Consider the following 54828-nt stretch of genomic DNA (forward strand, 5'->3'; position numbering starts at 1 on the left):
GAACCCCTCCCTGTAGAAGTTTTTCTCTTGATCACGATTGTACCATTTTATATAAGACAAGAGATGTCATATATGATTGGTAAACTGGGGATGTAAGAGTAAAAACAAGCGAGGAGAGGATGGGTAGCATGAACGACAATCGTCTATTCACGGACAAACCATTAAAGGGAAAGATCGCCGTCGTCGCAGGTGCCACAAGAGGCGCAGGGCGGGGAATCGCCACGATGCTCGGGGCCGCGGGGGCCACGGTATATTGTACCGGGCGCAGCGTTCGGGGGAGCGCTTCGGATCTGCAGCGGACGGAGACCATCGATGAGACGGCGGAGATAGTAACCGCTCGTGGAGGGATGGGCATTCCCGTCCGCACGGATCACACCCGGGAAGAGGAGGTAAAAGCCCTGTTCGAGCGGGTCGCGGACGAACAGCAGGGGCGGCTGGATATTCTCGTGAACGACATTTGGGGAGGCGAGAAGCTGACGCACTGGGGCACGTCATTTTGGGAACAGCCCTTGGGGGATGCGCTGCTCATGCAGGAGCGGGCGGTCAAAGCCCACTTGATCACCAGCTATTACGGCGTTCCGCTGATGGTAAAGCGGGGGGAGGGATTGGTGATCGAAATTACGGACGGCTCCACCTATAATTACCGGGGCAACCTCTACTACAGTCTGGCCAAAATCTCGCCGATCCACCTGGCCGCAGGTATGGCGGAAGAACTGCGTCCGCACGGCATTACCGCCCTGGCGGTGACTCCGGGGTTCCTGCGCTCCGAGCAGATGCTGGAGTATTTCGGAGTGGAGGAGCGGAACTGGCGGGATGCCGTGGCCAAAGAGCCGCATTACATTGAATCCGAAACGCCTTTCTATGTAGGGCAGGCGGTTGCCCACTTGGCCGCGGACCCCAAGGTAAGCGAAAAGGCGGGGCGCTCCCTCACCAGCTGGGATCTTTCCGATGAGTACGGCTTTGCCGACGTAGACGGACGGCGGCCGCACTGGGGCAATTATGCGAAGAGCCAGGGGCTGCCGGTCAACTGAGGCGGCAGACGGACCAAATAACACCAAGCATGGCGCCGCCCATTATGAGGCTTATTCGCCGACTTAAGAAGCGGCGTAGCGAGTGGGATTTGGCACCCCTAATTTCCCTAGCCGCCCGCCGGTATTAGCGGCCTTTTGGGAAGCTATTTTGGCCCGATTCGGCTCTGCGGGAATCATAGCGGTCCAAAAGGGCCTTATTACACTGGTGCGGGCCCGAAGTCGGGTTTGACTCGCTTTTTTTTCAAAAATTGGGGCCCCAAAGACCGTTATTTCATACCGATGAGCCGAATTCGACAAAATAGCGACGCAAAAGGCCGCAAAAGGCTCTTATTCGCTTGCCTTCCTTGCAAGAGAAGCTGGCCGCTAGCAACGCTAGTGCCAAATAACGGGAATTTCTCCCGTTATTTAGGCCCTGTTGCGGCTGCAGAAGCCAATTAGCTGGAAAACCTCCCGCTAAATCGCCTGACATTGTGTACATCGGCAGTCGGAGTGCGAAATAGAAGGAGCTTTTCCAGCTAAATCGGGTGCCAAGGGTCAAGAGCAGGAAATTAACGGGACAATTTCCCGTTAATAAGTGTACCGACGGCACAATCTACCAAATAAATTAGGCCGTTGCCCGCTCATTAAAACCGGGCCCGGCTTTGCTCATGGGCTACATCCCGCTCAAAAGCCACGATCCAATCCCCCTGAATGGCTGCGTAACCGACATCGCCTTCGGCGACCAGGCCGTATAGTTTTTTTACATCCAGAAATTCCCGACGCTCTCCGTTTTCAAACTCCAGCGTGATATAGTAGTAAGTGTGTGAGGAAGAATGCATGGCGTTATCGTCGGAATGATGAGAATGCCGGACGTCCATTCTTTTGGATACGATTTTTACGTATCTGGAATCCCGCGGGGAGCGGGCGTTTTTTATGTAGCGGGCGCCGTTGGCGATAGAAAGGACGATCACGACCACAAACCCGATGGCGATCAAGATCGGAATGAGCGTAAACATGAAATCAAAGCCGCCTCCTCCGAAGGAAGAGGGTCCAAATCCGGTATCCATGTGGTTACCTCCTTTTTCGAATGTCTCGCATATTCAGATGATAAGATTCCGAATTTACGTCTTGTTTGTTTTAACGTGGGAACGGGGCGATTAGTTTCAGAACAATTAGGTTTTCGGGTAATACATACTAGTAAAACACAAATGGGAGGGTGAACGGTATGATACGACAAGGTAAAAAAGGCGCAGATCTCATTCGGGAAGTCGCGCAAACGGAGGTTCCGCACGGAACGCTCGCCATCTGGTTTCTGGGTCAGGAAAGCGTCATTATTAAAGGGGATGGCATTACCGTTTACGTTGACCCGTACGTCTCGGATTTTTTGGAGAAGCACCATGAAGCGGTGCGCACGTATCCGGCACCGATCACGCCGGAGGATATCGCGGGGGCGGACCTGTGTCTGATCACACATGAGCATGCGGACCATATGGATGAAGGGACTTTACCCGTTTTTCATGCGCAAAATAAGGAGGCGTTCATCCTCGCCCCGGCCTGCTGCAAAGAACTTCTCCTTGGGATGGGCATTGCGGAGAACAAGATCGTGGAGGCCGAGAACCGGAGAAGAGAGTTTTTCGGCAAAGTGGCCATTACGGGCATTCCGGCCGCTCACGAGCAATTGGATAAGGATGCCGCGGGAAAACACCGCTACACGGGCTATCTCATTGAGCTGAATGGCGTCAAATTGTACCATGCGGGAGATACGGTGATCTATCCGGAACTGATCGACCTGCTGAGTGAAGCCCGCCCGGATGTGGCTATGCTGCCGATTAACGGCGGGGATTATTTCCGCAGGGAAAGCGAACTGGTGGGGAACATGAACTACCGGGAGGCGGCGGAGCTGGCGGTGCGGATCGGCGCGGAGACCGTCATCCCGCTGCATTATGATGTGTTTGCGGCGAATTCGGAGAAACCCGGATATTTTGTGGACTACCTGTACGAACGCTATCCCGAGCAAAAAGTCCATGTCATGGCGCGGGGAGAGCGGTTTGTGTATGTGTCGGAGCGGGCTTTCCTGAAAGAGTAGAGCGAGCCCGGAACAGAAAAAGAAGGTACTGCTCCTCAAAATTGTTGAGGGAACAGTACCTTCTTTTCGTTATCCGGGAGCCGCCTCTGTTTCGCGTTCACGAGCAGAATGCTGGCGACGATGAGCGCCATTCCCGCGAGCAGATTCAGAGTCAATCGCTCGTTCAGGAACAGGACGCTGCAGACGATGGAGACGACCGGGATGAGGAACGTGAACGATCCGACCTTCGATGCTTCCCCCGAGCCGATCAGCTTGAAGTAGACGAGCCAGCCCAGTGCGATGACGAAGACGGAGATGAACAGCGTGTCAAAGAGAAACGCTCCGGTCCAGCGGATCTCCGACCAGCTCTCGACGGTCGAGCCGTACGCCGTCATGACGCCGCCGCCGATCAGGATCTGCATGGCGGTCATCCACAACGAGTCGACCTTGGCCGCCTGCCGCTTGATGTAGACGGTTCCGAGCGCCCAACTGAGCGCGGATGCCAAGGCGAGCGGGATGCCGATGAAAGAGATGCCTCCTTTAAATCCGCCGATGCTCATCACGGCCACACCGGCGAAACCGAGCAGCAGGCCGATCATTTTCCGGGCGTACATTCTCTCTCCCAGCCACATCCAGGCGAACAATCCGAGCAGCACCGGCTGCAGGAACACGATGGCCGAGAACAAGCCGGCGGGCATGTATTGAAGGCCAACGGTCTGGAAGCCGTAGTAGAAAACGATGCTGAGGAAGGCCGATATCAAATAATAAGGCCATGTTTCCCGAAGCCGAAGCTTCCTCCAGCGCGGCAGCGCGACGATGATAAGCAGAACCCCGCCGATTAGCGTCCGAAGGCCTGCGAACAGAAGCGGCGGCGTAAATTCCAGCGCATATTTGGATAACGGCCAGTTGATCCCCCACATCAGTATGAGGAAGGATAAATAAAATAGGGTTTGCTTGCGGGTTAGTGCAGCTTCTGACATAAGAGGTCTCTCCTTGTTAAAGGGTCAACCCGAATGATACACTATTTTTTAACATGATGAAAATGAATGTTTATTATAGGGGGCATACCATTCACGTTATGACAAACACGCAGATCCATCTTTTCGTCAAAATCGCGGAGACGGGAAGCTTTACGAAGGCGGGCCTTGAACTGAATATGACCCAGCCGGCGGTCAGCCGCGCGATCTCTGCGCTGGAATCGGAGCTGGACATTCCTCTGCTTCTGCGCGACCGCCGCAGCGGCGTGCAATTGACCGAGGCGGGCAAGCGGATTCTCGTGCTGTTCCGCGAGATTATTGGCGCGTTCGCCAAGGTGGATCAAGTCGTCGCCGACGAAAAGGGGCTCCAAGTCGGGACGATCCGGGTCGGGGCTTTTCCCGTGGCCGCCGCACACTTCCTTCCCCGGATTATCGGCGCCATCGCCAAGAAGCATCCGGGCATCGAGTTCGAACTGCACGAAGGAAACATCGACGAGTTGAGGAACTGGCTGGAGACGAAGCTGATTGACGTTGCGTTCCTGATTCCGCCGGATGGGGATTGGGATACGGTGCCTCTCTACCGGGAGAAAATGTTTGCGGTGCTGCGGGAGGATCATCCGCTTAGCGGGCTGCCCGTCATCCCCGTCAAACGGCTGTCTACGGAGCCGTTCATTACGTGCAAAGCCGGATACGAGCCGCCGCTCATCGACCTGTTCGAACGGGCGGATGCCTGCTTGCAATCAAAATACATCGTTCAGAGCGTCAGTATGGCTCTTAACATGGCGGAAGAAGGCCTCGGCTTTCCGATTCTGTCCGAGCTAGCGCTCAAGACGCTTCCGCCCCGGCTTGTGAAACGCGAGCTCGAACCGGAAGCTTATCGCGACATTCGGCTCGCGGTGCCTTCCATCGCTGAATCCTCCCACGCGGTCAAGCTGTTTATCCGGACCACGCTCGACTTGTTCCCGCCGGACGGTTTGCCGGTCCCGGACCAAATTTAAGAACCGAGACAGGACCAAAACGCCTGTCTGCCGCGGTGATTTTTTCGCGAAATAACGGCTGCTTCCTGATTATTGAGTATATCGGCACTGACGTTGCATCAAACCTGAAACTTTTCGCGAAAAAGCCGCTATTTCACAATCCCCCAGCCGAATTCGACAAAATAGCGCCGCAGCAGGCCCTTATTTTCTGCACGGCATGCAAACATGCAAATTGTTAATGCTGCGCTAGTGATCGGAGGCTTAAGCTGCGTTCGCCTTTGCGACCGGATTTGTACTGTAGGCTGAATTATTGATTTGCGTATAAGGCAGCGTTGTGAAGGGTTCTTATCACCCTATGCTCAACGCGAATTTATTATTTAAATTAACTGGAATTCCTCCTGTTAATTTGTTGCCTATGTGGCCGTGGAGGCACATTAGTTGGAAAACCTCCCGCTAATTCGCCTGAAATTGCCTATATCGGCGGTTGGGCCGCGAAATAGATGGAGCTTCTCCAGCTAAATCGGACCCTAGGCCCAAGAGCGGAAAATTAACGGGAGGTTTTCACGTTAAAAAGTTAGCTGCATGCCCGTTTGTAGTGCGCGTAGAGCAAAATAATGCGGACTCCTCCCGAATTTACGAATCCTCGCCACGCCGTATGAACTCCAGAACGATATCCTGCGGATGATCCCCAAATTGGCTCCCAAACAGATTAAGCCCCCGCTTATTGACCGCGTCTTCCTTTACTTCAAACCGAATGGAAATGGGCTGGTTATACGCCAAATGAAGCATTTCGATCGAGGTCCCGCCGGCAGGGACTCCGTTCACGAAACTCCCCTGATGACCGATGCGCCATTCCGTCAGCATCCCGTATTCGGTTCCGCTTTTCCAGCGTTCGGGGGTCAGCTTGCCTTTCCGGTCCCCGAAATCGGACGGACAGGTCCATGTACCGGCATCCAGTCCGTTTACCGTGACCGTAATATCCGAAGCCCAGTCCGAACGGAAGGAAGGAGCCTCGGAACACAGCTCGGCGCGAATGCGCAATTCATCGAGTTCGACGCCGGGAGGCAGCGGATTGGCGAAATAGTATTCGATATAACCGGACTCGGCAAACCATAGCAGCGCAGCGTCTATTCGTTCGGGCATATAAAATACCCGGGGGTCGTCCTGCGAGCCGATCAAGGTCCCGTCTTTGCCGGCCATGCCACAGGAGGGCTTCACGGAACAATGCGAATACATCCCGATCGGCATATGAATCGTCTCGACGGGATGAAGACCGTCGCCCGGCTTGGACGGAAGCTCCAACTGGATGGAACGGCAGGTGATGGAGCATATTTTTTCCCGGTTGGCTCCCTGGGTGGAGACGATCAGTTCGGCTTGCTCGAGGGTCTGCACATTGATGGAAATCGTCGGCTGTGCCACTCCCAAAGCTTCGGCCAATTGACTGACGCTCATAGGCTTCTCCCCCAGCGCTTCCAAAATGCGAACGCGAAGGTCTCCGGATAACGCCTTGGCTACGTCAAGAATTCGGGAAGCCGGGTAGCGGATGATTTCTTGCAAAGGTTCATTCATCTCAAAATTCCTCTTCTTATACAAAGATTTATTGAGCTAATTGTACAATGATGAGAGTGTATTGTAAAACTATAATAAACATTGTAAAAATCATATACAGGTGCTAAAATGGGCGCATAAACCTCTTGCGAAAGGTTGTGCATACTCATGAGTACCTCTTTGTTGAACGCGGATAACCTATTGATTCCTCGCCCGGAGTTTCCTCATCCGCATTGGCAGCGGCAGCAATGGCTGAATTTGAACGGTCCCTGGTCTTTTCGTTTTGATCCGAACGATGAGGGCGTCCAAGGGCAATGGAACACGGACAGAGAAGTTCCTTTTGACGCAGAGGTTCAGGTGCCATTTTCCTGGGCCAGTCCCCTGTCCGGAATCGGTAAGGATATCAAAGGAATCGGGTGGTATCGGCGCACTATCACTTGGAATCCCGGCGTTAACGGGTCGCGCCTGTTTTTACGCTTTGGAGCGGTGGATTATTTGTGCGACGTCTGGATTAACGGCTGCCATGTCGGAAGCCATCAAGGCGGTTATGGCTCGTTTGAGTTTGAAGTTACCGGCGTCTGGCAGATGGACGGCAGCAATACGATCATTGTGAGGGCGGAAGATCAGGATCATAGCTATCAGGCGCGCGGGAAGCAGGGGTATGGCGAAATCCGCGGCATTTGGCAGCCGGTTTGGCTGGAAGCCCGCCCGCAGACGTATCTCAAAGACGCCAAGTTCAGGACCTATATGGATGGACGGATTGAAGTAGCCGCAACCATCATGGCGGACCAGGCCGGTACAGCCGAGCTTGCGATGGACTTTGCGGATCATGCTGTTCGGCATACCTTAATGGCGGAACTTTCGGCCGGCGAGAATGAAGTGAACACCTGTTTTACCGTGAACGATCCTAAACTGTGGAGTCCGGAAACTCCGTATATTTATGAGGGAACGCTAAGGCTTAACGGCCCCTTTGGCCTTGATCAAGTCGCTACTTATTTCGGCATCCGGGAAATCGGGACGGCCGCCTTCGGCGACCGCGATTACCGCTGGATTACGCTGAACGGCAAGCCGGTTTATCTGAACGGTACACTGGATCAGTCTTATCACAAGACCGGTTATTTTACCTATCCGTCCGATGAGGAAATGCAGGATGAAATTTACCTGATGAAGCGGCTGGGACTCAATTTTGTAAGGATTCACATCAAGCCGGAAGAGCCGCGTAAGCTGTATTGGGCCGATAAGCTGGGGATTCTCGTGATGGAGGATATGCCTTGCTTCTGGGGGAACCCGGACGAAAAGGCGCGCCAAGCTTACGAGCACGAGGCGCTTGAGGTGATCGAGCGGGATTATAATCATCCGTCGATTTTTTCCTGGGTGATGTTCAATGAAACGTGGGGGCTCAAGACAGATCCCAAGGAAGCGGGAGTTACGGGAAATATCGGGCAGCAGAGCAGCTATTTGCCGGAAACCCAGGAATGGGTGCGCGAAAAATACCGCTGGGCAAAGCAGCTCGATCCGACCCGGATCGTCGAGGATAATTCGCCTTGCAATTATGATCATGTCGAGACCGATATCAATACATGGCATTTCTATATCAACGGATATGACCAGGTCCGCGCCCATTTGGACGACGTCGTCGGCAAAACCTATCCGGGCTCGCCCTTCAATTGCATCGGCGAAAATGTCCAATCCGACGCGCCGCTGATGAACAGCGAGTGCGGCAATGTATGGGGTATCGAAGGCGGTGCGGGCGACAGCGACCTGGCCTGGCATTACCGCTACATGATGAATGAATTTCGCAAGCACGACAAGCTGTGCGGGTTTGTGTTTACCGAATTCCGCGACGTGACGAACGAATTCAACGGTTATTACCGTCTCGATGGAACGGGAAAAGACTTTGGCTATGACGCCTTTGTGCCCGGCATGACGATGGCCGATCTGCATTCTCCGGATTTCATCGTGCTCGACGCGCCTCCGTGCCGAACGATTTCCGCGTGTGAACAGGCTGTTGTTCCCATGCTGCGTTCGAGCTTCAGCGACCGGTATCATGGACAAAAGCTGATGTTGAAATGGGAGCTGTGGCATGATCATCTGGGCGTTCGCACCGTGGGGGACAGCGGTCTTTTACAGGTCGATTGGGAGGGCTACGGCGTTGCACCGCTTTCCGCGCTGTCTCTGACGATGCCTGACCGGGATGCGGTAGCCGTGCTTGCGGTATCCCTGATGGATGAAGCGGGACGAACGATTACGCGGAACTTTATCGCGTTCGACGTAAGAAGCGGCGAGGCCGGCGGATACGCAGCGGGAGGCGGTGTCATTCAAATCCCGGTAGGCTCTTACGCGGAGCAGACGTTTCAGCATCAGTGGACCTCGATTCAAGGCACGAAAGTGAGCGGTGCGGGGAAGGGCCGTTTTATTTATGACGTAGCACTGCCCGGTATAGCGGAGCAGACCGCCATTTACGATATAGAAATAGTATTCGAAGCCGGCGCGAAGCGGGTATTGGCCCGGAATATCGAAGGTTCGATCGATACCGACATGGGAATTGGCGCGATGCATGGCGCCGACGCGAAGGTGGAATATAACCCCAACACCTATTACATGACTGATGAGGAAAAGCATCCTTCCCGCCTAAACGTGCTGATCGACGGCGAGGAGATCGGCTCCCTTGTTCTGCCGGACGATCCGGCGGACAGCCGCGGCGTATTGTCTTGGCATTACCAGCCGGTCGCGAACAAACTGGATGAAGCCGGATCGTACGGCTATCTTTGCAGGTTGAGCGTCCCGGTGCAATTGACGGCCAGGCTGAACCGCAGCCGTACTTTCCGCTTGGAATTGCAGGCAGAGGAAGGCGGCGTGGCCTTGTACGGCCGCAATGCCGGGCGTTATCCGCTGGATCTGCTGATCCGGTACAACGGATAGGCTTGATTCATAGCATGGGGACAAAGGAGGCTGGCCATGAGCCGGAATTCATTCAGCAACCCGATTTTGCAGAACGGGGCCGATCCATGGATTATTAAGCGGGAAGACGGCATTTATTATATAACGGTTACCCTGGGGGACCGCATCGCGCTTTGGCATGGCAAAACCATGACAGAACTGGGAAGCGCTGCTCCAAAAACCATCTGGATGCCTGAGGCGCCGGGGCCTTATTCTCATCACTTATGGGCGCCTGAATTACATTGTATCGAAGGCAGCTGGTATATCTACTATACGGCGAACGACGGCGGCGGGGGAGACGAGACCAGGAGAGTATGCGTGCTTCAGCTTAAAGGCGACGATCCCCTGAACGACGAGTGGATATTTAAAGGCGCCGTCAATACGGAATATCCGGGCCTGGATGGAACGATATTGCCGCACCGGGGCGAGTTGTATTTCTTTTATTCCGGCTATGGCCATTTTCCGGATTACGGATCGGCCATTTATGCCGCCCGCATGGTTAATCCCTGGACATTGAGGGGACCTAACGTGCTTATAACGGCACCGACGGAACCATGGGAGAAGCAAGGCGGGATGGCCATTAACGAAGGACCGTCGTTTTTGCGGAGAAACGGGCGGATATATCTCGTTTTTTCAGCAAGCGCGACCTGGTCCGACGATTACTGTCTGGGCATGACGATGATATCGGAAGCCGAGGATCTTCTGGATGCCGGGTCATGGATCAAGCTTGGCGGCCCTGTCTTTGCCAAGAACCCGGAAGCGCGGGTTTACGCACCCGGGCACAACAGTTTTACCGTTTCGCCGGATGGTTCGGAAGATTGGCTGGTTTACCATGCCTATTCCTATTCGGAGGCGGAACGGGACCGTTCGGCGGGTAGCCCGCGCAGCACGCGGATCCAAAAGTTTGGCTGGAAAGAGAACGGGGAGCCGGATTTGGGCGTTCCGTTGGCAACGGAGACGGCAATACCTTTACCCTCGGGAGAATAATTTATCCGCAGAAGCATGCGGACTATGATCGAATAGGCATATATACTTTAAAAACCGGCACGATAGATGCCGGTTTTTATGTTTTCATAAGCAATACAAGCTATACGAGCAGCAAAATCCCCAATATAATTAATATTATTGCTTTAATACAGCTTTTTGTAGTAAAGTACATTAGAGATTGTTTATGTAAAATTCTTGTAAAATCTGCGGGAGGATTCTTATGTTGGAAGTCGGTATCCACGAAGCTGATAAACTGGTTCAGGTTGCCCATGCCCTATCCACGCGATCCAGGGTCGATATTCTTCGTCTGCTGAATACGCGGAGCATGAATGTTATTGAACTTGCCGAGGCGCTGCAGCTTCCGGTTTCCACGGTCGCCAACAACGTTAAGATACTCGAAGCGGCCAAACTCATCAATACGGAGCTGCTTCCGGCCGTACGCGGGGCGATGAAGGTCTGCAGCCGGAATTATGATGATATATTGATTACGCTAAACTCAAGCGTTCGTTCTACCAAGGACGGAATGAAGTTTTATGAGGTGGAGATGCCGATCGGGCATTATAGCGATTGTGAAGTTCACCCGACATGCGGCATGGCTACCCATGAGGGAATGCTGGTCAGGGAGGACGAACCGGCCAGCTTTTATCACCCGAAGCATGTGGGCGCGCAAATTATCTGGTTCCGCAAAGGGTATGTGGAATATCTGCTCCCTTTGGAGATTCCCCAGAATGCGACGATTCAATCGATCGAGCTTTCTATGGAGATGTGTTCGGAAGCGCCGAATTATGACAATGATTGGCCTTCGGATATTTCGGTGTGGGTCAACGGAGTTGAGATCGGAATGTGGACCAGTCCCGGTGATTTCGGCGACCGGCGGGGCGTGCTGAATCCGACATGGTGGCTGGATTGGACGACGCAATACGGGTTGTTGAAAACTTGGCGTATCGATCATGAACGAACGACGCTGGATATGCAAAAAGTGTCCGAGGTGACAATAAACGATTTGCAATTGAATCAGCGCCCCAGCCTGAGGTTGCGGATCGGAGTCAAGTCGGATGCGGTGCACAAGGGCGGCGTTAACCTTTTCGGCAAACAATTCGGGGATTACGATCAGGATATTGTCATGCGGGTAACTTATACTCAGGAAGAAGCGGAATAAAGAACCATCATTTCTTAGGGGGATGATGGTTCTTTATTTTTGTAACGATAGGGCTGGGCTGGTCAGAGTTTGTCTGAATATTATAAGTTAAAACTTAGGGTAGCAATATTTATTACAGTATATTTGTAACAAACGGTTAATAATATAAAATATTACACAAAAATAGTTTGAAACCGTTGACAATCCGTTGATATAGCATTATATTAGCTTAAAAGGTACAAAAATTATGTAATAAAACAATAATAATGTTTTGTGCCGATCAAATGTCAAAGGGGAGGTCAATATGAAAAAAAGTTTTGGGATTGTGCTCGCCTTATTGCTCTCATTGTCCTTAGTATTAAGCGGATGCGGCGGCGGCAACAGCGGCAATTCGGGTAAAAACGATGGAACAGGCACTACGAATGAAGGAAGTGCCGATCAAAAAAATGGAAGCGCTTCAGATGCCGGCGGAGAGAAAGTCACCTTATCGTTCTGGACATTGTTCGCAGGCGGGGACGGCGACAATATGCAGGCGATGATCGACGCCTTCAACAAGGAGCATCCGGACATTCAAGTCAAGAATACAAAGCTCGAGTGGGGAGAGTATTACACGAAGCTGATTACCGCAGTCGGTAACGGCAATGGTCCCGACGTCGGAATCTCCCATATTTCCCGTTTGCCCGATCTGATCAACCAGGGAGTTGTCTCGGAGTTGGACGACGTGGCCGAAGAGGCCGGCGTGGACTGGGCAAGCTTTAATCAGAATATTCTGGATGCTTCGATTGTAGACGGAGCGCACTATGCGGTGCCGATCGATACGCATCCGTTCATCATGTATTACAACAAGAAACTGCTGAAGGAAGCGGGCCTGCTCGACGGCGAAGGCAAGCCGATTCTGGAGCAGTCGGCCGACGGGTTCGTCAAATTCCTGACTACACTAAAAGACAAGCTGCCGCAAAAGGTGACACCGTTTGCCCTGTCGAACACGAACGACGATCCGTTCCGCTTGTGGTGGGCGCTTTATTCCCAGCTGGGAGGCAATGACGTAGTTTCCGACGATCTGAATTCGGCGCAAATCGATACGGACAAAGCGGTTCAAGCCGCCCAGTATATTCAGGACTTGTACCACAAATATAAAGTGATTAAATTGAACGACCCCGATTTCTACAAAAATTTCCAAAGCGGCACGGCAGCGATCATGATGACCGGAGTTTGGGCGACAGGTACTTGGGAATCGACGAAAGGGCTTGAATTCGGAGCGATGCCGATTCCGAAAGTGTTCGATCAGGAAGCAACCTGGGGCGATGCGCACACCGTTATTCTTCCGGTAACGAAGAAGGAAGATCCGGCGAAGCGGAAGGCGGCGATTACTTTCGCTAACTGGCTGGCCGACAACGGTCAGGTATGGGCGAAGGCGGGGCATATTCCATCCAAGCCGTCCGTTTTTGAAAAACAGGAATTCAAAGATCTCCCGTACCGCAGCGATTATGTTTCCGTAGCTTCCACCGTTAAATTCAGCAAGCCGTCTACGAAGAACTGGCAAATCCGCGACTTGGCCATGTTTAAATACTTGAACGAAGTATGGGCGAACAAAATGAGCCCGGCGGACGGTATTGCCAAAATGTCGGATGAAGTACAGAAGATATTAAACGAATAGCGGATCAAGGCAATGAATTCGGCGGACTTTGCGGCATGGGCCGTAGAGTCTGCCGGTCATATGGGGAGGTACGGCACTTATGAAAATGAACAAATTGAGAGCGGACGTGCAGGCATTCCTGTTCCTGCTCCCCTTCTTGGTCGTTTATTTCCTGTTTACTATCTGGCCGATGATCAAGGGCGTGGAGATGAGCTTCTATAAATGGACGCTTATCAAAAAGATGAAGTATGTTGGGCTCGGCAACTACGAGCGGATGTTTCAAGACCACGATTTTTGGGCATCCATCTGGCATTCCACGATTTTTGTCATCATCACAACGCCGCTTATGATCGTTTTGGCCATTATTCTGGCGCTCATCGCCAACCGTAATTCCAGGCTGCAAAGATTCTACCGCAGCGTGTTTTTTATTCCGAGCATTCTGTCCGTGGCGGTTGCCTCTTTTCTGGGATTGTTCGTGTTTCAGCCTTATACGGGACTTGTCAACTCTTTGCTTCATTTAGTGAAGCTGCTTCCCGAAGGTTCGGAGATCTTTTGGCTGACGGAAACGAATCTGGCCTGGATCGCCATCTCGCTATTAACGTTATGGTGGACGGTCGGCTTTAACTTTATTTTGTACTTATCGGCGATGCAGGACGTGCCGGACGAAGTCTATGAAGCGGCGCGTTTGGACGGGGCGACCGATGCCCAACTGTTTTGGAAGATCACGCTGCCGCTGTTAAGCCCGATTACGAAAACGATCACGATGCTGCAAATCATAGCTTCATTTAAAGTGTTCATGCAGATCTATGTCATGACCGGCGGGGGACCTCTGGATCAGACGCGTCCCGTCATCCAGCTGATTTGGCAAACGGGCTTCCGCAAAAACGATCTGGGGTACGCGTCCACCATGTCCTATATGCTGTTCGCCATTCTTCTAGTGTTGTCCGGGCTGCAATATTGGATCAATAACCGGAAGGGGGCGAACCAGTGATGAAATGGTTTTACCGGATTTTTTCCATGTTTATGGCTCTGTTGTTTGCTTTTCCGCTTGTCTGGATGCTTGTGGTTTCGGTGAAAAAAGAAGGCATGAAAATCACTTCCGTCGTGGACTGGTTTACGCCGCCTTATTCCTTCGCGGTCTATCATGAAATCATCACCGACACCAAACTGATCCAGTGGTCCTGGAACAGCTTTCTTATCGCCGTATGCGTGACCCTGTTGACCCTGGTCATCGCTGCGATGGCGGGGTTTGCGATGTCCAAGGTTCCGTTCCGGTATAGGGCGTTTATGTTTTTCTTCATTTTGGCCGGGCTGCTTATTCCGGGGGAAGCGATTCTCATTCCGCTGTACCAGGTCGCCAAAGATTTGGGGATTTTGAATTCTTACATGGGTCTGATCTTCCCGGCTCTGGCATCGCCCTTCGCGATCATCGTGTTGAAAAGCTTCTTCGACGGAATTCCGAACGACCTGCTGGAGAGCGTTCAGATCGACGGCGGGGGCATTTGGCGGATCTTCGTAAACATCATGCTTCCGCTCACCCGTCCCGCGCTTGTCTCGATCGCGATTCTGACGTTTATCGGCTCCTGGAACAATTTCCTCTGGCCATTCCTGTCGGTGACCGACGACAACCTGTTCACGCTGCCGATGGGGATTCCTACTTTAATGAATCAGTACACGGAAGATTATGTGAAGCCGATGGTTATCAATACCGTAGCTTCATTGCCGATCATGCTGCTGTTCCTGATTTTCGAGCGTCAGATCATTAAGGGAGTCAGCCTTTCGGGAATTAAAGGATGAGCGAAATGGCACTAAGATATAACTACTGGATAAAGAAGGAGTAGAAACAATGGCTGACCAACTAGTACGCAATGAATATCCCCGGCCGCAATTTGTACGGGAAGCATGGATAAGTTTGAACGGGGAGTGGGATTTCGACTACGATGATAACGGAACGGGCGAGCGGGAAGCATGGTACGAAAATCATGATTTCGCCAGCAAAATCATCGTTCCGTTCTGTTATCAAAGCAAGTTAAGCGGAATAGGCGATACGGGATTCCATGATATAGTTTGGTATCGGAAAGTGTTTTCCGTACCTGATGCCTATAGAAAAGGCAGGCTGCTGCTTCATTTCGGTGCCGTCGACTATGAGGCGAAGATCTGGGTGAACGGAAAGCTGGTAGCGCTGCATGAGGGCGGGCATACCCCGTTTCATGCCGACATTACGGATGTCCTTACCGAAGGCGATAATACCGTCATAGTGAAAGCGACCGATTATAGCCGGGATGTGACGCTGCCGAGGGGCAAACAGTTCTGGGAAGAAAAATCCGCGGGAATTTTCTATACGCGCACGACCGGCATCTGGCAAAGCGTATGGCTTGAGCCGGTTCCGGAAACGTATATCCGGCGAATCCGCCTGACTCCCGACATCGACGAAAACAATATAGCGTTGGATGTTTTTCTGTCCGGCTATCGCCCGGGCGCGCTGGTCAACGTAAAAGCCACTATTACGTTCAAAGGTGAATTTGTGGCGGAAGATATGTTCTCGCTGAAGCATGAGTCGGCCAGCCGGCACATTCATCTTGAAGATTTCAACGACCATGGGCTGGGACGCTGGTGGACGCCGGAAAAACCGAATTTATACGATCTGGAATTGACCTTGAGCGTGGATGGCGTGGTTGCTGATAATGTAAAAAGCTATTTCGGCATGCGGAAAATATCCATTGAGGACGGGAAGCTGCTGCTGAATAACCGGTCCTATTTCATGAAAATGGTGCTGGACCAGGGTTATTTCCCGGAGGGTATACTGACCGCCCCGAGCGATGACGATCTGCGTAGAGACGTAGAATTGACGAAGGAAATGGGCTTCAACGGCGCGCGCAAGCATCAAAAAATCGAGGATCCCCGCTACTTGTATTGGGCGGATCGCCTGGGCTTGCTGGTTTGGGGCGAAATGGCCAACGCATACCAGTTTTCCGAGCCTTACGTGGCACGGATGACGCAGGAGTGGATTCAGGCCGTGGAGCGGGATTACAATCATCCGTGCATCGTGGCCTGGGTTCCGCTCAATGAGAGCTGGGGCGTGCCCAACATTCTGGTCGACAAGCAGCAACAGCAGCATGCTTTGGCGGTCTACCATATGACCAAATCGCTCGACCCGACGCGTCCCGTCATCTCCAATGACGGCTGGGAGCTGGTCAGCACGGATTTGGTGACCGTCCATGATTATGAATGGCGGCGCGAGGTGCTGACGGAGCGCTATGCAACCAAAGATGCGGCGCTGAGTGCGCAGCCGGGTAACCGTTGGATTCTGGTCCCCGGCTTCCCCTATGCGGGACAGCCGATACTCGTCACGGAATTTGGAGGGATCTCCTTCAAGAAGAATGAGTGGGAAGGATGGGGTTACTCCGGGGCGGAAAATGAGGAGGATTTCGCGGAGCGGTTGAGGAACGTCGTAGAGCCGATGCGGCAATCTCCGGTCATTCAAGGATTCTGTTACACCCAATTCAGCGATGTCGAGCAAGAGATCAACGGCTTGTTGACGTATGACCGGAAGCCGAAGCTTCCGCTGGAGACGATCCGCGCGATCGTGGAGGGAACCCGAAAATAATTTGAAAACGGTAGATGACGTTACCCAACGATTCTGCCGTTTTTTCTTGAGAGGAAGGAGAGAAATGCCATGCGCTTTGGAAAGTGGCTGGGAATCATGATGCTGCTGCTGGTAGCAGGGGCTTGCTCTTCGGTGGAGCCGGAGCCGCTCCGGACATGGAGCAATCCCGTGGCATTGCCGGATGAATGGGAAGAGTACGGGCTGGGAGATCCCTTTATTTTTGCGTTCAACGGCTATTATTACTTGTACGTAAGCACGCGGGATACGGATGCCGGCATCAAAGTGTGGAGCTCGCCGAATTTGGTGGACTGGACTTATCGCGGACTATGCACGGAGGATCCCGTTACAACTGCCGCGTATGCGCCCGAAGTCCGCTACTGGAACGGAAAATTTTACATGTACACTTCTCCGGCCGGGAACGGCCACTATGTGCTGGAAAGCGACTCGCCTGTCGGGCCTTTCCGGGTGGCGACGGACAATTTCGGAAGGACGATCGATGCCTCGACTTTTGTGGACGATGACGGGACCTGGTACTTCTATTACGCCGGAACCGGCGGCATTGATGCCGCCCCGATGGATTCTCCGCTGTCCGTAACGGCTTCGGGCTCGCCTACTGGAGCCTATATGGGCGGCTGGACCGAAGGGCCGACAGTATTCAAAAGAAACGGCTTGTACTACATGACCTATACCGGGAATCATGTCTTCAGCAACGGTTACCGGATCGATGCTGCGGTCAGCGAATCGCCCCTGGGTCCATTCGAGCCGTTTGAAGGGAACCCCGTCCTGATCCGGACGGAAGGGAAAACGGTCGGTCTGGGCCATAATTCGCTCGTCACCGGCCCGGATCTCGATTCCATGTATATGATTTATCATAATCTGGAAGGCCCTGGCGTTGTGGGGCCGCTCCGCCATATGAACATGGACCGGCTCTTCTGGAACGGGGATAGATTCGCTGTGGCCGGACCGACGGATACGCCGCAGCCTGCTCCGGCTTTGCCTGTATTTGCCGACCGGTTTGAGCGGGATATCCTCGGGAAATCGTGGCTTAAGTCCGGGAAAGGCGAATGGTCGGTTGATGCCAAAAAGGGTGCTGGCGTACGGGCGGCGAATGCGGCTGGCATAGCTATGCTAAGAACGAAATCCGAGACGGAGCCGGGGTATACGGCGGAGTTCTACGTTCGCTCGGAGAGCGAAGCGAAGGCGGAGTCGAGGGTCGGGGCTGTGTTCTCGTATCGGGATAAACAAAACTACGGGACGGTATGGCTGATTCCCGAGGCGGGAGTGATGGAGCTGACCGAACGGTCCGGCGGGAGAGAGCGTGTTCTCGGCTCGGCGGCTTTGCCTGCGGACTTCGATTACAGCCAGTGGCATAAAATCCGGATCGAGCATGCTGCCGCCGGGAAAGCCGGGAACACCGGGAATGCCCATATCCGTGTATATATCGATGAAATGCAGAAGTTTGCCGGCCCGGCTTCGACAGGCGGAGGGGCCATTGGGTACGCTGCCGCAGGTCTGGATGGGCGGTTCGGTTATGTCGCATACAGCAATGATGTCAACGGCAGCAGTGACGGTCGTGTTCATCAGCCGCTCCCGGGCCAGGTGCAGGCAGTCCACTTTGAGGAAGGCAAGGAGGGCAAAGCCTATCATGCCGTGAGCAAAGCGAATGCCGATGGGAAGCCCGCTTACCGCCCCGGAACCTTGAGCATGAAGAGCGGGGGGGACGGCGGGTATGTACTGTCCGGGCTCCGGACGGGGGAATGGGCGAACTATTTGATGAACGTAAATGAATCCGGGCAATATTCGATTCACTTCCGGATCCGGCCTTTAACGGAGAGCGTGGCCTTCAGGCTGGTCGATCAGGATGGAGAAGAGATAGCGGCGTTCTCAGCGGCTCGGGAGAAGGCGGGAGAATGGCAGACCATATCGGTTTCGGGAATTGACTTGCCGGCGGGGCGGCAACGTTGGAAGCTCGAGGTTACGGCGGGGACTGTGGACCTCGACTGGTTCCGGGTTGCGCGTTACCAGCCCGTCGAGAAATGGGAGGACAACTTTGACGACGGCAATGATTTTGGCTGGACGCGGTTTGAAGGTATGTGGTCCGTGAAGGACGGGGAATTGCGGGCATCTTCGGTATCACCGGCCAAATCTTTGGCCGGTGAACCCGGCTGGTCCGATTATACGGTGGAGGCCCATCTGCAGAGGATGGAGAACACGGGCCGCGCCGGGATTCTCGTTCGCGCCTCGGAGCCCGCAAATGGGCTGGATCAGAATCAAAACCGGAATGACTTTGTCCGCGGGTATTATATTTATGCCGATGCCGAAGGCTTGCATCTCGACAAAATCAACTATGGAACAACGCGCTTAAAAAGCGTCCCGCTTCCGGCCGAGGCCGCTTCCGTTTCCGGGGACGGCAAGCTTCAACTAAAGGTGTCCGTGCGGGGCGCGATGATAGAGGTTTATGCAGGAAATTCAAACCAACCCGTGTTTTCTTATACCGATCGCAGTGCCACGCCGTTTCTGCAGGGACGGATCGGACTGCAGAGTGCGGATGTCGCAGTCCGCATTGATTGGATCGGAGCGGAACCGTTACATTAAAGGCGGAGAAACTTTGTCGGAACCAGGGAGGATACAAATGAACGAACATGACAGAAGAAGAGGGGCCACCTCATCAGCGAAGTGAATCAAACCGAAGTACCTTACGGAACTTTGGCAATTTGGTTTCTCGGTCAGGATATCCGTCGCCGTTTCTGTAGACGAACGGTATGAGTCGTACCGGTATTTTCCGTACAAATATAAGGTTCGGCTTCGCTATGGCCTGAGTGCGCACGGGCTTTCCCAACAGGTTATGGTGGTGAATGAAGGCAGCGAGAAGATGCCGTGCTTACTGGCCTTCCACACCTCGGTCAACGCCCCGTTCGCGTCCGGGAGCCGGGGGAAGGATTACCGCTTGAAGCTGACGGTGGGAGAGCGCTGGGAGTTGAATGAACGCATGCTGCCTACCGGCAAGTTTCAGCCGTTGACCGACCAGGAGTTGCTGAAGCAAGGCGAAGGCGTCTATCCTTTCTTCGAGAGCATGGACAATCATTACACCGCCGCGGCCCAAAACGGCCGGAACCGGATGGAACTTACCGATCTGGACAGGAAGATTACGCTTGTCTATGATGCGGGGACGTCCTATAAGCAGTGGATGATTTGGAACAATGGGTTTCTAAGGCATTATACGTAAAAGCACATCCGGAACAGTTGGACCGGATGTGCTTTTTTGGCATCGAACTAAAGTTCCCCCATCCTAAAGACCCGCCAAGGAATTCCCTGGCGTCGTGGCGCTTTCAAATGTCAGTTTTTGTCTTTAAAAGGGAATTTCAAGCGTTGATAAATAATTTTGTGTAGTAAAGTTAAGAAGTACATTATACTATAGGATTCAAATAGGGTGATGGTTGCTTATAGATACTCGAAGATTGCCTGAGCTTTAAGGAGGGAACAGTTATGCTAAGAGGAGTGACGAATGCAGGCCTTGGCGCCGTCGGAAGTCCTGTACGCTTAATCGAGCTGGCGTCCGCGGGCGGATTTCAGGCCGTGGATGTCGGGGCCAAGGAATTGATTGACCGGCTCGGAGCAGTTGGTGCAAGAGAGAAGCTGGCTGAGCACGGGGTTGTTATCGGTTCTATCGGATTGCCGGTAGAATGGCGGGCAGGCGAGGAAGAATTTCGCTCCGGCCTGACCGCATTAACGGAAGAGGCAGCGGCGGCGGGAGTTCTTGGATGCACACGCTGCTGCACCTACATTTTGCCGTCGACGGACATGAAACCGGCGCATTTTACGGCGCTTGCTACGCGGCGCCTGCGGATCTGCTCGCAAATTCTCGGGGCTTACGGAATACGGCTCGGACTTGAATTCGTCGGTCCGCATCATTTGCGAACCGCCTGGAAATATCCGTTCATTTGGACGATGGAGGAGACGCTGGATTGGATCGGCGCGATAGGAGAACCGAACGTCGGCTTGCTGCTGGATGCTTATCACTGGTACACGAACAGCGGGACCATCGCGGAGATTGAGTCTTTGGAGGCGTCTCAAATTGTCCATGTGCATTTGAATGATGCTCCTGATGTGCCTGTAGAGGCTGTAATGGATAACGATCGTCTTTACCCTGGGGAAGGCGTGATCGATCTGACTGGGTTTTTGCGCGCATTGCAGCGTATCGGTTATGACGGTATCGTGTCGCAGGAAATCCTTACACCGTCCATGCCAATGGAGAAGCCGGAGCGGTTGATTCAGCGCTCCAAGGCGGGTTTCGACCGCGTATTTGCAACTGCCGGACTCCAATAGATGGAAAATGGGAAGTTGATTTCTTACTTTCAACGGACAGCAAGAAGCATTACACAGTCTGGATTGATAATATTACGCTGGAGCCTTACAGTAATCCTTCAGTTGAAGAATGAGTCAGGGTGAATCCTAGTTAAATGGGAAAAATCTCGATTCAGTAATGTTAAATATTTCATGGCGCCAAATTGTCACGCGCAACGCTTTATGTTACAGTAGAACTATCTTAAGCGAACGGAGGGTTCCTCGTGATTAATATTAAATTCCGTTTTTCCACTTTGCGCGGCTAACTGAATAGTGCTCAAAGGCTCTGCACCTGTGCAGGGCAAACGGGATAGGTATGCTATGACGAAGGGACTCATCTTTTGAAATAGAATATGCCGACTTTGCGGGCGCCGTTTTACGGGAGACGTTTGTTTTCCGTTGTCAAAAGGCGGGCTGCGATGTTTTTCGTTTGAACCGACACAGGGAATCCGCCTGTGTTTTTTTGTTTCTTCCGGTGTCCCCGCCTTGGTTTACGGAGAAGCTAGGTACAGTGAGCACTGAGGTCTCTTTGCGGGGACGATCTTATTTTCCCTAAGGGAGGAATTAATATATGGAACAACTAGAGCAAAAGGCTATACTAGTCGGAGTCAATTTGAATCATCAAGACGATTTCGAATATTCGATGGAGGAATTGGCCAATCTGGCGGAGGCATGCGACATTGAAGTCGTGGCCGTGGTGACGCAAAATTTGCCGAAAATCAACACCTCGCACTATATCGGCACCGGTAAACTGAGTGAAGTAACGGCCTTAATGGAGGCGAACGACGGCAACCTCGTCATCTTTAACGACGAGTTGTCGCCTTCTCAGATCCGCAACCTGGAGGCCGACCTAGAGTGCAAGGTCATCGACCGGACGGTGTTGATTCTGGATATTTTTGACCAGCGGGCCAAGACGAGAGAGGCGCAGCTTCAGGTTGAAGTGGCCCAGCTCAAGTACATGCTGCCTCGGCTCGTGGGGCTGCGCGAATCGCTCGGTCGTCAGAGCGGCGGCGTAGGCACCAAAAACCGCGGCGTGGGGGAAACGAAGCTGGAGCTCGACCGCCGGCGGATTGAAGAGAAGATTACGGCGCTGAGCAGAGAGCTGGATACGCTCGTGGCGCACCGGCAAACCCAGCGCAAACAGCGCAAGAAGAACGATGTGCCCGTCGTCTCGCTCGTCGGCTATACCAATGCCGGGAAATCGACGATCATGAATGCGATGATGGAGATGTTTAATCCCGAGCAGGAGAAGCAAGTTTTTGAAAAGAATATGCTGTTCGCCACGCTGGAAACCTCGGTCCGCAGCATTCCGCTCGAGGATAACAAGACGTTCCTGCTGACGGATACGGTCGGTTTCGTCAGCAAGCTGCCGCATCATTTGATCAAGGCGTTCCGCTCCACGTTGGAAGAAGTGGCGGAAGCGGATTTGCTGATCCATGTGGTCGATTACTCGAACCCGGAATTCGAGCGTTTGATCGAGATTACGAATCGGACGCTGAAGGAGATCGGCATCACCGATATTCCGGTTATTTATGCTTACAATAAATCCGATTTGGCGGAGCGTCCGATTCCCGAGATTCAGGGCGACAAAGTGTTTATGGCCGCCAAACCGCGCATCGGCCTCCAGGAACTGGTGCAGATGATCCGGGAGCGGGTATTCAAAGACTACATCCGCTGCGAAATGCTGATCCCTTATGATCAAGGGGCGGTCGTGTCTTACTTTAATGAGCGCGCCAAAATCTTCGAAACCGGCTATGAAGAGGAAGGCACCCGGCTTTCGATGGAATGCAAGCTTAGCGACTACGGCAAATATAAGCAATACGCTATTGAAAGTGCCGGGGACCAGGAATAGGCGGAAAAGTTGAAAAAACCTGCGATATGCAGGTTTTTTCGTTTGTGTTTAGCCGTGGGCTGCCAATAAGGCCTTTTGCGCCTTATGCGGCGCTATTTTGGCGAATTCGGCTGGTCGGGGGGGATAGCCGACTTTTAGGCAATGACGTTGCATCAAACCTTCCTTGATGCCGCCCATTTGGGGCCAATCCACCGCTTCGGCAAGCAACATGTCGAACTTAGATCGTCGTCTCCCCCTCTAAACCATGCTAACGGTCGCCACAGCCGTTATTTGCCCTGTTTGCGCTGACTCCAAATTCTAACGGCCGCCACGGCCCCTATTCCATATAAGTATGGCTGTTTTGGTCGAAATGATGGTAAATAACGGTCCACACGACCGTTAGAATCCCAATACGTGATTCAATCGCAACATAACGGCTCTCACGGCCGTTAGACTTCCTAACTGCAGAACCTTGTTTAGAGGCAGGTACTTTTTTGCGAAGTTCTTTAAAAGCGATGAAGGCATCAAGCTCCGTTGTAATCATGTGTCAGGGTTAATGCAACGCTAGTGCCTTTTGCGCCGCTATTTTGTCGAATTCGACTCATCGGTAAGGAATAGCGGCCTTTTAAGGCACTATTGTTGGGAAAAAGCGGGCCAAGCCCTGATTTCGGAGGCCGCACCGCCCAATAAGGTCCTTTTTGACCGCTATGATTCCCGCGGAAATGAATCGGGCCGAAATAACGCCCCAAAAGACCGCTAATGCGAGCGGCCAAGGGACATGAGAGGGCACAGCTCCCGTCCGGGGCAGAAGGATTCAGCTCGCTGCCACACTGTACTTAAGGCGGCGCATGCACCATGTCAGGGTTAATGCAACGCTAGTGGTCAGTCCCCCTGATTTCGGGCCCATGAGCAGGGAATAACGCCTTTTGGACCGGGCCGGAATAGCGCCCCAAAAGACCGCTAATCCGAGCGGCTAGGGACATTACGGGGCGCTCGTCTACCGCGCGGCTATGGCCGGCAGCCGCACCTCAAAGGCGGCACCGCCCCCCGGCGCGCTGTGCGCGGAGATGCGGCCGCCGTGGGCCGCGACGATCGCCTGCGAGATCGCCAGGCCCAGGCCGGCGCCGCCCTGTTTGCGCGTGCGCGCGGCGTCGCTGCGGTAGAAGCGCTCGAACACGTGCGGCAGATGCTCGGCCGGGATCCCCGGCCCGTTGTCCTGCACGCGCAGCAGCGCTTCTTGCTCCGTCACCCTGGACAAGGTGACGGTGATGCGGCCCTTGGCCGGATCGGTATGCTGGACGGCGTTATGGAACAAATTCAGCACGACCTGCTTGAGTTTGTCGCTGTCCGCCATCGCCGCCAGATCCGGTGCCAAGCGGAATTCCACGGAGCGGCCGTCCGCCAGCATGCGCAGATGGGGCTCCATCTCCGCGACCAGCGCATCCAGCCTGAACTCGCTGCGGCTGGCCACCGGGGTGCGGTCCAGCTTGGCGAGCATGAGCAGGTCCTCGACCAGCTTTTTCATCCGCCGGGCTTCCCCCAACATGCTGCTTAACGCTGTGCCCAGCTGCTCCGGCTTGTCGGCGCCGCCGCGCAGCAGCACTTCAAGGAAGCCGTGGATCGAGGTCAGCGGCGTCCGCAGCTCATGCGAAGCATCGGCGATGAAGCGGCGCATCTGCTCCTTCGCCTCCCGTTCCGTCGCGAAGGAGGTCTGCAGCCGCTCAAGCATCCCGTTGAAGGAAACGGCGAGACGGTCGATTTCGCTTTGGCCGAGCGAAGCCGGGAAGCGGCGGTCGAGGTTGCCGGCGTCGAGCTCCCTGACGGTGCCGATCATTTGGTCGAGCGGCCTCAGCGTTTTGCGCAGTACCGACAAATACAGCATCAATCCGCCCCCCAGGGCGATCAGAGACAAGACCATGAAGATAATTAACTGGCGCAGCGCGATCGCCTTCAAATGGGAGGTGGCGATCCCCATTTGGATCAAGCTGCCCCGTCCTTGAGGTCCTTCCGCGGGCCGAAACACAATTAGCTGCTCCGTCCCGTTGGGATCCCGCACCACTTTATAGGCGTCTTTTAATAACCTTCGGGGTTGGTCGCGAATGGAAGCATACTCCGCTTCCGAAAGGCGGGGAGCGGGCAGCCCGGCCTCGTCGGACCGGCTGATGACTTCGGAATCGCTGCTGACCAGCGCCAGGGAAGTATCCGGCAGAAACAGAACCGGCCTTCGTTCGCCTTCTTTCGGGGAGGCGGAGCCGTTGACGGGGCGCTCCAGCCAGGAAGGGGGTTCGCTGCCGAACAAAAAGAAGTCGGGAATCGCGCGGATTTGCGACATCAAGGATTCCGCCTGATTGCGATACAGAAAATTCTTCACGACCACGTATTGCACGCTGCCGATGAGCGCCAGCAGCAGCGCCAGAATGAGCAGGGACCTGGACAGGAGCTGGGAGCGGAGGGAGCGGGGGAATAACGCCCCGCGAAACGACGGCAAGAACCGGCCCGGCTTCATGGCAGATCCACCCGGTAGCCCGCGCCCCGCAGCGTCCGGATTAAACGATGCTCTTTATCGTTCAGTTTTTCGCGCAAAAACCGGATGTACACCTCGACGATATTTTCATCGCCGCCGAAGTCGTATCCCCAGACCTGATCAAGAATGGTGCTTTTGCTGAGAACGATCCCGTGATTGATCACCAGATATGTCAGCAGTTCATATTCGGTAGGCGACAGTTCCAGTACTTCGTCCCGATACCGGATCTCTTTCCTGCGGTCATCCAAGCGGAAAGGGCCGAAGGACACCTCGCCGTACAAAGCGGGGAACTGGTTCCGCAGGCGGGCGCCGATCCGGGCGAGCAGCTCCTCGAAGCTGAAGGGCTTGACCACATAATCGTCCGCTCCCGTCGTCAGGCCTTTCACCCGGTCTTCGACTTCATCTTTGGCGGTCAGCATAATAATCGCGACATTGCTCAGGTTCTTTTTCAGCAGCCGGCACACTTCCCAGCCGTCCATGCCGGGCATCATGACGTCCAGGATGACGACATGGGGCTGAAATTCAAGCGCCAAGTTAACCGCGGTCATGCCGTCCGCCGCCGTACGGGTTTCAAAGCCTTCATTAAGCAGGCCGAACTCCAAAAACTGGGTGATATGAGGCTCGTCGTCCACCAGCAACACTTTGACGCCTTTAACATTTTTCATGATGTGAAGCCCTCCACTTACGTCTTAATTGTTCTATTATCGGAAACTTACCTGAGAATTTGCTGAATATTTCCTGAGAAGGACCTTAATATGGCACCGCAAGCGGTCCGTTCCCGGCCTACCCTTGATTGTGAATCCGGTTCGGGATATACTTTTCTAAGCGAATAACGAAAAGGAGAGTAAACGAATGGACAAAGTATTGATTTTCGGACACAAAAATCCGGACACAGATACGATCTGCTCCGCGATCGCTTATGCCGATTTGAAAACCAAGCTGGGCTGGAACGTGGAACCCGTCGCCTTGGGCGAAGTTAACGGGGAAACGAAGTTTGCGCTCGACCGCTTCGGATTCCAGGCTCCACGCGTAATTGAAAGCGCTGCGGGCGAAGTGAAGGACGTTATTCTGGTCGACCATAACGAGCGTCAGCAAAGCGTCTCCGACATCGATCAGGTTCGTGTCGCTGAAGTTATCGATCATCACCGGATCGCGAATTTTGAAACGAGCGGCCCGCTTTATTATCGAGCCGAGCCTGTAGGTTGTACCGCCACGATCCTTAACAAGATGTACAAAGAAAACGGCATCGCGGTACCCGCCAACATCGCCGGGTTGATGCTGTCCGCAATCATTTCGGATTCCCTTCTGTTTAAATCTCCGACCTGCACGGAGCAGGATGTGGCCGCGGCCCGCGAGCTTGCGGACATCGCCGGCGTGAATTCGGAAGAATACGGGCTGGACATGCTTAAAGCGGGGGCCGACCTGAGCGACAAATCGATCGAGCAACTGATCTCCCTCGATGCCAAAGAGTTCTCCATGGGCAGCGCGAAGGTGGAGATTGCCCAGGTAAACGCGGTTGACGTCAATGATGTGCTCGGACGCCAAGCCGAACTGGAAGCCGCTCTGAACGGTATCGTGGACCGCAAAGGACTTGATTTGTTCCTGTTCGTGGTGACCGATATTCTGAACAACGACTCCATCGGGCTCGCTTTGGGCAAAGCCGCCGACGCGGTGGAAGCGGCCTACGGCGTGAAGCTGGAGAACAACAAGGCTCTGCTGAAGGGCGTAGTATCCCGCAAATCCCAGATCGTTCCGGTATTGACCGACATTTTTAACAGCCGGTAACCGTACTGTCGTTGAAACTTCGAAATTCTATTATCTTAACAAAAGGGTCCCAAAACCGCAATTTATCGCGGTCGGGACCCTTCGTTTATATAATTTAATGAACTGTTATGGTGTCCCGGTACCGGGTTCCTTCATTTTAACGTCAGGAACGGGAATCGGGGCCGGCTTGACCTTGAAGATCGGAACAAGGATCAGCGCGCCAATCAGCATGGCGATGCCGGAGAACGTATAGATGCCGACCAGCGGGAACACCTTCTTCAGCAATCCGGACACCGACATCATAATGACCATCATCCCCATGAACATCGGGCTCAGTACGCCGTTGACCCGGCCGACGTAAGATTGCTCGGTGGACTGAAGGATCATGGTGTTGATCCCGATCTGGATGCAAGGGAAGGTAAGCCCGTTAATAAATTGCAAGACCAGGGTCAGCGGAACGCTTGTCGAAAATCCCATGCCGGCGATACAAACGGCGCTGACGGCCATCCCGAAAGCGAGCAGCATTTGCGGCGGAATTTTTTTGGACAGCGTCATGATCACGCCGCCTCCGATCAGCATCGCCACCCCGTTAACCATCAGAAGGAATTGCAGAAATTCCTTGGACTGTCCCAGATTCTCCAAGACGACGTACAAGCCGAGCGTTTGGATGGTGCCGACGGCAAAACCTGCGATGGCAAAGGTGGCCCCAAGTACCTTAAGTATCGGACTCCGCCATACATAGCGGAAGCCGTCCGCCAGCTCGCGGGTCAGCTTCGTGGTTCGTTCCGCCTTTTCTTCATTAGTCTCATCGGCCGGAAGCCGGAACAGGACGAGAGCGGAAATCAAGAAGGCGACCCCCATCACCCCGATCGAAATATAAATGCCGAATTGATGGTACGAGAAAATCCCGAGCGTCGGCCCTAACACCATAAAGATCGCGACCAGGGATTGAAACAAAGCCATGCCTTGCTGCAGCTTATCCGGATGAACGTGCTGCTTGAACAGCTTCATGACGGACGGCTGTGAAAATTGGGAGAGGATCGCCGAAATAAACGTGGCGAAATAGACGGCTTCCCAGGAGCCGTACATCAACGTGAGCAGCACCGCGAACACGGAAGCGGCGGACAAAAAGTCGCACCAGATCATCGTTCGCTTGGGCTTCCAACGGTCGGCGAAGGCTCCGCCGATGAAGGAAAACACGAAGATCGGGGCAAATTCGACCACGGAGATGAGCGAAACCGCCACCGGGTCATTGTTCGTCATATCGGTAACGAACATAAGGATTGCGAAGTTGCGAACCCAAATCCCGATTTGCAAAAAGATGTTGGAGATCAAAATCGTCTGGTAAAACCGGTTGCGAAACAAGCTTGTGTTCGGGGGTAAAGCGGATTGCATTGTCATAGTACCACCTCAATATAATTTCTCTCCACAGCGGGTCTTTTCCATCCTATAGGATAAGGGGTTGGCTTGGCAATGAAAAGGGAAAACTTAAATTAAGTTATTTCTTCTTTTCGCACCGGGAATTAGCCGTTCGGTTGCATTATAAATTGACATTTAAATTAATGTTTGATATTTAAAAGGAAAACAAGTCATAGCCAAACAAAAGATCAGAAGGATCCTTCCGGTTTGCCTGCGAATATGAACGATCTTGGAACGGAGGCTTGGTAATGAGCAACGGACACGAGGAACAGCGGTCTCTTGAGTTAGACAAAACAAAAGCGCTCTTGAGTCGCCAAGAGACAGAGACGGAGGAATGGGACCGTTATATTGTTACCAATATGGATGATCTTGTGTATTGCTGTGATTTGAATGGGATCGGATTGTTTTGCTCCCCCTCCGTCACCGGATGGCTCGGTTATAGTCCCGAGGAGGTTATTGGGGTGAAGTACACGGCCTGGTGTCACCCGAATCCCGGGGAACTCGGAAAGTTGAGCCGGGAATTGCTTAGACATCAACGGGCTGCTGTTACATTGAAGCTTAAAAGCAAAGAAGGCAAGGAGGTATGGTTTGAATTTGCCGTTCGTTTGAATAGGGAAGGGCCGAGAGCGTCAACGCTCTTGGCGGTCGGCAGAGAGATCACCAAACGAAAACAGGAGGAATTCATTCTGGCCGAGACGATGCGGATGGCCCGGATCGGAAGCTGGGAGTGGGATGTACAAGAGGGGGATGTCGAGCTCTTTGATCAGCTTTATACGATTTTTGGACTTGAGAAACAGGCGGACCCTCCTTCCGGTGCCGAAATTCTGACGAAGGTGCACCCGTGCGACCGAAAACGCATGGTTGACGCCGTTAATGCCGCTTTGCGATTGGGGCAGTTTGATTTTGAATGTCGATTTGAAATCAGGAAGGAAGAGTATCTGTACCTTCATTTGCGGGGAATCGTTACCTATGACGAAAAAATGAAGCCGGTCAAAATGAGCGGCACGGTGCAGGACATCACGGACCGAAAACGGGTGGAGCGCGAGCTGCAGGAGACGGTCGAACGCTATAACTCCCTCAAAAAATACAATCACGATGCCGTCTTTTCGTTGGATTTGAACGGGCGAATCATTAACGCCAACTCCATGGCGGAAAAACTGACCGGATATAAAATTTCAGACATGGTGGGAAAGCCTTTTTCCGAGTTTATCGGGGAACAGCCTTTATCCCATATCTTATCCGAATCGATGGAGGATGCTTCCGTCGCTAAAGGGATCGACAAGATCCATACCAAGTATGGCCATACTTCCGAGGTGCTGACAACAGTTGCGCCGATCATTATAAACAAAAAGAATGTGGGTTTCTATATCATTGCCAAAGACATCACCGAACAAAAACGGCTGCTGATTGCCAAGGAAGCGGCGGAGAGCACCAACCGGGCCAAGAGCGAATTTTTGGCGATGATGAGCCATGAGATTCGTACACCGATGAATGGGGTCATCGGGATGACGGATTTGATGCTGGAGACGGCCGGATTGACCGAAACCCAAAGGGGGTACCTGGAAATTATCCGCAAGAGCGGAGATACATTGCTGACGATCATTAACGACATTCTGGATTTCGCGAAAATCGAAGCGGGCAAGTCTGAGCTGCATGAGGAAATGTTCGACCTGCGGAAACTGATTGCCGAAACGCTGGAAATCATTATGGTTCGCGCCAAGGAAAAAGGGCTCTCCATGAACTTTAACGTTTCCCCGGAGGTTCCCGACCGGCTGTACGGCGATGCGGACCGCCTCAAGCAGGTTTTGCTCAATTTGATCGGAAATGCCGTAAAGTTCACCTATACCGGTGGCGTTACGGTAACCGCCCGGCGTATGGAGCAAGGGCCGGACGCGAAGCTTTGTTTTACCGTTCGGGATACGGGGATCGGGATTCCCAAAGAAAAAATCCCGCTGTTGTTCCAGCCTTTTTCCCAGTTGGATCATTTCATGACCCGGCGGTTTGAAGGAACGGGGCTAGGCCTAGCGATTACCAAGAAACTGGTGAACCTGATGGGCGGAGATATTTGGGTGGAGCCGCAGGATGGACCCGGAGCCACCTTTGTCTTTTGCATAGACCTAAAGGAACGCCGGGATGAAGCCGGCGGAGCCACGGGAGGCTTGGAGGAAGAGGATAGCCGCAAAAGTTTGAATATTCTCATTGCCGAGGATCATGAAATCAACCGGATTGTCTTGAAGAAAATGCTGGAGCGGCTGGGGCATGTTACCCGCGAGGTCGCAAACGGTCTGGAGGTTCTTCAGGCGGTAGCTTATGAATCATTCGACATGATCTTTATGGACGTACATATGCCGGAGATGGACGGACTCGAAGCGACACGGGTGATTAAAAATAAGCTCCCTCCGGAGAAATGCCCCGTCATAGTGGCCGTGACGGCGAACGCGCTCGCCGGGGACCGGGAAAACTGCTTGAATGCCGGAATGGACGATTATATCAGCAAGCCGATTAAACCTGCCACAGTGGCTGAAATGATTCGCAAATATTTTTAATTTTAAAGGATAGGAGAGCATCCCGCCGCCAGCGGGTGAATTCTTTGAATAATAGCGCTTTATCGGGCCGATGACCTTTTTGAGGGGGAGCGGCCTTTTTTCATATAATCGAAAGCGTTGGCGTTGCACCGGACCTACTTTTTGAACATAAGGGGGATTTATTCGAATTGGAAAAAACAATGAAATATGGCGGTTGGTTCTCGAACGCGAAAAATGATGTCCTTTCGGGATTGACGGTGGCCTTTGCGCTCATCCCGGAAGCGATCGCGTTTTCCATTCTGGCGGGCGTCAGTCCGATGGTCGGGCTGTACGCCTCATTTTGCATCGCGGTGGTCATTTCCTTTGCCGGCGGCCGTCCGGGGATGATTTCCGCCGCCACAGGGGCGATGGCGCTGCTGATGGGAGGTCTGGTGCGGGATCACGGGATACAATATTTGTTCGCCGCTACCATTCTGGCCGGGGTGTTGCAAATCATCATGGGCCAATTGAAGCTGGGGAAATGGATAAGCTTCCTGCCGCATTCCGTCATGACCGGCTTTGTCAATGCGCTCGCCATTCTGATTTTTATGGCGCAGCTCACTCATTTTTCCGGTCAGGGATGGCTGATGTATGCACTCGTGGCTTTGACGCTGGCGATCATCTATCTGTTCCCGCGGATCACCAAAGCGGTTCCGTCCGCCCTGGTAGCGATTATCGTCGTTTCCGTGCTCAGCATCTCGCTGAAATTGGACGTTAAAACGGTCGGCGATATGGGGGAGATCACGAGCGCCCTGCCGGTTTTCCACTTGCCTGATGTCGTCATCTCCTGGGAGATGATCAAGACGATATTCCCTGTTTCCTTATCTCTTGCCGTAGTGGGTTTGCTTGAGTCGTTAATGACGGCGACGTTGATCGATGACATCACCGATACGGCCAGCGATAAGAATCGGGAGATGAAAGGCCAGGGGCTGGCCAATATCGTTACCGGATTTTTCGGCGGGATGGCCGGCTGTGCCATGATCGGGCAGTCGATGGTCAACATGAAATCGGGAGGGCGGACCCGGCTGTCCACACTGGTTTCGGGTGTGGGGCTGTTGTTTCTGATCCTCGTCCTGGGCGGGGTGGTCAAACAAATCCCGATGGCCGCGCTGGTCGGCGTTATGTTCATGGTGTCGATCGGGACGTTTGAATGGGCTTCCTTGCGGTCGCTTCATAAAATCCCCAAATCCGACGCCATCGTCATGATCGTCACGGTGGTAACCGTGGTGGCTACGGATAACTTGTCCATCGGGGTAGGCATCGGGGTTCTGATCAGCGCGCTGGTGTTTGCCCGGAAAATCGCCCGAATCCGCACGGTCACGGAAATGCAGAATGGCGTAAAGACCTACAGGGTCGCCGGGCAGATGTTCTTCGGCACCGTCACGCATTTTCTTCAAGAGTTTGACCCGGCGGGCGATCCGGACCGGATTGTCATCGACTTTTCAAAATCCCATGTTTGGGATCAATCGGCGGCGAACGCCATCTCCAAAGTGATGTTTAAATACCGGCAATTGAACAAAGAGGTATCCATAACCGGAATGAATGAGGAAAGTATACGGCTTGTGGACCGCATCGGTCTGTCATAACGGGAAATATATAGGGGCTGACCCAAAAGATCTGTTGGATCTTCGGGCAGCCCTTTTTTTACACGTAAGCTGTTCAAGCTCTATAACATATGAAATCGCTCCAGTTGACCCCATTGCTCTTCCTCAATCAAAATTTCACGTTGTTTCGGACCGAGCAGGTCGAAATGGGGGAAGGGGGACCGATGATGGATATATTCAGGGTTCAAGTCATGTTTCAGGCACCAGGCGCGCAATCGTGCGGGATCACTGCAGCCGACTTTGGTCACGGTTTTGGAGCCGGGAAAGCGGGGATCGAGCCAATAATGCGTCAAATAGGCGATTTCCCCCCGGGAAACGGCCTTCTTCCAAGCATTCAGTTCATCTCTGGTCACTCCGAAAGCCATTAGCTTGTCTCCTTCCAGTCTAAATTGGTGGTGTAGGCCTCCCCGGCTTCTATATCTATATAGGTTGAACTATTGATTTGCATATTAGACAGCAGTGTAGAGGGTTCTTTTCGCTCTCTTGACCTGCAACCCTTGGTTTGGTCTAAATTAAAGGGAATTCATCCTGTTAATTTGGTACGTATACGGCTGCAGAGGCGAATTAGCTGGAAAACCTCCCGGTAATTCACCTGAAATTGTGTCTGTCGGAATTTAGGCTGCGAAATAGATGGAGAATTTCCGGCTAAATCCGATCCAAGAGCCAAGAGCGGTAAATTAACGGGAGGTTTTCCCGTTAGTGTGTAGACTCCGACGATGCGAGGGCTCTTTATATCTACAATTGTGGATGTTGGCGACGCAACGTATCTCCGAAAAACCATGTCACATCCTTGCCCAACGCCTATTATTTAGTTCAACCTAAATAGATGCGGATATCAGGATCACCAAAACTTGCTCTGACGAATTATTATACCACAATGACTTTTTTCGGGAGACCGTTTCCGAGCAGGCCGGATTGTAAAATAGAAAGAGGAGCAAAATAAAAAAAGCTGACCGCGCCGTGTCCGCGTGGTCAGCTTTTCTGGCGTTTATTTAATTTGGATCCGCGATGGTAACGCGGTTTTTCCCTTCCGATTTGGACCGATACAGACATCGGTCCGCAGCCTGGATCACCTCGGCGGGTTGGATTCCGTGCTCGGGATAAAAAGCGGCGCCGATGCTGCAGCCGATCGAGACCATTTGCTAGTCGATGATAAACGGCTGGTTCATAAGATCAATGAGCCCCGGGCCAAACTCTCGACCTCCTTGCGAGCCGCTTTATCGTCTGCGGAGGTTGGCATGAGCAGCAAAAATTCATTGCCTCCCAGACGCGCCGCCAGTCCGCCGGGTACAGTGACGGATTCCAGCCGCTGGGCGACCTTCTGGAGCAGGAGGTCGCCAACCTGGTGGCCCAGGGAGTCATTCACCGCCTTGAAACCGTCCAGATCAATGTACATAACGGCCAGTTTTGCGGTGGCCGGATCAAGACCGGGTAAGACCGTATATCGGCTGCGCCGAACATTCTATGTAGGTTGAACTATTGATTCGCATATGGTTGCAGCCGTGGAGAAAAAGCCCTTTTTTTCCTCGCATAATAATCCGTTGGAGATAGAACCTAAGGAATGATTTAAAAGGCCGGGTTGTTTGTTTTTCCGCAGATCAGACTAACGAACAGGAGGCGTTTACATTGGCCGAGAGCCGGAAAGAGAAGCATAAAGGTGGAAATTTGAAGTGGTGGCAGCTATCCCTGTTGGGCGTTGCTTCGACCATCGGAACGGGGTATTTTCTGGGGTCGGGGCTGGGGATCAGCATGGCGGGCCCCTCGATATTGATCGCCTTCGTGCTGGCCGCCCTGGGTACATACACCGTGTTTGAGTCATTGGCAAAGATGACGGCCAAGCATCCGGAAAAAGGATCATTCCGCTCCTATGCGAAAAAAGCGTTCGGACGCTGGGCCGGGTTTAGCAGCGGCTGGGTCTATTGGTCATCCGAACTGCTGATCATGGGCAGCCAGTTGACCGCGTTATCACTTTTCTCCCGATTCTGGTTTCCGGGGGTGCCGATGTGGCTGTTTGCAACGGGATACGCGCTGCTCGGGCTGCTGGTTATTTTTTTGGGGACTAAAGGATTCGATTCGATCGAAAACGTGCTTTCCGTCATTAAAATAGCCGCGATACTCTTGTTTCTGGGCATTGCCGGAGCAGCCCTGTTCGGCTGGATTCCAGGGGGCGGAAACCCGGCTTTTCCGCGGACGATGGGTGAATTTTTTCCCACCGGGGCGATCGGGCTCTGGTCCGGGTTTATTTTTGCCTTTTATGCCTTCGGCGGAATCGAGGTTATGGGGATGATGGCGTTCCGGTTGAAAGATCCGGCGGATGCGCCCAAGGCGGGAAAAATCATGCTGCTCTTGCTCATGACGGTCTATATCCTGTCTTTGTCCCTGGTGGTCACGCTGGTCTCCTGGAAAAGCATCGTGCCTAAGAAAAGCCCGTTCATCACGGCGCTCGGCGGGGTAGAGATGCCGTTCATCCCCCATTTGTTCAACGGCGTGCTGATCGTGGCCGGCTTCTCCACGATGGTAGCCTCGCTCTACGCGGTAACGACGATGCTGGTCACGCTGGCCGAGGACCGGGATGCTCCGCCGCTTTTCGCCAGAAGGGCCTTGAAAAAACGGCCGATGTACGCGATTGGCTTGACGGCGGTAGGACTCGCCGCATCCATTGCCTTGTCGCTGGCCATGCCGGGGCGAATCTACGAATATATCACAACCGCAGCAGGCCTGCTGCTGTTATATAACTGGATGTTTATCCTGATCAGCTCGGGCAAGCTGCTGAAGTTGACGGCCTTTGGCCAAGTCAAACGCTTCGGAGGGTTGGCGCTGATTCTGCTCGCGGTTTCCGGAACGCTGGCCCACGGAACGAGCCGTCCGGGATTTTGGGGGAGCCTTGGGTTTATTTTCGTGATCGGGATGGTGACGCTATTGATGCAGTTCAAGGTCTGGAAGCATAAAAAGTCTCCGGTCCGCCGCCATCGGCGCAAGGCGATTTTGATCAGGCACCCCAGGCTCGAATAGATCCCGTCCCTATCGAAAGCCTAAAGCCGCTCCAGCAGCAGAAGCAGGGCTTCATAGCCGAAATAAAGCCCGAATCCGATCAAGGACAGCCCGGAAAGTATGGAAATCGCCCGGAGCATGCGGTCGGTCAATATTTTCCGGAAGACGCTCGCGAACCCGGCCATCGTCACATCCCAGAGCAGTACCCCGGAGATAATGGCGCAGCTGTTGATGATCAGATCGCGCGTTTCGGAGGTTGCAGCCGTCTGTGCCAGTACGGATCCGTAAATGCCGAGCCAAAACAGGATGGACAACGGGTTGGAAATCGACATCATAAACCCGGAAGCGAACGACTTCATCAGCGGTTCACGCCCCCGCGTTTCATTTACGCTAAGGGTTGAGGCCTGCTTAATGCTGTCGATTCCCGTATACATGAGGATGAAGAAGCCGAATAACCAGAGGAACGACTGCATAAAGGGCGTGTTCAAAAAGTGAATCACTCCGAAATAGACAAGCAGCATGTAGATTATATCCGCGGCGATGGCCCCGAGCCCAACCAGCCAGGCGGGCAAAAAGCCGCCGCGGATACCTTTGTCCAGTTGGGCCGCGTTTACCGGACCGATCGGAGCGGACAGGGATAAGCCGAGAAAGATAAATCCTAGAATACTGTTCAAGCTTCCATACCTCCTTATCTGGATCTGGGGAAATCGTAACTTGTACATCTTATTCCCGACCGCCCGCTTGTACGACTAAAAAAAGCGGGCTTGATAAACTAATGGGTTTAGTTTAATATAAAGCTAAAGGTATTAGTTTTCGTGAAAGGATGTTGATTTATTATGAAAGTAACGCGCTATGGCCCTCTGATTCAAGTGTCGTTTATGCCCCGGTTGTTTCCGGTGAACTGTTATCTGATCGAAGAAGAAGAAGGATGCACGCTGATTGACGCGGCGCTCCCTTACAGCGCCGAAGGAATCCTCCGCGCCGCCGCGGAGACTGCGGGGAAGCCCTTGACGCGGATCGTCCTGACCCATGCTCATGACGATCATATCGGAGCGCTGGATGCCCTGAAAGCGAAACATCCCGAAATTCCGGTGTATATTTCGGCCAGGGATGCCCGGCTGCTGGAAGGCGATACTACGCTTGACCCGGGAGAAGCGCAAACCCCGATCCGGGGCGGCGTTCCGAAGAAGGTCAAGACCCGCGCGGACGTGCTGTTGGCGGATGGGGACCGGGTCGGATCCTTGCAGGTCGTTTCATCGCCGGGGCACACGCCCGGCTCGATTTCCCTGCTGGATACCCGCAGCGGCGCCTTGATCGCGGGGGATGCCTTTCAAACGCGCGGCGGTATCGCGGTCAGCGGCATGCTGCGGCCCCTGTTTCCGTTTCCGGCGCTGGCCACGTGGAGCGCCGAAATGGCGCTGGCGAGCGCGCGGAAGCTGGCGGCCTTGGACCCGGCGCTGCTTGCGGTCGGGCATGGACGCGTGATCGCCCGTCCGGCCGAAGCGATGCGGCGCGCGATAGAGCAAGCGGAGCGCAAGCTGGGGACGGCCGGAAAGGAGGGATCGCGCTATGTCGCCAAGAGCGGGGATTGATCCGGGCGCCGTTCTCCAGGCTGCCGTTGGGATCGCGGACAGCGAGGGGGCGGAGGCGGTGACCATCTCTTCCGTCGCCCAGCGGCTGGGAATCCGTCCGCCATCGCTTTACAACCATGTCAGCGGGCTGGAAGAGCTGCGGGGGAGGGTTGCCGTTTATGCGCTCGGCAAGCTGTACGATACGATTGCCCGGTCTGCCGAGGGCTTGACGGGCGAAGGGGCGATCCGTTCTTTTGCCGATGCCTACATCCGTTTTGTCCGGGAACATCCGGGTTTGTACGAGGTGACCCAATGGGCGAAGGATCCGTCCAATCCGGAAATCGCTGAAGCCAGCGGAAGGATCGTCGATTTTATCGTCGCTCTCCTGGAGGGTTACTCCTTGAGTCAAGAGGAGGCGCTGCATACAGTGCGCGGGCTCCGGAGCCTGATCCACGGCTTCGCGAGCCTCGAGCGCCAGCAGGGCTTCGGATTGCCTTTGGATGTCCGGGAAAGTCTGCAATTCAGTTTGGCGCTTTTTTTGCAGGGCCTTTCGCAAAGAACTGGTTAAGATTTTGTACAGCGGGTAATTGGTAACCAAGAGGGAATACAAGGCGACACAAATAAACCCCGCCGGGAGCCTCCCAGCGGGGTGAAGTTGCCCACGACCGGGTGGGCGGCATAAACTTGCTGCTGTTCACTTTGCTATACAGAATTTCTGCAATTCTGCATGTATTTTGGCGCCGCACAAGACGTTCGAGCAAAAAGATGCAAAAATACAGGGATTTTTAGTTGTTTTCTAGACGCAGCATTAGCAATGGATACCAATTGAAAGAAAATAAAAAAGGAGCACTAGGCTCCTTCAGACTCAATAACACGCGGGCACGTGTGAATTTATCCACGACAGGGTGGATGACGTAATATTTAACGGTTCAAATCATTTGATACTATAGTAACCTGCCGTTAAAGTAATGTCAACCCCCTATAGTAAAATCAACGACCTTAAATTCCAAAGGACCATTTGAGCCGATTTTCCAAACGGTTGATATCTTCTTCATCCAAGTTCCCCAGATGTTCTTTCAGCCTCACCTTGCTGACGGAGGTCGTTTCCTCCGTTTTGGCCGCGGAATCGAATGCGAGGAAATCATATTTGCTTTTAAACAGAAAATAATGGCTCTGGAAGCGGGGAATCGGCTTTCCGTCCTTCGTCAGCACGGCTTCTCCCGTTTTGGGGACCGTGCGAACCTTCAGGTTTTTGGTTAGCGGCACGACCAGGACATTTCCCGACGTGGAATTGACCGTATTGTTGGATACGATGACCACCGGCCGTTCCTCGTTTTGTTCACATCCGATATTTTCCCCGAAATGGCAAAAATGGACCGCTCCCCGAGTCATGTTCCGTTTCATCTGCGTCTTCTCGTGCTCGATCCAGTAGTGGGCCATTTCGATTTTTACGGGGAACCAATCGGAGAGCTGCTTCGTTTTTAGCCTCTTAGCCTGCTCAATCCGCGGATGGCGCACTTTGGGTTGTGGGGTGTGTTCTCTGAATTCCTGTTCCCGTTCTCTGTTCATGGTTTTTCCTCCAAGCTGGCGGTAGTAAACATATATACCTTAGAATTACACGTTTTTACATAGGGATTAAACAGTGAGTTGACAATTTTTTTCACTCTGTGATACTTTAGGCTTGAAATCGAGGTGAAGCACATATGGCCAAAAAGAAGAACAACACCAGTATGCCTTCGTCCGCGGCGGATAAACCGGCCACGCTGAAGGATTTGCTCGGGGCGGAGACGATTGCCAAGCTCAAGGAGCAGGCGGCGGAATTGAAACAGGATGAGGATCGCCGCAAAGAAGAATCCCGTGCGCAGGCCGAAGCGGCGCGCAAGGCGGAGCAGAAACGTTTGGAGAACGATTTCGAGCATTTGCTGAACACGAGCAAGATGGATTGGCAAAAGTTTAAATAAAGCTTGAGTACCGGGAGAAGCCGTGGTTGAAGCCCAGGCTCCTCCCGGTTTTTTTGTAATGCCCCAACACAAGGAAATGTAAGCGTTATATAAGTTGAACTATTGATTGCATATAGACAGCGGTGTAAAGGCTTCTTTTCACACTCTTGACCTGCAACTAAATGTTTGGTTCGAATTAAAGGGAATTCTTCCCGTTAATTCGGTACGTATATCGGCCCTTGGGCCGCGAAATAGATGGCACTTTTCCGGCTAAATCTGATCGAAAAGCCAAGAGCGGTACATTAACGGGAGATTTTCCCGGTAATGTTGTAGACTCGGACGGTGGTACTTTATATCTACAATTGTGAATGTTGGCAGCGTATATCCGAAATCCTATCACATCCTTGCCCAACGCCAATTCTTTAGTTCAACCAATATAACTTTAAGTTCGGACTTACAGAGTATAGCGAGGTCGCAATTAATGAAGAAATTCATCCCTTTTACTTATAAAATGCTCGTGCCGTATTTACTGCTTGTGTTAATCACGGACGTGATTATCGGTTATATCGCCTTTACCATGCTGGTCCAGTCCCGGACCGAGATGGCGGAAACGAATATCCGGACGGGCATGGAGCAGGCCAGGGACAACATCCGGTATCAGATGGACGAAATCCAGCGGATGTCTGACACGCTGTTCGGCAGCCTCTCTTTTCAGCGGGCCCTTCAAGCCAAAGGGGAACCCTACGAGATTTACCTGGTCATGCTCGACGAAATCGTTCCGCAAATCACGGCTCCGCTGCAATTATTCGGCAACGACATCCGGCTGATGCTGTACACGATGAACCCGGATCTCAACCTGGTGCCGGGGGACGATTTGGAAAAACCGATCAAGGGCAGCGACTATTACATTTTGCCTCTCGAAGAGGTGGAGAAGAGCCTGTGGTATTTGGCTTACCGGGATTCCGAACAGGATAATATCTGGCTGCAGATCGATACGGATCAACGCCTCGGGAATATTTCCCACATCCGCCGGCTGGTGTCTTTCAGCGATTATAAGACCGTGATCGGTTATATCCGCATTACGGCCTCCTTGGACGATCTGTTCGGCAATTTCGCCACGTTCCCGGTGGAAGAAGGGATCACGCTGCGGCTCGTGGATACCGCCCAGGGAGGCGGAATTTTGTATCAACGCGGAGAAGCCGGGCCCGAAGCCGGGAGCGAATCTTACTTGAGCCTGCACGAGCCGATCCCGGGGACCTCTTTTAAAATCGAAACCCTTGTGCCCAGAGCCTATTTGACCAAAGACACCAGCAAGCTGCAAAAATCGATTATCGCGGTGTGTGTGTTAAGTTTTGCGGGGATGTCCGTGATCGGGGCGGTTGTGGCGAGAATTTCGGGAAGACGGATGGCGCGGATCGTCCGTCAGGTCCGTTCGTTTCAGGAGGGGAATTTCCGGAAAAGGATCGCGTTCTCGGGAAATGACGAATTTGTCCATATTGCCGACGCGTTTAACGCGATGGCCGGAAATATCGAGGAGTTGATCGATCGCGTTTATGTCCAGGGCTTGCAGCGGAAGCAGGCGGAGCTGGAGGCGCTCCAGGCCCAGATCAACCCGCATTTTTTATACAATACACTGTCGACGATCAGCAGTCTGGCCAATCTGGGCGAGACCCGGAAAGTGACGGATATGGTGCAGGGCTTGTCCCGGTTTTACAGGCTGACGTTGAATCAGGGCAAGGTGCTGACGCCGCTGAAAAACGAAGTGAGCCAAGTCGAGACCTATCTCGATATTCAACGGGTAAAATATGCGGACCGATTTGAGGTTTACGTGGACATGGAGGAAGATATCCTGCTTGTGCCGGTCATCAAGCTCATTCTTCAGCCGTTTGTGGAAAATGTGTTTAAGCATGCCTGGTTCGGGGACCATCTCGCGATCAGAATTACCGGCCGCCGAATGGCCGAGGGCATTGAACTCAAAGTCATTGACAACGGAATCGGGATGAGGCCGGGGACGGTTAAGCAACTGCTGGCGGCCCCCTCCCAGACCGAGGGATACGGCATCAAAAACGTGGATGAGCGGATCAAGCTCAGATACGGCGAGGACTACGGCATTACGATCGCAAGTATATTCGGGGCCGGAACGACAGTGAGAATTCTTCTCCCGGACGTGAAAGGCGGGGAGCGCTGTGAAGACGATCGGTGAAAAAGTATGGGTTTTCATTGAAAAAGTTTATGTTCAGTTTGTCAGCCGTAGGCTATGCTCAAGAGCAATAGGCTATTTCAACCGGAGGGACGACGATTTATGGATATCAATGTGTTGCTGGTGGATGACGAAGCGGTGGATTTGGAATGGCTGTGCCGGCGGATCGCGGGCAGCGGGCTGCCGTTTTCCCTGCGTGTGATCGGTACGGCAAACAGCGGGTTCAACGCGTTGAAATTCCTCGAACAGGAGCGGGTGGACATCATCCTGTCCGATATTCGCATGCCGATCATGTCGGGCGTGGAGTTCGCCCGTCGTGCCAAGGAAATGAACGAGTTGGCCAAAATCGTATTTATCAGCGGCCATGAGGATTTCGACTACGCTCGGAAGGCGATCCAATTGGGGGCTTCCGGTTATTTGCTGAAGCCTGTGGAAGACCGCGAGCTGTACGATATGCTGCATACGCTATGCAAGGCGGTGGAGCGGGAGAGAGAGGAGAACCGCTCCGCTTCGGCCGTTTGGTCTGCCGTCGGGGAGGAGCTGCTGCTGCGCTGGCTCAATGACTTGGCCTCCGGCTCGGTGGAGGCTCACATTCTGGACAATCTCCGTCCCCTGCTGCGGTTTGGAACGGCGGTCGCCTTGGCGGAGATTGACGATGTGGAATGGAAGATCAGCCGGTTGGACGACAAGGAGAGGCATGACCGGATTTACGGGTTAACCTCTTTCATTCGCGGTTATGTGGAGGAGAACATGCTGGGGACATTTTTCCGCAGCGAGCAGACGAGGTGCCTGATTTTGTCCTCCATCCCCGAAGGAGATTTCATCGAACAGTTGACCGGTTTGCTCGCCGCGGTCAATGCCAACTTCCCTTTAACCGTAACGGTCGGAGTCGGCAAGTCCGCGAAGGATGAAGTGCGGCTGCGGGAATCCTACCGCCAGGCCGAGGCCGCGCTCAGCATCAAATGGCTGCTGGGCAAAAACCGCGTGATCGCCTGGGATGTCGTGGAATGGGTTCCGGACGGGGAGCAGCCTCTGCCCAATGTGGAAGGAATTTTGGACAATATGCTGCGCGCCATTCTGGAATACGACCTGGTGGCCGTGGATGATTGTCTGGAGGAGATTTTCCACCAACGCCACGCCTCGTTTGCGCGCAAAAACGAAGTTTACGACTTGATTCTGCGCATTACGACGAAGCTGCATTCGGATTTGAGGCAGCTGGGGGAGAACCTGTATGAGCTTTTGAAATGGGATGCCCATCAACCGGTTATTTTGTTTCAGTTCGAAACCGTTCAGGATATCAAATCCTGGCTGCGGCGAAGATTTTACGAGCTGTCCGAGCTGCTCTACGTTAAGAAGCAACGGCAAAAGCGCAAGCTGATCGAGGAGATCATGCAGTATGTCGAGGGGAACATTGAGCAGAAAATCACTTTAAAAGGGGTAGCGGTTCATTTTGATTTTACGCCGAATTACCTTGGCTTCCTGTTCAAGGAGGAGACGGGAACCCATTTTAGCGATTTTTTGAACGAGCGGAAAATGAGACGGATCTGTGAGCTCCTTAACGACCCTACCCTGCGGATTTACGAGATCGCCGAGCGCATGGGATACAAGAACATTATTTATTTCAACCGGCAGTTCAAGCAGTTGATGAACATGACGCCCGGCGAATACCGGAAGAGGAACAACATATAACGCAGGGTCCATCAGCCCGATTTTGCGATCGTGGAAAAAGTATTAGTTTTAGTTGAGCCGCTGAATTATCGGCCCTGAACTCTCCGCCCTATAATTTAGGCAGACACAACAAGAGGGGAGTCGAAAAGCCTGATGAAAGGACACGGCTTTTGGGGAGATGTAAAAAAATATAGAGTCCTGCTTATCATGCTGGTTCCAGCCGTTCTGTTTTTCCTGCTGTTCGCCTATATTCCGATGGCGGGAATCGTGCTGGCCTTCAAGCAGTACAATTATGCCGGCGGAATTTTCGGAAGTCCTTGGAACGGACTGGACAATTTCCGCTTTTTCTTCGATTCGGGGGACGCCTGGCGGGTGACCCGGAATACGGCACTCTACAATATCGCATTTATCGTCGTCAACAATTTGCTGCAAATTTTTGCGGCGATCCTGCTGTTCGAAGTGGCGGGTAAATGGTTCCGGAAAATCACGCAAACGGTGATGTTTCTGCCTTACTTTATTTCCTGGGTCGTCGTGGGCGCTATCTCCTACAACTTGTTTAACTTTGATGTGGGCACGATCAATGTGCTGTTGAACAAACTGGGCATGGAGTCGGTAGATATTTACAACAACGCGGCTTATTGGCCGGTCATTCTGGTGCTGGTGTCGGCATGGAAGACGCTGGGCTATGGCACAATCATGTATTTGGCAGCGATTACAAGCATCGATACGGAAATGTACGAAGCCGCAGAGATCGACGGGGCCAACATTTTTCAGCGAATTAGGAAAATTACGATTCCGAACCTGATGCCAACGGTGATTATTCTCGTGCTGCTGGCGATCGGCAACATTTTCCGCGGCGATTTCGGGATGTTCTACAACATGGTCGGAAACAACGGTCTTCTGTTCTCCTCCACCGATGTCATCGATACCTTCGTGTTCCGGTCTTTGATTACATCGAATGAAATCGGCATGTCGGCTGCCGCGGGGTTCTACCAGTCCATTCTCGGTTTTGCGACCATTATGCTGGCCAATTACGCCGTGCGCAAATACGACAAAGATCACGCCCTATTTTGACCATGGAGGTAGAGGACATGAACGCAACCGCATCGACAGTAGGCGGCGTGGGGACGGAAATCACTCCGACCGCCCGCAAAAAGAAATCCAAAGACCGGCTGATGCTGGCCGTGATCGGCTACACCGCATTGACCATTCTGGCGTTGTTTTGCATATTTCCTTTTTTGCTCGTCATCTCGTCCTCGTTGACCGAGGAGAGCAGCATTATCGAGAACGGGTTTCAACTGATACCGACCTCGTTCTCGACGGAAGCTTACCGCATTCTGTTCGAGTTTCCGGCGGATATGCTGAAAGCGTATGCCGTGACCTTCTCGGTAACGGCGCTGGGCACGTTTTTCGGACTTTTTTTGACATCAATGACGGCGTATGTACTGTCCCGAAAAGATTTCAAATGGCGCAACTCGTTCTCGTTCTTCTTCTTCTTCACCACCTTGTTCAGCGGGGGGCTTGTCCCCTGGTATCTGCTGATCGTCAATTACCTGGAGCTGAAGGATACGCTGATCGTGCTGATCCTGCCGATGCTGATGAACGTGTTTTACATCATCGTGATGAAATCGTTCATGAGCAATATTCCCGAGGCGATTATCGAATCCGCCAAAATCGACGGGGCGGGAGATTTCCAGATTTACGTCCGGTTCATTCTCCCGCTGTCCAAGCCTGCACTGGCCACGATCGGCCTGTTTATCGCACTGGCTTACTGGAACGACTGGTATAATGCGCTTCTTTTCATCTCCAACGAGGATTTGATGCCGCTGCAGTACTACTTGTACCGCCTGCTCGGCAACATGGACGGGATGCGCAAGGCGATGATTGCGTCGGGCGCGGTGGTGACCACGAACCTGCCGACGGAAAGCTTGAAGATGGCGATGACCATCGTGGCGACGGGGCCGATTCTACTGGCGTATCCGTTCATCCAGCGCTATTTCGTCCAAGGCCTGACCATCGGTGCGGTTAAAGGATGAGGATGACCTCAGGGCAACCTGGTTGTCGATAGATTCCAACTTCATATCATTAGGGGGAACTTTAGTCATGAAACTAAAAAACAAGAGATTCCTGTTACTGCTGGCGATGGTTTTGGCGGTATCCACCTTCCTGAGCGCATGCGGGGGGAAGGGGGGAGATGCCGCTTCGGGCGGGAAGTCCGGTACGGCGGGCACGAACTCGGCGGCGGCCTCGGATGGAGCGGACTTGTCCAAGGAAGTGAAGCTGAAAATGCTTCTCGTCGGCGGCAAGCCGGCCGATTACGATGAAGTGTTCGGCGAGTTGAACAAGCTCCTGAAAGAGAAGATCAACGCCACCGTTGAAACCGAATTCCTGGACTGGGCGGACTGGACGCAGAAGTACCCGCTGAAGTTCGCCGCCAATGAAGATTTTGACCTTGTATATACGGCCAATTGGGCTTTTTACAATGATCAGGCGCGCAAAGGCGGATTCCTGGAATTGACGGAGGACATGCTCAAAACCTACATGCCGAAAACATGGGAAGCCATGCCGCAAGTGTCCTGGGATCAGGCCAAGGTGGACGGCAAACTGTACATGGTGCCCAACAACAACCGGGAAGTGACCGATAAGGTTGTATTTATCCGTGAAGACCTGCGCAAAAAATACAATCTGGAGCCGGTCGACAGCCCGGAAACTTATGCGGCTTACGTGAAAACGGTCGGGGCCAACGAGAAGGGATTCAACGCGTTCGGCGCGAAGCCGGCTGACGGCTGGAAATGGCATGAGCTTGATCAGATTTTGCTGGAGCAGAAAAATGAGTGGAATCTGGTGGATTACAGCATCCCGCTCGCCTATAAGCTTACGGATGAGAAGGGCCAGGTTTTCAATGTCTACGATACGCCGGAATTTAAACAGCTGGTCACTTACTATAAAGATCTCGCCGACAACAAAGCCTGGTCGAAAAATATCGTAAGCAACAAAAACGATGTATGGCAGGATATCAAAGCCGGCAAAACCGGATCTTACGCCCATACGCTGGGAACCTTGGGCGCCAATCTCGCCGAAATGCGCCGCGAGAAGCCGGAATTTGAGGGCGCTATTGTGGATTTGACACCGGACAAGAAAAAGATCGGGGCCATCTCAACGCAAAACGGGATGGCGATCCATGCCACATCCAAAAACGTGGAGCGTTCTTTGATGCTGCTGGATCTGCTGCAGAACGATAAGGAAATTCATGACCTTACCATGTACGGTATCGTCGGCAAGCATTACGAGCCGGTGGGCGACGACAAGTTCAAAGCGGGGCCGAGCGCGGCCAACTACACCGGATTCTCCAACTGGGGCTGGAACTCGCCGTTGAACCGGACGGATTCCTCATATCCGGTGGAAGCGGACGACTTGCTCAAGGCATGGCAGGAGAAAGTCTATCACTTCCCGCTCGAAACGTTCGTGTTCGACGATTCGAAGGTGAAGAATGAAGTGGCCAACGTGGGCAATGTTATGCTTCGCTATGCGATTCCGTTGGAATACGGGCTCATCAACGACCTGGATAAAGGCCATGCGGAACTGATCAAGCAGTTGAAATCCGCCGGCATCGACAAGATTCAGCAGGAGCTGCAAAGCCAGATCGACGCCTTCCTGGCGGCTCATAAGTAAGCGGCCGGGGCAGGGGCGGAGCACGGACGGCTGGAGCCTGCGGCTCCAGCGGTTTGTCGTCCCCGGTTAGGCCGGGGGATACAAGGGGGCCGACGCCGTCCTCGCAGGGCAGCGGGGGCGCTTCCGGCGACCCGCTTCCTTTGAAGCGGGCAGGTGAATAAGGGCCTGATGCGGCGTATTCGGCTGGGCGGTGTGAAATCGCGGTTTTTTTACTTCACTTACGGTACATAATAGACGCTATTTTGCGTAAATCCGAGGTATGAGTGTTCTAACGGAAGCGATAGCACCTATTGTGCTTACATGCCGCCCGAATGGCCCCGTTTTGCCAAAATAGCCACTAATACGTCCGTAAGATTTCCGATTCGCCTTAAAAATGCGAAATAGCAGCTATGGCTTCCGTTAGTGGACTTCGGCCCCGGACGGCCGTGGGAACTTCGGAGCGCCGGTGGCCTCCGGTTTCATGAATTCCTGCAAATCTGCAGGAAATTCTTATGATTCCCGAGGAACGGGGATTGTTGGGGTGAAAAATCTGCATTTTTGCAGGCATTTCGGTGTTACGGATCTAAACGCTTGGAGAAACCTGCACATTTGCAGGAATTTGACGCCCTCTTCGGAATTCTTCTTTAGATTTATCAGCCTAATGGACTCCACGGCGGGCAGGCCTTTTCGGTTCACTCCTGAGACGCTTTGCTTGCGCTATGCCTAACTTGGGCTGAGGGAAGCCGCCGGTAAAGCTGCGGATAAGACTTATTCCTAATATATTTGAATGAATGGAGGATCATCCAATGACACACAAATTCCCGCCCATTAGCGGCAAGCTTCCAGTCTTTATGCACGGGGCCGATTATAACCCGGAGCAATGGCTGCATGACCCGGCGGTGCTGGAGGAGGATATCCGGCTGATGAAGCTGGCGGGCTGCAACGTCATGTCCGTCGGCATATTTTCCTGGGCTGCCCTGGAGCCGGAGGAGGGGACCTTCCATTTCGGATGGCTGGATCAAGTGTTGGACCGGCTGGTCGAAAACGGCATTTATGCATGGCTCGCTACGCCGAGCGGGGCGCGTCCCGCGTGGATGTCCGAGAAGTATCCGGAAGTGCTGCGCGTGGAATCCAACCGCCGCCGCAATCTGCACGGGATGCGGCATAACCATTGCTTCACCTCTCCGGTTTACCGCGAAAAGGCAATGATTATGAACGGCAAGCTGGCGGAGCGGTACTCCTCTCATCCTGCCGTCGTCGGTTGGCATGTCTCCAATGAATACGGGGGCGAGTGCCACTGCGATTATTGCCAGGAAGCGTTCCGTTCCTGGCTGAAGCGCAAATACGGTTCGCTCGATGCGTTGAACCGGGCCTGGTGGACGACGTTCTGGAGCCATACGTACACGTCCTGGTCCCAGGTCGAGTCGCCCGCCCCTCACGGGGAGATGATGGTCCATGGCCACAACCTGGACTGGCGGCGTTTCGTTTCCGATCAGACGATCGACTTCTACAGACATGAGATCAAGCCGCTCAAGGCGGTTAATCCGGATCTGCCCTGCACGGTGAACATGATGGACTTGTTCTATGGCCTGGATTACCGCGAGTTCGCCAAAGCGGTGGACGTCGTCTCCTGGGATGCCTACCCGACCTGGCATGAAGCGGAATCGGAGGTCGGCATTGCATCCTGGTTCGCTTTTAATCACGATATTTTCCGCACGATCAAGAAGAAACCGTTCATGCTGATGGAAAGCACGCCGAGCCAAACCAACTGGCAGCCGGTCAGCAAGCTGAAACGCCCGGGGATGCACCGGTTATCTTCCCTGCAGGCGGTCGCGCACGGCTCCGATACCGTGCAGTACTTCCAGTGGCGGAAGAGCCGCGGGTCCAGCGAGAAATTCCACGGCGCTGTCGTAGATCATGTCGGGCACGAGCATACCCGTGTGTTCCAGGATGTCGCGGCGCTTGGCCGTACCTTGTCGCAAATCACCGAGGTGCTGGGCACAAACGTGCCGGCGGAAGCGGCCGTCCTGTTTGACTGGGACAACCGCTGGGCGATCCATGATGCCCAGGGCCCCCGCAACGGCGGCTTGCATTACGAACAGACGGTGGTCCAGCACTACCGGGCTTTGTGGAAGCAGGGAGTTCCGACCGATGTCATCGGATCCGGCGATGATTTCTCGCCGTACAAGCTGATCGTGCTTCCGATGGCTTACCTGCTGCGCGAAGAAACCGGGAAGCGCCTGGACAAGTTCGTGGAGAACGGAGGCACCTTGCTTGTCACGTACTGGTCGGGCGTTGTCGATGAGCACGATCTCTGCTATCTTAACGGATTTCCGGGGCCGCTCCGGCAGACGCTCGGCATTTGGGCGGAGGAGATCGACGGCCTTCACGACCATGATCGCAACGCACTGGTGATGAATCCCGCAAATCGGCTGGAGTTCGAAGGAAGCTTTGAGATTCACGAGCTCTGCGAAGTGATTCATGCGGAGGAAGCTGAGGTGTTGGCAACGTACCGGGACGATTTCTACGCCGGAATGCCGGTGCTTACGGTAAATCAACGGGGAGCGGGCCAAGCCTATTATTTGGCGGCCCGCGTCCGGGAAGACGGGTTTTACGATTCGCTGTACGGCCGGCTCATTCGCGAAGCCCGGGTCCGCCGGGCTTTGAATGCCGATCTGCCGGAGGGCGTGACCGCCCAACTCCGTTCGGACGGAGTAAGCGACTACGTGTTTCTGTTGAACTTCTCCGGCAAACCGGCGCAGGTCCGCTTGGACGACCGGGCATATACCGACCTGGAGACCGGGGAGGTTAAGGCGGGCATGGTCGATCTTCCGCTCTACGGCTCGATTATCTTGAAACACTAGCCGCAGCCTGTAATAAATATAATTGGAGAGAGCCGGCGAAACGCCGGCTTTCTTTATTATAATGATTCAAGTTACTGCTATTGCCCGGATTCAAATTAACGGGAATTGTACCCGGTAGTAATCCACCTGAAATGCGAATTTCCGTTAAATAATTCTCCAATTTGTGGAATGGAGGAAATCGTCATGCTTCCGGATATAAACTTGTGGACCTTGCTTGGGATGCTTGTCATCCTGTTGGCGGGCTTTGTTCAGGGGGTAACGAGCTTCGGATTTGCTTTGGTGTCCCTGCCGCTGCTATTTCAAATTTTGCCGGTGCGGCAGACGGTCCCTGTCATCGTGGTTTTGAGCCTGCTCACGAATATTTCGATTCTCTCGGCTTGCTATAAACACCTGGCCGTACGTAAAGTGCTGCTCCTGATCCTGTCGGGCATAGCGGCCGCACCGTTCGGAACGTACTTGCTCGTATACATATCAGAGACTTGGCTAAAAGTCCTTGTCGGAGGGCTGATCCTGCTGTTCGCTGCGATCATGCTCCTGGGGCGCTCGTTTCCGGTCCGCAGCGAGAAGCTGGGTTTCGTGACGGCCGGCCTGGCCAGCGGTTTGCTTAACGGAAGCATCTCGATGAGCGGCCCGCCGGTGGCCTTGTTCCTATCCAACCAGGGAACGGACAAGCAGACCTTCCGGGCCAACCTGACGTTTTATGCGTTGGTGCTGAATATCGTCACCATTATAAGTTATTCATACAACGGATTGCTGGATAAGACGGTCACCTCCACCTTGGCCTGGACGATCCCCGCGATGATTACCGGGGTTGTGACCGGTATTTGGGCGGGCAGCCGAATGAATGAGCGTTTTTTCAGAAAAACGGTGCTGGTGCTTATCATCATTTCGGGGCTGTGGACCATAATAACGGGTATCGGTCCAAGCGTTGGTTGACATGGTTTTTCCCGCTGTGATACTTTAGGCATGAATCGAACAACCGGGGTGAAGATTTGAAAGCGATCTTATTATGGGTTGGGCTTTTTCTGATTATTGTCATTTTGGGTTGGCTGAATCAGAAGCAGAAGCTGTCCGGCAAAGTGAAGGCGGCGTACGGGCAGCTTCGGACTTTAAGCGAACGGACGCGGGAGAAGCGGTCCTCGGATGAGGATCTCGCCTTGTGGGAAGCGAATCTTGAGGAACTGGAGAAGCACCCGAACGAGTATAATAAGCTTGACGAGGAAATCAGACTCCGGGAAGCCTTTGCCTTGTATCTGGAGCGGCATTATCCGGGGGATATTCGCCTGGAGAAACTTCGGGAAGCGGCCGCTTTTCAAAAGGATTCGGTTTGGGGGATGAAGATCAAACGTTGATTTTGACATGGCCTCCGCCCCGTGCTAAGCTGGGGGCTGGTCTGAATTGACATGAAAATTTTGTATATGAAGGTGGATGAAGGGTTCACTCATGAGTAAATTTAAAAGCGATTATATGATTACTATGGATGATATCGTTCGGGAAGGCGATCCGATTTTGCGCGTGGTGACGGAGCCGGTAAGCGTCCCGCCAACGGAAGAGGACCGGGAGGAAATGGCGGCGATGCTGCTTTTTCTAAAGAACAGCCAGGATCCGGAAATCAGCAAGAAATACAAGCTTCGGGCCGGGGTCGGGCTATCGGCCAATCAGATCGGCCTAAACAAGCGGATGTTTGCCGCACTGCTAACGGACGACCAGGGGAACGACCGCGAGGTCGCCCTGTATAATCCGAAAATCGTCAGCCATTCCACGGCGATGACTTATCTGCCGGAAAGCGAAGGCTGCCTGTCGGTGGACCGGGTGGTTCAGGGCTTCGTGCCCCGTTACGAGAAGGTGCAGATCAAAGCTTATGATGGGGAAGGCAAGGAATTGAAGCTACGCTTCAAAGGCTTCGACGCCATCGTCATGCAGCATGAAATTGATCATCTGAACGGGATCATGTTCTATGACCGGATCAATAAGGACCACCCGTTTAAGCTCCCCGAGGGCGTTCAAATTAACAGCCTATATTAATAGCGGAGGTATTTCTTATGACGACACAATCAGTATTAAGCCGGATTGACCATACGCTGCTCAAAGCCGATGCGGGCAAAGAAGCCATCCTCAAGCTGGCCGCCGAAGCGAAGGAGCATCGGTTTGCTTCGGTATGCGTCAATCCGTACTGGGTAAAGACGGCCGCGGAAGCGTTGAAGGATACACCGGAGGTCAAAGTGTGCACGGTCATCGGGTTTCCCCTGGGCGCGTCGGCTTCCGAGGTGAAAGCCTTTGAAACGACCCAGGCGATTCGGGATGGTGCTACGGAAGTGGACATGGTCATCAATATCGGTGCCTTGAAAGACGGGGATGAAGAAACTGTGGTCCGCGATATGGTGGCCGTGGTGGAGAGCGCTGCCGGCAAGGCGCTGGTAAAGGTGATTCTGGAAACCTGCCTGCTGACGCAGGAAGAGATCGTCCGCGCGTGCAAGCTGGCCGTATCGGCCGGCGTGGATTTCGTGAAAACATCGACGGGCTTCTCCACCGGAGGAGCCACCGTCGAGGCGGTGGAGCTGATGGCGAAGACGGTCGGACCGGGCGTCGGCGTCAAGGCCTCGGGCGGCGTACGCAGCTTGGCCGATGCGGAGGCGATGCTCGCGGCGGGAGCGACCCGGCTCGGAACGAGCGCGGGCGTGGCGATCGCGCAGGGGCTTAGCAGCCGCACGGATTATTAAAGATACGGTGTAAACAGGCTGTCCTTAACGGGCAGCCTGTTTATTTGGGGCTTTAGCCAGTTGAGCTCGCGAAGCGTGCGAAACAAAAAAACACTTGTGTAGTGCTGCTTATAGCAAAAACCACCTGATGGGGTCGTTATCATAGGAATGTTCAAGCTACTATGTATAACGAAAGGAAAAGGTGGCTTAATGGCTAATCGAAGTGATATGTCACATACAAAGAGGCGCCTAGTGTGCTTCTAAGCTTCGAACTCCAAAAAGATGCAAATCTGCAGGCATTTCCAGCGATTTTAGAGAAACGAGCCGTTTTCGTCGGAAATTCCTTAGAGGATTTACAGGTATTTAGAAATTTTGAGTCCAAACAGGAAAAAAGCATGCAGATATGCAGGAATTTTATGTTATCAAGGTTGTCTGACGGGGTACTAGTAATAATCGCGCAACGGCATACTTAAACGTAGTGAAAGCTAGCGCCTTTAGACGCGAGCCGGTAATAAAGGCTTATATGCCTTAGAGCAAGAGGCTGTCCCAAAAGTCATCATAGATGACTGAGGGGCAACCTCTTTTAGTTTGTCAAACAAAAAGAAACCACTCTTTGGTAAAATGGAAGTACCACCAACCATTACCCAAAAGGAGAGGTTTCTTTTGTACATTCAATATACCATGGATCAACTCTGTTTACCAATGGATTTAGAAGAGGATATCCCCGAAAATCATCTCGTTCGCGTGGTTAACGCCGCCGTAAATCGTCTCGACGACGCTATCTTCGACCCGTCTTACCCTGGAGGCGGACGAGACAGCTACCATCCTAAAATGCTCACCAAAGTTATCATTTACGCCTACACACAGCGCATCTATTCCTCTCGCCAGATCGCCAAAGCTGTCCGCGAAAACATCATGTTTATGTGGATCGCGGGTCGTCAGCGCCCAGACTTCCGTACCATCAACCGATTTCGATCAGAACGAATGAAAAGCACACTGGAGACTGTGTTTACTGCCGTTCTTCAGTTTCTGGCAGAGGAGAACTACATACAGTTGGAGCATTATTTTGTAGACGGCACTAAGATTGAAGCGAATGCCAACCGATATACGTTTGTTTGGGGGAAGGCTATGGTGAAGCATAAAGCCAAGCTTCAGGAGAAAGTCCAGACCCTATTTGAAGCCATTGAGGAAGCGGAGAAGCAAGAAGAAGGAATTCACGAAGGTCGGGATCTTCTCGAGCTGGGTGAGTCCTCTACTATGACCAGTGAGAAGCTGGAGCAAGCAGTCAAGCAATTGGAAGAGCGCCTGCGGGAGAAACCGAAAGACAAGCCGCTCAAGAAGGCGGTGCGCACCCTCCGTAAGGACTTGCTTCCGCGTCTTCAAAAGTACGAAACACAACAAGCAATTTTAGGTACTAGAAACAGCTACAGCAAAACGGACCCTGACGCTACATTTATGCGAATGAAAGAAGACCACATGCGAAATGGTCAACTCAAGCCGGGATACAATGTGCAGATCGGCACCGAAAATCAATTTATTGTCGGTTACAGTTTACACCAGCGCCCGACCGATACGCGCTGCCTCATCCCGCATCTTGAAAAGTTAAAATCGCAGTTAGGAAAGCTCCCGGGCACCGTCATCGCCGATGCGGGCTATGGTGGTGAAGAGAATTATGACTACCTGGAGCAAAATGAAGTCGAAGCCATCGTCAAATACAGCACCTATCACCGCGAAAAGAGTAAGGCATGGCAAAAGGATATTAGTAAAATCGACAATTGGACCTATAACAGCGAACAAGATACATGGACATGCACGGCTGGGCAAACGCTCCATTTCCGGAGAGGGAGTAAGGAGAAAACAGAAAGTGGGTATGAAATCGAATACCGACATTACCGAAGCTCCGGCTGCGAGGGTTGTCCGTTAAAGCCGCAGTGTACACAAGCCCAGGGTGATCGTGAGATCAAAGTTAGTATGAAGTATTTGCGGTTAAAGAGCCAGGCAAGGCAAAAACTCCGCAGTGAAGAAGGTTATGCCTTGGCCGTAAGGCGCATGATCGAGCCGGAACCTGTGTTTGGCGATATGAAGAACAACCGAGGCTTTAAAAGGTTTCTGCTTCGAGGCTTACAAAAAGTAAGTCTGGAGGTCGGCTGGCTTTCCCTTGCCCACAATTTGCTTAAGAAAGCCGCCGTAGACTCCAAAAAAGAAGGAGCTAAGCGAAAACAGCCCGCTTAGCTCCTTCTTTTTTTACAAATATCATCCTATTTTGTTGGAGAGGGTGTTCCAAAGTTTACTTTTGGGACAGCCTCTTT

The 54828-nt window shown here is 53.2% G+C and carries 42 protein-coding genes and 1 pseudogene; 32 read left to right on the forward strand and 11 right to left on the reverse strand.

Annotation, left to right across the window (positions count from 1 at the left end; genetic code table 11):
* The first annotated feature begins 128 nt into the window (after positions 1-128).
* On the forward strand, positions 129-1031 hold the full coding sequence (locus tag V4U84_RS22150) for an SDR family oxidoreductase (protein ID WP_334075467.1): 903 nt from the start codon (positions 129-131) through the stop codon (positions 1029-1031).
* Between the two features lie 623 nt (positions 1032-1654).
* On the opposite strand, the gene V4U84_RS22155 is transcribed toward V4U84_RS22150, so the two are convergent.
* Positions 1655-2077 (reverse strand): DUF2500 domain-containing protein, encoded by a 423-nt coding sequence (locus tag V4U84_RS22155; protein ID WP_334077991.1) that lies wholly within the window; start codon positions 2075-2077, stop codon positions 1655-1657.
* A gap of 158 nt (positions 2078-2235) precedes the next feature.
* Between V4U84_RS22155 and V4U84_RS22160 the strand changes: the two genes are divergently transcribed.
* Positions 2236-3096 carry an MBL fold metallo-hydrolase gene (locus tag V4U84_RS22160; protein ID WP_334077992.1) on the forward strand — a complete coding sequence of 287 codons (861 nt, stop codon included), beginning with the start codon at positions 2236-2238 and terminating at the stop codon, positions 3094-3096.
* A 35-nt stretch (positions 3097-3131) separates the two neighbouring features.
* On the opposite strand, the gene V4U84_RS22165 is transcribed toward V4U84_RS22160, so the two are convergent.
* The gene (locus V4U84_RS22165; protein ID WP_334077993.1) at positions 3132-4055 is read right to left on the reverse strand and encodes a DMT family transporter; all 924 of its coding nucleotides are present in this window, start codon (positions 4053-4055) and stop codon (positions 3132-3134) included.
* 98 nt (positions 4056-4153) lie between these two features.
* Between V4U84_RS22165 and V4U84_RS22170 the strand changes: the two genes are divergently transcribed.
* Positions 4154-5050 (forward strand): LysR family transcriptional regulator, encoded by an 897-nt coding sequence (locus tag V4U84_RS22170; RefSeq protein WP_334075471.1) that lies wholly within the window; start codon positions 4154-4156, stop codon positions 5048-5050.
* 612 nt (positions 5051-5662) lie between these two features.
* Here the strand turns inward: V4U84_RS22170 and V4U84_RS22175 are convergent.
* On the reverse strand, positions 5663-6598 hold the full coding sequence (locus tag V4U84_RS22175) for an ArsR/SmtB family transcription factor (RefSeq protein ID WP_334077994.1): 936 nt from the start codon (positions 6596-6598) through the stop codon (positions 5663-5665).
* 147 nt (positions 6599-6745) lie between these two features.
* Here V4U84_RS22175 and V4U84_RS22180 point away from each other — a divergent pair, with 147 nt between their 5' ends.
* From V4U84_RS22180 to hflX, 11 genes and pseudogenes are all read left to right on the forward strand, one after another.
* Positions 6746-9499 (forward strand): glycoside hydrolase family 2 protein, encoded by a 2754-nt coding sequence (locus V4U84_RS22180; RefSeq protein ID WP_334077995.1) that lies wholly within the window; start codon positions 6746-6748, stop codon positions 9497-9499.
* 36 nt (positions 9500-9535) lie between these two features.
* On the forward strand, positions 9536-10504 hold the full coding sequence (locus V4U84_RS22185; RefSeq protein WP_334077996.1) for a glycoside hydrolase family 43 protein: 969 nt from the start codon (positions 9536-9538) through the stop codon (positions 10502-10504).
* A 220-nt stretch (positions 10505-10724) separates the two neighbouring features.
* Entirely contained in the window at positions 10725-11663 is a 939-nt protein-coding gene (locus tag V4U84_RS22190; protein WP_334075475.1) for an ArsR/SmtB family transcription factor, read from the forward strand.
* Positions 11664-11946: 283 nt separating this feature from the next.
* The gene (locus V4U84_RS22195) at positions 11947-13299 is read left to right on the forward strand and encodes an ABC transporter substrate-binding protein (protein WP_334075476.1); all 1353 of its coding nucleotides are present in this window, start codon (positions 11947-11949) and stop codon (positions 13297-13299) included.
* Between the two features lie 79 nt (positions 13300-13378).
* Entirely contained in the window at positions 13379-14269 is an 891-nt protein-coding gene (locus tag V4U84_RS22200) for a carbohydrate ABC transporter permease (RefSeq protein WP_334075477.1), read from the forward strand.
* Positions 14269-15075, forward strand: a complete 807-nt coding sequence (locus V4U84_RS22205; RefSeq protein ID WP_334078000.1) for a carbohydrate ABC transporter permease — start codon at positions 14269-14271, stop codon at positions 15073-15075. Before V4U84_RS22200 ends, V4U84_RS22205 begins: the two co-directional genes overlap by 1 nt.
* A gap of 49 nt (positions 15076-15124) precedes the next feature.
* Positions 15125-16885: a glycoside hydrolase family 2 protein gene (locus V4U84_RS22210; protein ID WP_334077997.1), complete on the forward strand. Its 1761-nt coding sequence runs from the start codon at positions 15125-15127 to the stop codon at positions 16883-16885.
* Between the two features lie 69 nt (positions 16886-16954).
* Positions 16955-19480: a family 43 glycosylhydrolase gene (locus V4U84_RS22215; protein ID WP_334075479.1), complete on the forward strand. Its 2526-nt coding sequence runs from the start codon at positions 16955-16957 to the stop codon at positions 19478-19480.
* A 136-nt stretch (positions 19481-19616) separates the two neighbouring features.
* Positions 19617-20090, forward strand: a pseudogene (locus V4U84_RS22220) (aldose epimerase family protein); the annotation flags it as partial.
* A gap of 281 nt (positions 20091-20371) precedes the next feature.
* The gene (locus tag V4U84_RS22225; protein WP_334075480.1) at positions 20372-21211 is read left to right on the forward strand and encodes a sugar phosphate isomerase/epimerase family protein; all 840 of its coding nucleotides are present in this window, start codon (positions 20372-20374) and stop codon (positions 21209-21211) included.
* Between the two features lie 589 nt (positions 21212-21800).
* Positions 21801-23081, forward strand: a complete 1281-nt coding sequence (gene hflX, locus V4U84_RS22230; RefSeq protein ID WP_334075481.1) for a GTPase HflX — start codon at positions 21801-21803, stop codon at positions 23079-23081.
* 976 nt (positions 23082-24057) lie between these two features.
* On the opposite strand, the gene V4U84_RS22235 is transcribed toward hflX, so the two are convergent.
* Together V4U84_RS22235 and V4U84_RS22240 are read right to left on the reverse strand one after the other, a co-directional pair.
* Complete coding sequence (locus V4U84_RS22235) at positions 24058-25566, reverse strand: sensor histidine kinase (RefSeq protein ID WP_334075484.1); 1509 nt, start codon at positions 25564-25566, stop codon at positions 24058-24060.
* On the reverse strand, positions 25563-26249 hold the full coding sequence (locus V4U84_RS22240) for a response regulator transcription factor (RefSeq protein ID WP_334075485.1): 687 nt from the start codon (positions 26247-26249) through the stop codon (positions 25563-25565). Before V4U84_RS22240 ends, V4U84_RS22235 begins: the two co-directional genes overlap by 4 nt.
* A 187-nt stretch (positions 26250-26436) precedes the next feature.
* Here V4U84_RS22240 and V4U84_RS22245 point away from each other — a divergent pair, with 187 nt between their 5' ends.
* Positions 26437-27369 carry a manganese-dependent inorganic pyrophosphatase gene (locus V4U84_RS22245; protein ID WP_334075486.1) on the forward strand — a complete coding sequence of 311 codons (933 nt, stop codon included), beginning with the start codon at positions 26437-26439 and terminating at the stop codon, positions 27367-27369.
* A gap of 105 nt (positions 27370-27474) precedes the next feature.
* Here V4U84_RS22245 and V4U84_RS22250 read toward each other — a convergent pair whose 3' ends face one another.
* Complete coding sequence (locus V4U84_RS22250; RefSeq protein WP_416367288.1) at positions 27475-28749, reverse strand: MFS transporter; 1275 nt, start codon at positions 28747-28749, stop codon at positions 27475-27477.
* Between the two features lie 266 nt (positions 28750-29015).
* Between V4U84_RS22250 and V4U84_RS22255 the strand changes: the two genes are divergently transcribed.
* Both V4U84_RS22255 and V4U84_RS22260 read left to right on the forward strand, forming a co-directional pair.
* Positions 29016-31313 carry a PAS domain S-box protein gene (locus V4U84_RS22255; protein ID WP_334075488.1) on the forward strand — a complete coding sequence of 766 codons (2298 nt, stop codon included), beginning with the start codon at positions 29016-29018 and terminating at the stop codon, positions 31311-31313.
* A 179-nt stretch (positions 31314-31492) separates the two neighbouring features.
* Complete coding sequence (locus tag V4U84_RS22260) at positions 31493-32917, forward strand: SulP family inorganic anion transporter (protein WP_334075510.1); 1425 nt, start codon at positions 31493-31495, stop codon at positions 32915-32917.
* Positions 32918-32997: 80 nt separating this feature from the next.
* Here V4U84_RS22260 and V4U84_RS22265 read toward each other — a convergent pair whose 3' ends face one another.
* The 3 genes from V4U84_RS22265 to V4U84_RS22270 form a co-directional block, all read right to left on the reverse strand.
* Positions 32998-33300, reverse strand: coding sequence for a hypothetical protein (locus V4U84_RS22265; RefSeq protein WP_334075489.1), 303 nt, complete (start codon positions 33298-33300; stop codon positions 32998-33000).
* Positions 33301-33927: 627 nt separating this feature from the next.
* Positions 33928-34074 carry a GGDEF domain-containing protein gene (locus tag V4U84_RS27010; protein WP_334075490.1) on the reverse strand — a complete coding sequence of 49 codons (147 nt, stop codon included), beginning with the start codon at positions 34072-34074 and terminating at the stop codon, positions 33928-33930.
* Between the two features lie 26 nt (positions 34075-34100).
* Positions 34101-34340, reverse strand: a complete 240-nt coding sequence (locus V4U84_RS22270; RefSeq protein WP_334075511.1) for a diguanylate cyclase domain-containing protein — start codon at positions 34338-34340, stop codon at positions 34101-34103.
* A 221-nt stretch (positions 34341-34561) separates the two neighbouring features.
* On the opposite strand from V4U84_RS22270, the gene V4U84_RS22275 reads away from it, so the two are divergent.
* A complete protein-coding gene (locus tag V4U84_RS22275; protein WP_334077998.1) occupies positions 34562-35947 on the forward strand; it encodes an amino acid permease in 1386 nt (461 codons plus the stop codon).
* A 20-nt stretch (positions 35948-35967) separates the two neighbouring features.
* On the opposite strand, the gene V4U84_RS22280 is transcribed toward V4U84_RS22275, so the two are convergent.
* On the reverse strand, positions 35968-36600 hold the full coding sequence (locus V4U84_RS22280) for a LysE family transporter (RefSeq protein ID WP_334075492.1): 633 nt from the start codon (positions 36598-36600) through the stop codon (positions 35968-35970).
* A 162-nt stretch (positions 36601-36762) separates the two neighbouring features.
* Between V4U84_RS22280 and V4U84_RS22285 the strand changes: the two genes are divergently transcribed.
* Both V4U84_RS22285 and V4U84_RS22290 read left to right on the forward strand, forming a co-directional pair.
* Positions 36763-37518: an MBL fold metallo-hydrolase gene (locus V4U84_RS22285; protein ID WP_334075493.1), complete on the forward strand. Its 756-nt coding sequence runs from the start codon at positions 36763-36765 to the stop codon at positions 37516-37518.
* Positions 37496-38065 carry a TetR/AcrR family transcriptional regulator gene (locus V4U84_RS22290; protein WP_334075494.1) on the forward strand — a complete coding sequence of 190 codons (570 nt, stop codon included), beginning with the start codon at positions 37496-37498 and terminating at the stop codon, positions 38063-38065. The genes V4U84_RS22285 and V4U84_RS22290 overlap by 23 nt, the downstream gene beginning before the upstream one ends.
* A gap of 431 nt (positions 38066-38496) precedes the next feature.
* On the opposite strand, the gene V4U84_RS22295 is transcribed toward V4U84_RS22290, so the two are convergent.
* Positions 38497-39066 carry a type II toxin-antitoxin system PemK/MazF family toxin gene (locus V4U84_RS22295; RefSeq protein WP_334075495.1) on the reverse strand — a complete coding sequence of 190 codons (570 nt, stop codon included), beginning with the start codon at positions 39064-39066 and terminating at the stop codon, positions 38497-38499.
* 134 nt (positions 39067-39200) lie between these two features.
* Between V4U84_RS22295 and V4U84_RS22300 the strand changes: the two genes are divergently transcribed.
* From V4U84_RS22300 to V4U84_RS22355, 12 genes are all read left to right on the forward strand, one after another.
* Positions 39201-39458, forward strand: a complete 258-nt coding sequence (locus tag V4U84_RS22300; RefSeq protein WP_334075496.1) for a YqkE family protein — start codon at positions 39201-39203, stop codon at positions 39456-39458.
* Between the two features lie 460 nt (positions 39459-39918).
* On the forward strand, positions 39919-41640 hold the full coding sequence (locus V4U84_RS22305) for a sensor histidine kinase (protein ID WP_334075497.1): 1722 nt from the start codon (positions 39919-39921) through the stop codon (positions 41638-41640).
* A gap of 99 nt (positions 41641-41739) precedes the next feature.
* A complete protein-coding gene (locus tag V4U84_RS22310) occupies positions 41740-43326 on the forward strand; it encodes a response regulator (RefSeq protein WP_334075498.1) in 1587 nt (528 codons plus the stop codon).
* Between the two features lie 132 nt (positions 43327-43458).
* The gene (locus V4U84_RS22315) at positions 43459-44379 is read left to right on the forward strand and encodes an ABC transporter permease (protein ID WP_334075499.1); all 921 of its coding nucleotides are present in this window, start codon (positions 43459-43461) and stop codon (positions 44377-44379) included.
* Between the two features lie 101 nt (positions 44380-44480).
* Positions 44481-45341, forward strand: a complete 861-nt coding sequence (locus V4U84_RS22320) for a carbohydrate ABC transporter permease (protein WP_334075512.1) — start codon at positions 44481-44483, stop codon at positions 45339-45341.
* Between the two features lie 67 nt (positions 45342-45408).
* Complete coding sequence (locus tag V4U84_RS22325; protein WP_334075500.1) at positions 45409-46977, forward strand: ABC transporter substrate-binding protein; 1569 nt, start codon at positions 45409-45411, stop codon at positions 46975-46977.
* 785 nt (positions 46978-47762) lie between these two features.
* On the forward strand, positions 47763-49820 hold the full coding sequence (locus tag V4U84_RS22330; protein WP_334075501.1) for a beta-galactosidase: 2058 nt from the start codon (positions 47763-47765) through the stop codon (positions 49818-49820).
* A gap of 183 nt (positions 49821-50003) precedes the next feature.
* On the forward strand, positions 50004-50756 hold the full coding sequence (locus V4U84_RS22335; protein WP_334075502.1) for a sulfite exporter TauE/SafE family protein: 753 nt from the start codon (positions 50004-50006) through the stop codon (positions 50754-50756).
* Between the two features lie 56 nt (positions 50757-50812).
* Complete coding sequence (locus V4U84_RS22340) at positions 50813-51172, forward strand: hypothetical protein (protein ID WP_334075503.1); 360 nt, start codon at positions 50813-50815, stop codon at positions 51170-51172.
* 91 nt (positions 51173-51263) lie between these two features.
* Positions 51264-51845 (forward strand): peptide deformylase, encoded by a 582-nt coding sequence (def, locus tag V4U84_RS22345; RefSeq protein WP_334075504.1) that lies wholly within the window; start codon positions 51264-51266, stop codon positions 51843-51845.
* Between the two features lie 17 nt (positions 51846-51862).
* Positions 51863-52540, forward strand: coding sequence for a deoxyribose-phosphate aldolase (gene deoC / locus V4U84_RS22350; protein ID WP_334075505.1), 678 nt, complete (start codon positions 51863-51865; stop codon positions 52538-52540).
* Between the two features lie 642 nt (positions 52541-53182).
* On the forward strand, positions 53183-54751 hold the full coding sequence (locus V4U84_RS22355; RefSeq protein ID WP_334077428.1) for an IS1182 family transposase: 1569 nt from the start codon (positions 53183-53185) through the stop codon (positions 54749-54751).
* Positions 54752-54828 lie beyond the last annotated feature (77 nt).

The organism is Paenibacillus sanfengchensis (assembly GCF_036864765.1).
Lineage (GTDB): Bacteria > Bacillota > Bacilli > Paenibacillales > Paenibacillaceae > Fontibacillus > Fontibacillus sanfengchensis.

What these genes read in the sequence shown, in the direction of transcription:
- V4U84_RS22150 (WP_334075467.1), top strand. Translation starts at nt 129, where the DNA reads ATGAACGACAATCGTCTATTCACGGACAAACCATTAAAGGGAAAGATC.
- V4U84_RS22155 (WP_334077991.1), bottom strand. Translation starts at nt 2,077, where the DNA reads ATGGATACCGGATTTGGACCCTCTTCCTTCGGAGGAGGCGGCTTTGAT.
- V4U84_RS22160 (WP_334077992.1), top strand. Translation starts at nt 2,236, where the DNA reads ATGATACGACAAGGTAAAAAAGGCGCAGATCTCATTCGGGAAGTCGCG.
- V4U84_RS22165 (WP_334077993.1), bottom strand. Translation starts at nt 4,055, where the DNA reads ATGTCAGAAGCTGCACTAACCCGCAAGCAAACCCTATTTTATTTATCC.
- V4U84_RS22170 (WP_334075471.1), top strand. Translation starts at nt 4,154, where the DNA reads ATGACAAACACGCAGATCCATCTTTTCGTCAAAATCGCGGAGACGGGA.
- V4U84_RS22175 (WP_334077994.1), bottom strand. Translation starts at nt 6,598, where the DNA reads ATGAATGAACCTTTGCAAGAAATCATCCGCTACCCGGCTTCCCGAATT.
- V4U84_RS22180 (WP_334077995.1), top strand. Translation starts at nt 6,746, where the DNA reads ATGAGTACCTCTTTGTTGAACGCGGATAACCTATTGATTCCTCGCCCG.
- V4U84_RS22185 (WP_334077996.1), top strand. Translation starts at nt 9,536, where the DNA reads ATGAGCCGGAATTCATTCAGCAACCCGATTTTGCAGAACGGGGCCGAT.
- V4U84_RS22190 (WP_334075475.1), top strand. Translation starts at nt 10,725, where the DNA reads ATGTTGGAAGTCGGTATCCACGAAGCTGATAAACTGGTTCAGGTTGCC.
- V4U84_RS22195 (WP_334075476.1), top strand. Translation starts at nt 11,947, where the DNA reads ATGAAAAAAAGTTTTGGGATTGTGCTCGCCTTATTGCTCTCATTGTCC.
- V4U84_RS22200 (WP_334075477.1), top strand. Translation starts at nt 13,379, where the DNA reads ATGAAAATGAACAAATTGAGAGCGGACGTGCAGGCATTCCTGTTCCTG.
- V4U84_RS22205 (WP_334078000.1), top strand. Translation starts at nt 14,269, where the DNA reads ATGAAATGGTTTTACCGGATTTTTTCCATGTTTATGGCTCTGTTGTTT.
- V4U84_RS22210 (WP_334077997.1), top strand. Translation starts at nt 15,125, where the DNA reads ATGGCTGACCAACTAGTACGCAATGAATATCCCCGGCCGCAATTTGTA.
- V4U84_RS22215 (WP_334075479.1), top strand. Translation starts at nt 16,955, where the DNA reads ATGCGCTTTGGAAAGTGGCTGGGAATCATGATGCTGCTGCTGGTAGCA.
- V4U84_RS22225 (WP_334075480.1), top strand. Translation starts at nt 20,372, where the DNA reads ATGCTAAGAGGAGTGACGAATGCAGGCCTTGGCGCCGTCGGAAGTCCT.
- hflX (WP_334075481.1), top strand. Translation starts at nt 21,801, where the DNA reads ATGGAACAACTAGAGCAAAAGGCTATACTAGTCGGAGTCAATTTGAAT.
- V4U84_RS22235 (WP_334075484.1), bottom strand. Translation starts at nt 25,566, where the DNA reads ATGAAGCCGGGCCGGTTCTTGCCGTCGTTTCGCGGGGCGTTATTCCCC.
- V4U84_RS22240 (WP_334075485.1), bottom strand. Translation starts at nt 26,249, where the DNA reads ATGAAAAATGTTAAAGGCGTCAAAGTGTTGCTGGTGGACGACGAGCCT.
- V4U84_RS22245 (WP_334075486.1), top strand. Translation starts at nt 26,437, where the DNA reads ATGGACAAAGTATTGATTTTCGGACACAAAAATCCGGACACAGATACG.
- V4U84_RS22250 (WP_416367288.1), bottom strand. Translation starts at nt 28,749, where the DNA reads ATGACAATGCAATCCGCTTTACCCCCGAACACAAGCTTGTTTCGCAAC.
- V4U84_RS22255 (WP_334075488.1), top strand. Translation starts at nt 29,016, where the DNA reads ATGAGCAACGGACACGAGGAACAGCGGTCTCTTGAGTTAGACAAAACA.
- V4U84_RS22260 (WP_334075510.1), top strand. Translation starts at nt 31,493, where the DNA reads ATGAAATATGGCGGTTGGTTCTCGAACGCGAAAAATGATGTCCTTTCG.
- V4U84_RS22265 (WP_334075489.1), bottom strand. Translation starts at nt 33,300, where the DNA reads ATGGCTTTCGGAGTGACCAGAGATGAACTGAATGCTTGGAAGAAGGCC.
- V4U84_RS27010 (WP_334075490.1), bottom strand. Translation starts at nt 34,074, where the DNA reads ATGGTCTCGATCGGCTGCAGCATCGGCGCCGCTTTTTATCCCGAGCAC.
- V4U84_RS22285 (WP_334075493.1), top strand. Translation starts at nt 36,763, where the DNA reads ATGAAAGTAACGCGCTATGGCCCTCTGATTCAAGTGTCGTTTATGCCC.
- V4U84_RS22290 (WP_334075494.1), top strand. Translation starts at nt 37,496, where the DNA reads ATGTCGCCAAGAGCGGGGATTGATCCGGGCGCCGTTCTCCAGGCTGCC.
- V4U84_RS22295 (WP_334075495.1), bottom strand. Translation starts at nt 39,066, where the DNA reads ATGAACAGAGAACGGGAACAGGAATTCAGAGAACACACCCCACAACCC.
- V4U84_RS22300 (WP_334075496.1), top strand. Translation starts at nt 39,201, where the DNA reads ATGGCCAAAAAGAAGAACAACACCAGTATGCCTTCGTCCGCGGCGGAT.
- V4U84_RS22305 (WP_334075497.1), top strand. Translation starts at nt 39,919, where the DNA reads ATGAAGAAATTCATCCCTTTTACTTATAAAATGCTCGTGCCGTATTTA.
- V4U84_RS22310 (WP_334075498.1), top strand. Translation starts at nt 41,740, where the DNA reads ATGGATATCAATGTGTTGCTGGTGGATGACGAAGCGGTGGATTTGGAA.
- V4U84_RS22315 (WP_334075499.1), top strand. Translation starts at nt 43,459, where the DNA reads ATGAAAGGACACGGCTTTTGGGGAGATGTAAAAAAATATAGAGTCCTG.
- V4U84_RS22320 (WP_334075512.1), top strand. Translation starts at nt 44,481, where the DNA reads ATGCTGGCCGTGATCGGCTACACCGCATTGACCATTCTGGCGTTGTTT.
- V4U84_RS22325 (WP_334075500.1), top strand. Translation starts at nt 45,409, where the DNA reads ATGAAACTAAAAAACAAGAGATTCCTGTTACTGCTGGCGATGGTTTTG.
- V4U84_RS22330 (WP_334075501.1), top strand. Translation starts at nt 47,763, where the DNA reads ATGACACACAAATTCCCGCCCATTAGCGGCAAGCTTCCAGTCTTTATG.
- V4U84_RS22335 (WP_334075502.1), top strand. Translation starts at nt 50,004, where the DNA reads ATGCTTCCGGATATAAACTTGTGGACCTTGCTTGGGATGCTTGTCATC.
- def (WP_334075504.1), top strand. Translation starts at nt 51,264, where the DNA reads ATGAGTAAATTTAAAAGCGATTATATGATTACTATGGATGATATCGTT.
- deoC (WP_334075505.1), top strand. Translation starts at nt 51,863, where the DNA reads ATGACGACACAATCAGTATTAAGCCGGATTGACCATACGCTGCTCAAA.